Source organism: Campylobacter sp. 19-13652, from assembly GCF_019702925.1.
In the GTDB taxonomy this organism is placed as follows: Bacteria; Campylobacterota; Campylobacteria; order Campylobacterales; family Campylobacteraceae; genus Campylobacter_A.
In genome coordinates, this window is sequence record NZ_AP024713.1 from 1725139 (window position 1) to 1782809 (window position 57671).

The window sequence follows — 57671 nt, forward strand, 5'->3', positions numbered from 1 at the left end:
CTTAATCCAAACGCCCCAAAAGACCTACTAAGCTATCACGGCAATACAGGAGAGCAAAGCCCCTTTACTACTATTATCTACGGCGTTACGCTTGGCATAGTCTGGCTTATCACCGTCGCTGTTAGCCCCTGGCAGGCTGGGCGAAATTTAATAGCAAAAGATGAGCATACCATTTTTCGTTCTGGCATCATCTCAGCCATTCTTACTATCTATTTTTTGCTGTTTTTATACCTTATCGCCATTGCGATGATTGAGATTTATCCTAATATGCCACGCCCTGAAAACGTCATCATCTATGCCGCTTACGAACTAGCCCCAAAGGCTTTGGGGGCGTTTTTGCTCACTGGCATACTCTCAGCTGGACTTAGTTCAGCTACAACATTTTTATCCGTCGTTAGTTTTAGCATTGCAGATGATGTTTTGGGGATTAAGCTTGACTCTGAAGCCGCTCAACTTAAGCTTACTAGGCTAATTATCCTAGCCGTTAGTGTGGCGGTGCTTGTTATGGCGTATTTTGAGCTGGCTAGCATTAGGATTATAGCGTGGTTTGCTAGCACGATTATCGCGGCTTCGTGGGGGTATGTGGCGTTTGCTAGCGTGTGGAGTGGGCGATTGAATGAAAGGGCGGCGTTTTACTCGATGATAGGGGGCTTTGCGGGCTATTTGGGGGCTAAGGCCGCCACTGCTGCTGGGCTTTTTAGCCTGCCAGCGTGGCTTGATGCGTTTTTTGTGGGGCTAGCTATTAGCGTGGTGCTTGGCGTGGCTTTTTCTGGCAAGCAGAGCAAGAGTGAGAGAGCGTTTTTAAAAGCCTTGCACGAGCTGCCTAAAAGCGAGCAAAAGGGCAGCGAATACAGGCAGGACATCCGCTACGGCTACGCTTTTATTGCGGCTGGCGTAATGATAATGCTGTTTTTAATAATCCACTGGGCGATACCATATAATAAAACGCTAGGAAGGTTTTAAATAGGCTGGCTGGCAAGCCAAATGCCACGTATATGAGTGGCTTATCTATCGCTCGCATCACAGGGCGATACGCTCCGCTCACTCTCTTACGGCACGCAAGCCCAGCAGTGGGCTTGCTAGGACTACGTCCTGCCGCCGCTCCCCAGATTTTTACAGCAATACGAAGGAGCTGCTAAAAATCGTGCCGCCAATGCGTAGCAGTGGCGGTCATACCTTACGGTACTGGCACAGGAGTGTCGGCAAGTCCGCAGGACTTAGGACGACGACTGCTCGTCGTCCGTGCCATAAGCGAGTAGGCGAGTATATTGCAAGGCAATACGAGCCGCATAAAGTAGTGGCGTTGGGCTTGTATTATGGCTTAAAATTTGTAATTAAAAAATCATTTAAATTTAAAAGGGGCGGATATGCTGGATAAAAACAAAATAGACGTTTTAAGCGAGATTTCAGCACAGATGAAGCAGGCTTTAAGTCTAAGCAAAGAGCATTCGGTTAGCCTAGGCGCGGACGCTAGCTTAGAGCAGATGAGGGCGGCGTATGAGGCGGAGCGGAGATTTTGGAATGAGGGCGGCGCAGAGATGGCAAAAAGCCGTGAGGCGAGTTTTGAATTTGACGGCAAAAGGCTCGGACTAAGGCTACACTATCCTAGCGATACGCCTTGCGGGGCGATATTTTTCATTCACGGCGGCGGCTGGGTGCTAGGCAGCCTAGATACACACGACCGAATGGCAAGGACGCTAGCAAAGCACGCAAACGCCGTTACTATCGCCGTTGATTACTCCCTAGCCCCAGAGACAAAATACCCCACGCAGATAAACGAGTGCGTGGCGGCTGCAAGGCACGTCATCGCCCACGCCGATAGCTTTGACTTAAGCGATGATAAATTCGCGCTTTTTGGAGATAGTGCTGGGGCAAATTTATGCCTGGCTAGCCAGCTTATGCTAAGGCAAAACGAGCCAGAGCTTGCGGATAAATTTAAAGCTCTGCTGCTATTTTACGGCATTTATGGGCTTAAAGGCTCCGTCTCGCAAAGCCTGCTAGGCGGCGAGTGGGACGGGCTAAGCGCGGCTGATATAGAGTATTATTACGATATGTATTTAAGCTTTCCAAAAGAGCGTAGTGATAGCCTTGTAAATATCTTTAATGCCGATTTATCAGGGCTTCCTGCTAGCTTTATCGCCTCGTGCGAGTTTGACCCGCTCAAAGACGATAGTCGCTTGCTTTTTGAGATTTTAAAACGCAGGGGCAGGAGCGAGTATAGGGAATATAAGGGCGTCTTGCACGCATTTTTGCATTATACAAAGACACTTGACACGGCAAATGAAGCCTTAAAGGACGCTGGAGAGTTTGTAAGGGCTGCTTTTATATAAATTTAATCCCAGTAATACTTTGAGAAAAAAATTAAGTAAAATATATAAAATTATATTAAGTTTTTAAGCATTAAATAATACAAAAGCCATTAAAATTTGAGTGTTTTTGGCATTTGCAAGTATGATTTATTGCTACATTTGCAAAGCTATGGATTAAATTTAATAAAGGATAAAAATGAAAAAGGCTATGCTGATTTTTAGTGCTTGTGCCTGCCTTGCTTTTGGGCAGAGTGGCTTTTTAAAAGAGCATATTAAGGTATCGCAAGATGGCAAATTTATAGGCTTTGCCACAGTGCTTACGCCAGTTGAGATACTCTCGCAAAATGCCAAAAATGCAAAAGTAAAGGTATCTGGATTTGTCAATGAAAATTATCAAGAAAAGCTAGTCAAAGACCCGCAAAAATATGAAGAGTATCTCATCTTTGCAGACGAAAACGACAATGCTAGCTTTAAAGGAGAAAGTAATCCATTTATTAAAGTTTTAAAAAAGGCTGAGGATGAATACGGCGAGATTTGGCTTGAGTCTGAGCTAAGCTTTGATCTGCCTAGTAGTGCTATCGTCGCTAGTCCAGACGAGCTATACGCAAAGGCAAAGAGCGAGTACGAGCAGGTCTGCTCGGCGTGTCATCACCTGCACGCTCCTAGTGAGTTTAGCGTGAGTCAATGGCCGTTTGCGATTGAGAGTATGGAAAGTGGCGGCTTTGTCGTGCTAGAACCAGCCCAAAAAGATCTGATCATAAAATACCTGCAACACAACGCAAAAGACGCAAAATAAATTTAAAGGAGATAGTTATGAAAAGGCGTGATTTTATCAAATTTTCAGCCATAGCGGCGGCTTCGGCTCAGGCAAACCGCATTGACGGAGCGCTTGAGACTATTTTTGATAGCAAAAAGACTCTAACGGCAAACCGTTTTGGGGCATTTTGGGCAAACACAAACAGCGCTCAAATCGTAAGCGTAGAGCCGTTTAATGGGGATAAATTCCCAAGCACGATGAATAACTCCCTGCCAGATCGCATACAAAACGAAAGCCGAGTGCTCTACCCCTATGTACGCAAAAGCTACCTAGCCAAAAATGCCCCAAACAAGCCAGAGCTTCGTGGCAAGGAGGAGTTTGTGCGGGTTAGCTGGGACACGGCGCTTGATCTAGCAGCAAAGGCACTAAAGGAAAACTTCGATAAATACGGAGCTGAGGCGGTATATGGAGAGTGCTACTGGTGGGGCGGCGGTGGCAAGGTCAGCTGGGGACGCACCGTGGCTCACAGGATGCTAAAAATACTAGGCGGCTATGTGGAGGAGACTGATGATTACTCCACTGGGGCTGGCATTGCCATTATGCCCTACGTCTTTGGTAGTACGACCGTGTATGACGCACCCACACGCTGGGAGGCGATTATTAGGGATTGTAAAAACATAGTCTTTTGGGGGACAGATCCAGTAGTAACAAACCAGATCGCCACAGGCGTACCAACGCACGATAATTATGAGTATTTTACCCGCATAAAAGAGCTAAAAGAGGCTGGTAAAATCAGCATAACAAGCATAGACACCTACCGCAACAACACCGCTCGCTACGTAGATAGTGAGTATATCCCAGTCCGCCCAAACACCGACACTGCTATGATGATAGGAATGTGCCACTACCTATATGAAAGCGGGCTATATGATAAGGAATTTATCAAAAAATACACCGTCGGCTTTAATAAATTTAAAGACTACCTGCTCGGCAAAGATGACGGCGTGGTGAAAGATTTGGCCTGGGCTAGTGCGATATGCAATGTAAGCCAAAGCGAGCTAAAAGCCCTGTGCGAACGCCTAGCAAAGGATAACTCAATCATCATCGCAGGACGCGCCTTGCAGCGACAAGACCACGGCGAGCAGGCGTTTTGGATGATAGCTACGCTTAGTGCCATGCTAGGACATATCGGCAAAAGCGGAGGGGGATTTGAGTTTAGCCTAGGTTACAATGGCGGCAGCGCAAAGACTATGATAGCCCCTAGCCTAAAGGGCATCTCAGCCGTGCCAAGCGAGAGCTACACTACGCCAGAAAGCCCATGGGTAAAGGGTCAAAACTACACTATCCCAACCAGCCGCTTTATCGAAGCCCTCGAAAATCCAGGCAAGGAGATAGACTTTAAGGGGCGCAAAATCCGCCTGCCGCGCATCAGAGTGGCGTATAACGCAAGTGGGTCAATTTTTACTCGTCATCAAGACGTCAATCGTGCCGTAAAAGCGTGGCAAAAACTTGACACCGTAATCACCGCTGAGCCGTTTTGGACTAGCACGGCTAAGCTTAGCGACATAGTCCTGCCAGTGGCGATTGAGGGCGAACGCACCGACATAGCCGCTAGCAACGCCACAAATGAGTATATCTTTGCCATTAAGCCTGTCATCTCACCTATGGGCGAGAGTAGGAGCGATTTTGAAATTTGTCGAGGTATCTGCGAACGCTGGGGCATGGGCGAAGTGTTTAGCGAGGGCAAAAGCGAGCTAGAGTGGGTTAGGGAAATCTACGCAGACGCTACGTCTCAGGCAAAGGCTCTAGGCTATGCTAATGTGCCTAGCTTTGATGAGTTTTGGCAGGCTGGATACGCTAGGTTTGATCGTGAAGATGAGAGCAAAAGATACTACACGCGCCTTGCTGCTTACAGGCAAAATCCGCACAAAAACCGCCTAGGCACACCATCTGGTAAGATAGAAATCTACTCTCCAGCCATCGCCAAAATGGGCTATGCTGACTGCCTAGGACACCCTGCGTGGTTTGAGCCATTTGAGTGGCTGGGCGATAAAAATTTAATAAAAAAATACCCATTAGCCGTATCAAGCCCACACTCAAGATTTCGCCTTCATAGCCAGCTAAATAACTCGCTTATTAGGGGATATGCTGAGATTGGTGGACGTGAGCCAGTCATCATAAGCCCAAAAGCGGCAAGCGAGCGCGGCATAAAAACGGGCGATGTGGTGCGAGTTTTTAATGACCGCGGAGAGATACTTTGCGGTGCACTTGTGAGCGAAGTGGCTCAAGATGACGTGATAATCATCTGCGAAGGGGCGTGGTATGACCCTGATGAGTGGGGCAAAAAGAGCCTTTGCCAGCACGGCAATGTCAATGTCCTAACTCGTGATAAAGGTAGCTCCAGCCTAGGGCAGAGCAACTGCGCTCACACCCTGCTTGTTCAAGTGGAGAAATTTAAAGGCGTGCTAAGAGAGATTAGGGCGTTTAGTAAACCAAAAATAGTAGGCGGATAGGATGATTTGTTAAATTTACTTGGCTTTGGGGCGTCCAAACTCGCCCCTGTATAGTCAGCTGTCAAACGACTTTTGCTGGGGACGGATAAGATTTTAGGCGGATTTGGGCTAGCTTTGCGTGGTCTAAAAAAAAGGGGGGGGGGCAAAACTAGCTTGTTTTAAATTTAAAAAAGCTAGTCAAACACGCTCAAAAAAGGAGACTGGATTAAATTCATAACCCCTAAAGAAGTAGCGTGACTTTTTAAATGCAAATTTTAAGCCACAAAGCAAGCCAAGTGCTACTAATTTGTGCGATTGGCTTGCAGTATTGCAAGCGTTGCAAAGCAGTATCGGTGCGATTTTGGAATTTAGCAAAGCTTAGTGTAAAAATCTGGATAGCTTCGCTGAGCATGAGCCTAGCGTGCCTACTATCTTATGAACCCTGTGTTTTGATGCTTGCCACTGCTTTTTTATCGCTTGCATACGCTTTAGTGTCGCAAGCAAAACGTGGCTTCTTTAAACAATCGTAGCCGATGTTTTTTGCAAAGATAAGCAAAACCAAGTTTATTTTAAAACAGAGCGTAGCCATAGTTTTTAAACGAGCTTTGCTTTTTGCGCCACTTCAGTTTATGTCCGCCCAGTCTAGGCGTAGCGAAGCAAAGCCAGACTCTAGTGAGTATATCGCCCTGCATCGCAAACAATGGCTAAGCCACCCATACGCAACACAGGGCTTGCTTTTTAAAAATTTATAAAGCAATATTTTATTTAAAGAGACAATTTGATATAGCCTAAAAGCTTACTCCAAGCACCTTTTTTTAACTTCACACTGGCTTAGCTCTGATGGGCTTAGCGGGCGTTTGTTACCATACCCACTACCGCTGCCACTAGCAGAGCAGTTTTGCGGAGAGAGCGTTACACTTAGGGGCGATACAGTCGCCGCTGAAACGCGGTAAAACTGCAATAACTCAAGCCTCCTAGCTCCTCCCAGCGTAAAAGCCCTAATCATATCATCACTGCTATCAACAGCTTGGAGATTTTCTCTAAAGCTATCTAAGTCCATTTGCGTATTTGTAGGAATTATAACTACCCCATCATGAGTACGCAAGATAGGCTGCACGTGCCCCACCGTACCAGTGCCGTCAGGCCTGCTACGATACATCACGGTCAGCCACAGACTGCCGTCTGGGGAGTTTAGTACGCTTTGTGATAACTGATAAATCTCATCGCTTCTTACCATTCTAGTTGGTCTTAGTGAGATATTTGGCATAGCGATTTGAGAGACGGCTAAAACTATCTGCTCAGCCCTAGTCATAAACCTATCAGTAGTCTCAAAACGAGTAAAACCAGCACTCATCGCCCTAGTTGCCATCAGCCGCTCATTCAGTGATGGAAAACGAGTAGCAAGAGATGCGAATGGATTTTCGCCAAAGCCCGTATCAAACAAAAGTCCGCCTCTACTAAGCGGACTTTCATCGTGCGAGCTCATAAGCTCTAGTATCATCTCAAAGCTATGAAGCATGCACGTGCCACACACGCCAGATCTAGGGCTTGGGCGTATGTTTGGATTTACAGTAGTCGCTATATCATGAAGCCTCCTAATCCACGCATCATCAAGAGTAAAATTTGACGGCAGATCGCGCTTGCTTATCTTGTGCTCAAACCGCCCATTCGCCTCGCAACTAGGCAGACTTAGGGAGAGATTTGCATTTTCAAATTTAACAAAATCCTCCACATCTCTAGAAAAAATAAACCTAGACGTAGGAGAGTGAGCGATGTCTGCGTCGATTTGCTGTGGACTAATGACATATGGTACGCCCCAGTGGGTGCCATATCTATCAAGTCGTAGCAGATTGCCATTATAATCCCTTAACTCCGCTTCGTTTTCTATCATCTCGCCTAGCTGCCATGAGTTGTGTTTATCAGAGCTTCTTGTTACACTATCAGTACAAACACTCCACTTAGCCCAGTCCCATGGCTCGGCATTTTCCAGCCCTGTGGAGCTCAGGCAGCTTAGCGTGCCATCGCTTGGCTCGTACTGAGCAATATGTCCGTTACTTGGATTATAATAAAGCCACTTTAGCTCGGCATTTGTTGAGGCATTATTATAAAGCGAGTAAAAACTAAAGCCTTCAAAAGGCTCGCTTATCCAGCCTAGCGTAGTTTTTATACTGAGAGTAGATGGTGTAGCAGCGGTGTATATCCAGCTATGCATAACGTCTTGTAGCTCGATTTTATCACCATTATCACCAACCGCTCCCACATAGCCATAATAACCGTAGGATTTTAGCTCCAAATTTCCCTTATAAGTGTAGATATGCCCATCTTTGATACGCCATTTTTGATTGTCGTCGTTTATTACGCAAGGTCTTAGTCTAACATAGTCCCACTCAGACTGATGTATGCTATTAGCGTCGGTTACGTTTGCTGGGGCTTGCATGCAGAGATTTGTGCCATTTACATTAAAGCTTATCCTGCCAAAAAGGTCGTATCTAGCCTTTTTTACGTCTTTGCTGCCACAATAATTTGCGTAGATATAGCCGTCGCCACCTTTAAATTTAGGTGTCAGGCAAAGATTTTGAGAGCCTGCTTTTTCGATGAGCGTTACTGCTAGAGTTCTATCTTTTGGTTGTTCTGCTGGGCTTGCAGAATATAAGGCTAAAGGCAGAAGTGCCAAAACTTTGAATAAATTTGCTTTCATATTAGCTCCTTTGCTCCCATTTTGGGTTTTTAAGAGTGCCGCAAAATATATGCAAAGCTTTTTTCGCTTTTGCTGCGATTTGGTTTTGGGACATCTTGCCTTGGCATTGGATATATTTGACTTTTCCAAAAATGCCACTTAGCACCATTTATTGAGCTTATTTGCTTTTGCATTTTTGAGCAAATTTACCATACTTGTACAAGTACTGTATAGCTTATTTACTTTAAGGCTCGCATTGATACTTGGCTTTTTGAGTGCCTTTAATCCACCACCACTTAGACATTGGTCCTTTTATTTTCATTGCTCTGCATATTTTTTATCAAAGCAATGAAAATTTATATCATAGAACTTAATTATTTATTAATATAAAATTATTTTATTATAAATTTAAAACTCATCGTACGCCTTTGCCAAAAATAAACCTAAAAATCCTAACAAAAGTAGATAAAATTTTTGAGATTATTCCGCTTTTTGCGGATTGAGATTTTAGATATTTGGCAACTTCACCCCTACCAAACATCACAGCAAAGCTAAGCGGCGTCGCACCCATGCCATTATTTGCATTCACATCCGCCCCAGCTTCTACCAAAGCCTTAACCACCGCCAAATGCCCCTTAAAAGCAGCCCCAGCAAGCGGCGTCTGCCCCCTGTCGTTTCGCTCATCGACCGTAGCACCACGAGCGAGCAAAAGACGTACCACAGACAGGCTATCGTTATAGCTAGCTAGCATTAAAAGCGTGTCGCCCTTGTGCGATTTTAAATTTACACTAAGCCCAGCGTCTAGCATCTTTGCTAGCTCATCCACCCTATCTTGCCTAGCAAAATCAAGCGCCATCAAACAAAGCTCATCATAGCGCGCAAGCTCGGCGTCTTTGGATTTTTTGGCTGCTGATTTGTATTCGTCATAAGTCATTTTCTTTCCTTAAATTTTAAACCCAAAGGGCTTTGGTTTGTTTGGGTTTAAATTTATTTTTGCGTCAAAGGCTAAGTTTATTTAACGTTATAGCTTTTATTTTTTACGCTAGGGGGAAAGGGGTTTGAATTACGAAGTCGCCCCCTTTCTTAACAATCTATCCCCCACACGTGCAATGGGTCGCTGATATTTAAAAATTTGCCTGCGTCAAATTTTTAAATCGCGACGGCTGGCGACTACTCCGCATTGACTGGCTATATGCGAAGTATCGCAAAGCTAGGCAAGGCGGATTTTAAATTCACGATAGGAGCATACATAAAGTATGTGACTGAGTGAATTTAAAATTCAACGACGCATAGCGAAGCGAGACAAGCTGACTTTTGCTAAGAAATTAGCGTCCCAAAGCCGCTCTTACTCCAGCCGCATACTCTGGACTAATTTTCTCAAAATGCCCCAACGCTCGCTCGATAATAAACTCACTCACGCCCGCCATACTCTGGGCGATATTGCTAAAAAGCTGCTGCTTTTGGGCTTCATTCATAATGCCAAACAAAGCGCGTGGCTGGCTGTAGTAATCATCGTCTAGCTCTCGGTGATTGTAGCGCTTCATCTCGCCGCTTAGCTCCAGGGCTGGCTCGCTAAACTCAGGAGCCTCCTTCGCTCCGCCAAAGCTGTTTGGCTCATAGTACGCCTGTGCGCTCACATCGTAGCTGCCGTCATTCATCGCTCCGCCCAAAGTGTAGGTGCCAACTTCGCTTATCGGGCGATTGACGCTTAGCTGTGCGTAGTGCGTGCCTATGCGGTAGCGCTGTGCGTCTGGGTAGCTAAAAATTCGAGCCTGCAGCATTCTATCAGGGCTAAAGCCTATGCCTGGGACGATGTTTGACGGGCTAAAGGCGGCTTGTTCGACTTCGTTAAAGTAATTTTTTGGGTTTTCATTTAGCGTCAGCACGCCCACGTCGATGAGCGGGAAGTCTGCGTGGCTCCAGACTTTAGTCAGGTCAAACGGACTATAAGGCAGCTTTTTGGCTTGCTCATCGGTCATTATTTGGATTTTCATATCCCAGCTTGGGAAGTTGCCAGCCTCGATATTTTCGTATAAATCACGCTGGTGGCTCTCCCTATCAGCGGCGATTATGGTGGCTGCCTCGTCGTTTGTTAGGGTTTTGATACCTTGGCGAGTTTTAAAGTGAAACTTCACCCAAAATCGCTCCCCAGCCTCGTTTATCAGGCTATAAGTGTGGCTGCCATAGCCGTTCATCTGCCTATAGCTCGCTGGTATGCCGCGGTCACTCATTAGGATTGTTACTTGGTGAAGTGTCTCTGGGCTTAGGCTCCAAAAATCCCAGGCGGCTTCGTTTGAGCGTAGGTGGGAGCGTGGATTTCGCTTTTGCGTGTGGATAAAGTCTGGGAATTTATAAGGGTCTTTTAAGAAAAATACTGGCGTGTTGTTGCCGACTAAGTCCCAGTTGCCCTCGCGAGTGTAAAATTTGATCGCAAAGCCCCTGACATCGCGCTCTGCATCAGCCGCACCTGCCTCGCCAGCGACGGTGCTAAAGCGTAAAATCAGCCTTGTTTTCTCGCCTTTTTGCAGGACTTTTGCCTTTGTGTAACGGCTAATATCATGTGTGATTTCTAGCACGCCATAAGCTGCGCTACCCTTTGCATGCACCGTTCGTTCTGGGATCCGCTCTCTGTTTTGGTGGGCTAGCTTTTCGATTAGCTGATAATCTTGTAGCATCACGCCGCCACGCTCACCTGCTGTTAGGGCGTTTTGGTTATCGGCGATTGGGTTGCCTGAAGTGGTTGTAAGTTTCATATAATCTCCTTAAAAGAATAAATTTTAAATAATAAAAATTATTGTTTATGAATTATAGTGCCATTTGTTAAACATTCTGTAAATTTAGCTTAGCTTTAACTATATCAAATGCAAAACTAATAGCAAAAGCCACTTTTAAACTACACTATGCAAAAATGTTTGGCTCTTTTAATCAATGCTACTGCTTTAAAAATTTAAAAGACAAGTCCTAGCCACACATATTAGCAGCTTATTAATCTCTCATATCACAGGTCATATCCTCGCTTAGAGTGCGCAAGCTAAGCAGAAGGCTTGCTAAGACTGAACCATAAGTACGCTTCCACAAATTTTATATTTTGCAAAATGGCTTAAATTTGTAATTAAAAGCAATAACTTTTAAACGATTAAATTTTTAACCTTCCGCAAGCCTTAAGGCACGAGCAAGCCCCAAAATAGGACTTGCCAGCCAATCCCCAAAAACCAAAATAGACAAAAAGTGTTAGAATTTATTCTTGCTCGCCTCTTTTACTATCTGCGCCGCCATCGCTTCGACTTCGGAGGTAACGGTATTTGTATCATTTGCGATTTGCAGATTTTGCTTTGTGATATTGTCGATATTTACGATAGACTCATTTACCTGCGATATGCCGCCAGTTTGCTCTTGTATACTAGAGCTCATCTCGTTTATGGACTGGGTTAGGATATTTGCGTTTGCCTCTATTTCGCTCAAGCTTTTTTGGGTGCGCTCTGCTAGCTTTCTGACTTCATCAGCCACTACAGCAAACCCCCTGCCATGCTCGCCTGCTCTAGCGGCTTCTATGGCTGCATTTAGAGCAAGTAAATTTGTCTGGTCTGCTATGTCTCTAATAATCGTAATGACGTTTTTTATATCATCGCTTTGGCGTATGACTTCATCGGCTTTTACAGATATGCTATGCATAGCGCCGTTCATCTGCTCTATTGCAGTTGCGCTTTCATTAAGAGCCGCGGCTTGGTCGCTGGCGCTTTTATTAAGAGTACCAACTGCTTCTTTTAAGATTATGGATTTTTTGTTAAGCAGGTTTGCTTGGTTTAAATTTTCTTTTAAAATGGAAGCTATCTGCTCGCCCAGCAAATTTACTCCACTTGCGATTTTGCCGCTATCTGAGAGACTTTTGGTAAAATCTCTAGCCTTAAAATCATCAAGCAAGGATAGAATTTCATTTGAGCTTTTGCCTATATTTTCTTGAAGTGATGCAGAAAGGCGCGTAAGGGTGTCTTTTAGGCTATTTAAAGCTGGGTTTTTGCTACTGGCGTCTATACTAGCGTCAAATTCGCCATCTTTTATTCTATTAGCAAAGATTTCGGCGCTTTTAATAAACGCCGCCTCGTCTTTTAAATTTTGCTCTATGTTTTGTATGTTTTCATTTATCATCTGTCCTATTTCGCCAAATTCGTCCCTTGTGGATATGTTACTTATGGTCGCGCTTTGGCTTTGGTAGTTTAAAAAGCTGAAAAAATCGGAAATCTGAGCCTTTATCGCATCAAGAGGGCGCAACTGCCATTTAATAGCTCCCACCAAAATAGCTATCATAATAATAACAAATATAATAGAGTAGATTATCTGATTTTTAGAGATACTATCTATCTTTTTGCTAAAGCTCTCAAGCCCGCCCGCATAGCACACCAGCCAGCCCTGCTCTATCCTATCACAAAGGGCGATATTTTGGTGCTTGCTCAAACCATAATAATATGGCTTGTTACTATTTTGCTCGTAAAATTTAAGCAAATTGCCCACAACCTCTTTTACAGCAGGCTTGTCAATCATTACCATATTTGGATCTGTGTGCATTATTAAATTCGCTTTTGGCGTGATGATAAATAGCCTGCTTTCGCCATTTTTCTGATCGTAAAGCGCGGACATATCACTGCGCAAAGTATCCAAAAATATATTCGCCCCTACAACAAATTTAAGCTCGTCTCCCTCATAAATAGGCGCATAAAGCCCCACGGTAAATTTGTGGGTAGTGTGATCCTCGTATGGCTCAGCGACGCCTGGGGTCTTTAAACTGCTAGCGGCGATATACCACGGTCGAATCCTAGCGTCATAGTCGTTTTTAATTTTATTAAGATAAAAGATCTCATCATTACCCTTATCCAACCCTATAAGCCTGCCGTCTTTGGCGTATCCCACATAGATGGAGTCAAACCACGTGGTCTTAAAAATCTTAGCGAGCAGTGGTCCTACCTCAGTATCTGGCATGTCGCCTAGGGATTTTACCACTTCGCCTATACTCTTAAGGGTGCTTAGTGAGTCATTTATGTAATTATCCACTGCTTTTGTGGCAGTACTGGTCTCTCGCTCTTTGGAGCCAATGACTATATCAAAGACACTTTCATGGATATTTGTGTAGTTTTTATAAGCAAAAATGCCAAAGCCAAGCACGAGCGCACACACAACTAAAAGTGAAATTTTAGTCACTAAATTTAGCTTTCTCATAGTAGCTCCATTGTAATTAAGATAAAATTGCTAATAAAAATTTAATCCAATTATACTTATACAAAGCTTATTTTAAGGCTTAAATAATAATTTTTTTGATTTAATATTTTTACCCTTTAATAGTCTTTATTTGTCATATTCCAGTCATTCTACTTCATACCGATAATCTTTTAGCCTTTGGCCTACGATTTAGTAAATTTGCTCTCTTTTTTAAATTTAAAAGCAAATCTAGCTTATCCCGCTAAGCCTCTTATCCTCACTATCCCCACAAACCACTCTACTAAGCTCCGTGCAGCTTAGTATCTTGCCATTTTTAACAATATCTACTAGGCTTATATTTTTAGGCATTTAGCTTATGTACCCTTACTGTATGATGAGTAAAGACCACGTCGCCATCACAAGCCATAGCCTCTATATTGACCTCAAGCTTTGTGGTGATATTTTTAAGCACCAAAAGATGCTTGGCAAACTCCTCATAACAAAGGCGCTTATCATCACTTTTTTGAGTGTAATCTTTACTAAAGCTTTTAAGCATACGTTCTACCACACCACTATCTTGCAAGCTGTTTAAATTTAAAAGAGTATCTTTAATTAGTGCCTTATTCCCTTTTACCTCCATACTCCCCTCCTTTTATAAATATTAGATTAATTATAACCTAAAAATCAATGATTAAGCCTACACCATATAATATCCCCCCCCCATAAAACACCATTAGCTCCACTCTTTTACTCTTCTTTACTTTTATCGCCCTATAATTTAATTTATAATACAGGCTCTTTAAAAACATATTATTGTTTTTAAATTACAAATTTAATCCCCCTCCTCATTTTACAAACCAAACATTATTAATTCATACTGGTAGCATAAAGCATTACTAACGCTATAAAAGCAATAATGTCAGTACTATTTTAGCTCTTAGCAAAGCTTGGTATAAAATCTGGAGAGCATGGATAAGAGTGAGTATGTAAAGTAAAATACTTTTATATGTCTTACATCATAAGCAATAATACTCCCCTATATCAAGTTTGTTGTATTTGGGTGTGCTATAAATTGATGCGGGAAGCAAAGTTCTTTAAAGCTGTGCATATGCCGACCACATACGCAGCTTTAAAGAAACTGCGGCTTTGCCTTGTTTTGATAGAAACTGCGGCTTTGCCTTGTTTTAAATAAGCTTTGCTTTACTAGATAAGCTTAACACACGCACAGTAAGCAGTTGCTCTGCTAAGCCACTATGTGGCCTACCATGTTCTTGTACTTTAGCCAGTATATTATTTTGCGATATAATAGCTATTAATAAACAATCCATATACGTTGTATAAAGATTGTCTTTTAAATTTATAAAGCAGTAATATTTGCTTAGAAGGCCTATAACTAAACAACTAGCTTTTTAATAAGCTTTCTATGCTTTTAAAAGATGCGTGAAGTACCAAACAGTAGTTTAATTTATAAGATACTTAAATAAATGGGCTTTAGTTTTTAAATTTATATATTTTTAGTTATTGCTGATTTTTATCAAAGCTATACACATGTAGTAGCATTATGGTATAGATTATGGGTAGATATTTACACTCTGTTTTTGTTTTACAATAAGTAAAGGCTAGATAAAAAGGTGATTAATGAATTAGCAGAGCAATATATAACTTAATCATAATATTATACTTATAACCAATATTTTATAAGATTTAAATTCTAAACATATTTTTACACCGACTCTTTTTATTTAGTTATATATTTTTGTATGTTATGACTAGATAACTTTTATAATCAATAGATTATATTACTTATTTAATCAATGTATCAATGTATCAATTCTTTAATGAATGTTAAGTTATAAGTTTTATTAAGACTATAAACACATAGGAATAACCTGCTACTAAATAAAGAATATTAACACTAATAGCAATTAATAGGCAATAACTAATCCATTACATTTAATCTATTAAACATAAATTAATTTTATAAGTAGATTTTAGAAAGTAGATAGTGAATAATTAACGAGTCCGCAGCGACTTACTTTCCCGACATCCCAGTAAGGGAGAGTATCATCAGCCATGACTGGCTTAGCTTCTTGGTTCGAGATGGTACAAGGCGTTTCCCAGTCTGTATAGCCACGGACAGCGTTAAGCAATATATCTTTTAAAGATACACTGATTAACGCTATTTGTGTTAAATGTTAAGAGACAAGTTTAAAAGCTTTGTTTTAAAGAAGCTTCGCTTTAATAAAAAGTTTTATTTTACTTTTCTTGTTTTAGGATCTGTTTTTACGTAGCTTTTTTTCGTTAGGCTAGGCGGACAAATGAGAAACAAGGGAGTTACCAAATAGGTAATGACCGAAGTTTCGAATGCAGTCCAACGACGCATAACGGAAAAAGAGCAAGTAAAAATTACCCTTAACAAGGAAGTGATGCTTATTTAAGATAAGCAAACGAGCTATTAGTACTGGTCAGCTAAATGACTTTCATCACTTACACACCCAGCCTATCAAACAGATAGTCTTTCTGAGCTCTTAAAAGAAGATTCATCTTGGAGTTGGCTTCGAGCTTAGATGCTTTCAGCTCTTATCACATCCGAACTTAGCTACGCTGCGGTGCTCTTGGCAGAACAACAGCTACACCAGTGGTTCGTTCAACCCGGTCCTCTCGTACTAGGGTCAAATCTCCTCAATCTTCTTACGCCCACGGCAGATAGGGACCGAACTGTCTCACGACGTTCTGAACCCAGCTCGCGTACCGCTTTAAATGGCGAACAGCCATACCCTTGGGACCTGCTCCAGCCCCAGGATGCGATGAGCCGACATCGAGGTGCCAAACCTCCCCGTCGATGTGAGCTCTTGGGGGAGATCAGCCTGTTATCCCCGGGGTACCTTTTATCCTTTGAGCGATGGCCCTTCCACACAGAACCACCGGATCACTAAGACCGACTTTCGTCCCTGCTCGACCTGTATGTCTCGCAGTTAAGCTGGCTTTTGCCTTTATACTCTGCTGTCGATTTCCAACCGACATGAGCCAACCTTTGTAAGCCTCCGTTACATTTTGGGAGGCGACCGCCCCAGTCAAACTACCCACCAGACATTGTCCTACCTGAGGATAACTCAGGCTAGTTAGCTATCAGAATAAAAAAGAGTGGTATCTCAACAACGGCTCATATACAACTGGCGTCATATACTCAAAGCCTCCCACCTATCCTGCACATCTTTATCCCAATAGCAGTATCAAGCTGTAGTAAAGGTCCACGGGGTCTTTCCGTCTTGCCGCGGGTAGGAGGAATTTTCACCTCCACTACAATTTCACTGGATCCCTCTTTGAGACAGCTCCCATCTCGTTACGCCATTCATGCAGGTCGGTATTTAACCGACAAGGAATTTCGCTACCTTAGGACCGTTATAGTTACGGCCGCCGTTTACTCGGGCTTCGATCAAGAGCTTCGCTTACGCTAACCCCATCAATTAACCTTCGAGCACCGGGCAGGCGTCACACCCTATACATCCTCTTACGAGTTAGCAGAGTGCTGTGTTTTTGGTAAACAGTCGGGAGGGACTCTTTGTTGTAACCTTCCTGGCTTTTGGAGTAAATCCATACACCTGGTTAGGCACACCTTATACCGAAGATACGGTGCTATTTTGCAGAGTTCCTTAAAGAGAGTTCTTCCACGCGCCTTAGAATACTCATCCCACCCACCTGTGTCGGTTTACGGTACGGGCAACACTATCTAAACTTAGAAACTTTTCTTGGCTCGACGGCATCAGAGATTCTCACGCTACTCCGAAGAGTTTTGTGAGCCTTTCAGATCTCGGATAAAGAATTACGGATTTGCCTATAATTCAACCTACATCCTTAGACTAGCACTTCCATCAGCTAGCTCTCTTAGCCCTAAGCGTCCTTCCATCGCACAATAGTGTTGGTATTGGAATATTAACCAATTTGCCATCGCATACCCCTTTCGGACTTTGCTTAGGACCCGACTAACCCTACGATGACGAGCATCGCGTAGGAAACCTTGGGTTTACGGCGTTGGGGATTCTCACCCCAATTATCGCTACTCATGCCTGCATGCTCACTCCTATCCGCTCCAGCGCTCCTTACCGGTACACCTTCAACGCTGAATAGGACGCTCTCCTACCACTTGTCTATGACTATTAAGACTTTTTATACTCATATTTTATTTTATCTTTAAATTTAATCTTACCATTTAAAAACTCTACTATCTTTTAACAAAGAAAGCGAAGTATTTTAAAATGGATTTAAATGTTGCAATGGAATTTTACGAAGTAGCATACATAAAGTATGTAACTGAGTAAAATTTCAAGCTCATTTAAAGACACTTAAAAGACGAGCTAGTCTGAATAGTCATAGACAAGTCTAAAGCTTCGGTACTCATTTTAGCCCCGTTATATTTTCCGCGCAAAATCACTAGACCAGTGAGCTATTACGCTTTCTTTAAAGGATGGCTGCTTCTAAGCCAACCTCCTGGTTGTTTCAGTAACTTCACATCGTTTTCCACTTAAATGAGATTTAGGGACCTTAGCTGTTAGTCTGGGTTGTTCCCCTCTCGACGACGGATTTTATCACTCGCCGCCTGACTGCTGTGATTACATATAAGGTATTCGGAGTTTGATAGGGTTTGGTACATTGGTGTATGCCCTAGCCCATTCAGTGCTCTACCCCCTTATATTACGACACAACGCTATACCTAAATATATTTCGGAGAGAACCAGCTATCACGAAGTTTGATTGGCCTTTCACCCCTATCCACAAGTCATCCCATAGCTTTTCAACGCTAGCGGGTTCGGTCCTCCACTGGTTCTTACACCAGCTTCAACCTGCTCATGGATAGATCACTTCGTTTCGGGTCTGCAGCATCTGACTAATCGCCCTATTAAGACTCGCTTTCGCTACGGCTCCGGGTTTCCTTAACCTCGCCAGACACCACAACTCGCAGGCTCATTATGCAAAAGGCAGTCCATCACCCTGATAAATCATAGGGCTCTGAATGATTGTAAGTAAATGGTTTCAGGTTCTATTTCACTCTGATCACCTCAGTTCTTTTCACCTTTCCCTCACGGTACTTGTTCGCTATCGGTCTAGTAGTAGTATTTAGGGTTGGAAAGTGGTCTTCCCAGCTTCAGACAAGATTTCACGTGTCTCGCCCTACTCAGGATACTGCTAAGTAAAAATCAGATTTCGCATACGGGACTATCACCCTTTATAGTTAATCTTTCCAGATTATTCTGCTATCATCATTTAGTCTATATTGCAGTCCTACAACCCCTAGTGCAAGCACTAGGTTTGCCCTCTTACGCTTTCGCTCGCCGCTACTGACGTAATCTCTATTGATTTCTCTTCCTTTGGGTACTAAGATGTTTCAATTCCCCAAGTTCGCCCCGCATTGCGGTAGTATATATCTCTATATACTGGGTTGCCCCATTCGGAAATCTACGGATCAAAGCTTCTTGACAGCTCCCCGTAGCTTATCGCAGTCTAGTACGTCCTTCATCGCCTCTACTAGCCAAGGCATCCACCATTCACTCTTAGTAGCTTACCTTTTTTATACCTAATAATTATGTTAAAGTAATTAATAGGCAGAATATTAATATTCTAATTCGCATCACTTCCTTGCTAAAGGTAATTTCAATTTAATGCTTGATTAAATTTAATCTTACGATACTTAATCTTTTATCTTTCAAGACGGAAAGCATTAACACTAAATTAGATAAGTTTTAAATCCTAATTTAGTTGTGATGTTAAACTTCTACTTTAAATACTAAACTTTATTAGTATATAAAGTGAAAAAAGATAAAATCTTAAGTCTTTAACAAGTCCTGTAAAATTGTTTTTTATTAAAACTTGCTTGTGACTCTTAACATTAATAAATTAAAGAACAACGATTTACAACATAAATAACTACATCGCTTCTAAAGACAAAAACAAGTTTGTTTTAGAAAGGATAATAATATAATGTAAAAGAAAAGCTTTATTAACTGTTAGAAAGTTAAAGGTGGTTTCTCAAATCGTGAGCTGGAATTATATAAGAGAGTTGCTTAAGAAAAGCTTAGAAAGTTGGGGGAATGGGGGGGGGGTTAGAAAGAAATTGTACTTGTCATATCCCAAACAGGCATCAAAACCCCCAAAGCAAGGACAAGAACCATGCCACCAACGCACAATAAAAGGAATGGTTCGATATACATTTGAATATTTTCGCTGGTATTATTAAATCTATCAAAATAATATTTATGCACATTTAAGAGGGCTTTGGCAAATTTCCCCGTCTGAACGGAGGTCGAGATAAGCCATATCGAAGTCTTGTCAAATATTTCAGCCCTTTCAAACGAGCTTTTTAAGTCAACTCCACTACAAATCATAAAGCCAATATCATCTAGCTTCTGCTTTAAATATTCATTTTTTACACTATTTGCCGCTTGCTTAATAGCGTCGATTAAGGGCATGCCAGAGTCAATAAGCTCGCTTAAGATAAAGCAAAATAGCGACAAGGATGAATATTTTATAATTTTATTTATTAGAAAAATTTTTAGCATAAATTTATCAAACGATAGCCTAAAATTACTGTTTGAGCTATAAAATCTAAGCATGACGAACATTAAAGCAAACACCAAAAGAAACACGAATAAGCCGTATGTACTAACAAAATCGTAAATAGCCAACAAAACTCTTGTAATCAGTGGTAAATTTGCGCCCATGTCAGAAAAAATTTGCGCAAATTGCGGGACAATAAATCCGCAAAGGATAAAAAACGCCACAATAATACCGATAAAAACTATGGCTGGATAGGTGCTGGCCTTGCGAAGCTTAGTGCGTGAAATTTGCTGATTTTTCAGAACTTCGGATAGACTTTTTAGGCTACTAGCAAGCTTTCCGCTACTTTCGCCCATGGCAATAAACGCAAGCGAGACAGTGCCTATTTTGGATTTAAATTTTTCAAAACTTTTTGTTAAAGAAAGTCCTAAAAGTACGTCATTGTGAACTTTTGTGAATATCTTTTTGATATTTTGATTATTGCTTGAGTTGGCTACATCATCAAGAGCCACGCTTATATTTACGCCAGCCTCTAAGAGCAAAGAAAGCTGCAAAAATGCGACGGATAAAGAGCCAATATCGACAAATTCGAAGCTAAATCTAGGAAAAGCAAATGCCTTACTAATCCTGACAACCACTCCAAGGTCGTCTGTCTTTAGCTCATCTAGGCTTTTAGCTTCGCGTAAAATTTCAAATTTCTTGCCGTCTTTGATGTAACAAATTCGAAATTTCATCTATTAAGAGCACTCTTTTTAAGATACACCAAAAATCTCTTTGAGCCATTATCTAGCATTATGCTGCTTTTATTTATTGAGATAAATTTAGAGCCAAGCACGTTATCGCCGACGCAGTACCACTGCTCATTAACCAAAGCGCAATCACCAAATAGTGCCGTTAAGATAAATTCATCATCGTCAAAAAACACATCATCAAAGCCAAGCAGCCCTCGACCAAAAGATGTAAGGCAGGCGCTAGCCAAAAGTAAAATTTTATATTTTCTTGACATACTCTAACGTATTGCGCGCGTCATTTTCGACATCTTTTACCATCTGATTAAATATTAATTTTTTATCGCAAAAGATTAAATTTTGTCTAAAATAAAACTTAAATCCAGAATTTGTAACAAATGCAGCCGCGCCAAATTCTCGCTCTAGCAAAAAATCCTCGTCGCTTATAAATTCCACCGCGCTCTCACCCACGCTAGCCGCAAACGCTTCTTGCTTTTTTAGCTCAATAGTACCCACGGCATACACCTTAAAGCCTAGCTTTAAAAACTCATCGATAAGCTTTTTGTACCCAGATAGTTGAGCCGAGCAACCAGTCATAGCACACTCTTTATCAAGCTCACCAGGTACGCTAGCACCGTGCATACCTAGCTTTGGATAAACGATAAAAATACAGTTATCTTTTAAAATTTCATAAAGTAAGCTTTTGTTTAAAATTTTCATTTAACGCACTTTATAATATAGGTAAAAGTTGGACCACTCTGCTCTATACTTAGCACTTCATGCCCTCGTTTTTTCGCGTCCTCTGGGACGGAGTTTATAGACTGTGGGCAGTCGCTAAGTATCTGTACCACTTGGCCATTTTTCATGCTCTCATACGCCTCAATAGCCGCCATAGCAGGGAACGGACAAGGCTCGCCTTTTAGATCAAGAATATAATCAATTTTCATTTTTTATCCTTTTAAAATAGACCTTTTCGTACCATAGTATAAAGCCGAGCATCGCTGCAAGTCCGATATATGTGGCAATCAGCCCAGAATATTTATGCTCGCTGATTAAATTTATCTTAGGATAGTCTGTGGCTAAAAAGCCGATTTTATCCCACACAAGTACGAGCAAAATAGTCCCTATGACATTTCCGATGCCGACAAACCAATAATGCGTCTGTCCCTCAACAGCACGGTACATCCAGCCAGTCTCGCAGCCCCCTGCTATGACTATGCCTATGCCAAATATAAATCCGCCTATACTCGCATTTAGCCCAGCCCAGTGGATTTTAGGGCTCACTCCAGCCTCTATAAAGGCATACGTCCCGATAGCACCTATCATCATCGCAACGACGATAGCTACAGCCATAGAGCTTCTGCCAGCTAGCCACAAATCACGAAATGCCGAAGTAAAGCACACTTGCCCTTTTTCCAGCAAAAAGCCAAACATCAAGCCAAAAACAAGCACAAGCGCGAATATCTCTTTTTTAGCCGTAACGTCATACATGATAAGGGCGGTTATTACGATAGTTATGATAAGGAGGATTTTATTCTTGCTGCTTTTTTCATGCTTTTGTGGGGTATACTCACATGTGCATTTAGCTAATTTTGCTTTTGATGCAAAGAATTTATTTTTTATTATCTTTGCTCCAACCCAAGTACCAACAATGGTCGCCACGGTAAAATACCAAGCATGCAGGCTAAATTGCGGAATGCCGGTGAAAAATGCTGCCAGATTGCACCCCATGGCAAGCCTCGCACCAAAGCCAGCCAAAATACCACCCACTAAAGCCTGAGTAACTCGTAGAGCAGAGGTTGGAAGTCTTAGCTTTACGTTATTTGATAAAAGTGCAGCAACAAATGCACCTAGAAACATACCGACTATCATTATACCGCTGCCCCTATCCAAAACGCCGCCTTTAAAACCGATTATATTAAGATATGTGTAACCTTTGGGGTCAAAGCCAAAAAAAGCTAGTATATGCCCACCCCAGCGTGTAAACTCACCAGTAACAGCAAAGAGTGCACCAGTAAGCCCGAAATAATACGCACTCAAAACGCCAATTAGTGGAACAACGATAAGAGGCGAATAGTGTTTTGATAAGAAATTTTGCATTGTAAAACCTAAAATTTATTATTGTCTAGCCTAGACACTAAATTTAAAAGTGTTATTTTATAATTTTTAAATTTAAATAACGCTTATCTCACCCCCCCCCATTTTTTTCAACAAATCCACCCTTTAGTAAAATATTTCCTTTATTAAAGAAGTTTTCCTTTAGTAAAACCTAGTAAAGAGCTGTAAAAACTGTAAAGAGTTGCAAAAAGCTTCACTTTAGTAAAATCTAGCAAAAAACTATAAAGAGTTATAAAAAGCTTTGCTTTACTAAAGAAGCTTTGCTTTGACTTATAATATATAGACCACTTAATAATTTAACAGGATGACTATTTATTGTATACACATTAAATAAGTAGACAAAGCAAAGCTTCTAAATACAACAAAATTAAACTATAATCAACAGGCATCTTGCACAATACAATAAAAACTGTATAAAAGTAGCTATCATACTAAACTTAGTCTAAGAGTGTTTTTAGGTTTTTACACCAAGCTTTATAAAATTAAAAATCATGATGACATTGCTTTGTAATATTAGTCAATGCTAATATGCTAAAAGCTATTTATACAAATAGTGGAGTATGGTGAAGTTGGGCTTGTGCAGTTAATTAGAATTTGTAATTAAAAAATAACGCTATCTTTTAAAAAAGCCAAAGGTAAATGATATATACCTAAGATAATCTAGATAACCTAAAATACTATAATATCTTATAATACAGCTTTATAAGACATACTTACACAAAAACACTAATGTAGATAATTTTAATTTATATAAAATCATTAAATTTAAATAATTCATATAAATACTATATTAAGTAACCCTAAAAGCAAAGAAGCAACAAGGCAAAAAATCATAAGAGGAAATCATGGTGGGCCTAACAAGACTTGAACTTGTGACCTCACCCTTATCAGGGGTGCACTCTAACCAGCTGAGCTATAGGCCCTTATGAAGCTTAGCTAAGCCTTTGGCTTATGGCTTAACTATAATATAAATATTGTGCAGTTTGTAAGCATCTTTAAAAGGCTTTTTTGCTTTAAAGATGATGGCTTTTAAATTTGATGGTGGAGAATAGCGGGATCGAACCGCTGACCTCCTGCGTGCAAAGCAGGCGCTCTCCCAGCTGAGCTAATTCCCCAAACAAAAAAACAACAGACAATTAGCTAAGCCTTTATGCACGCAGTGTCTGTATCGGTTCGCTTACGCTCACAACGATACATACAAAAAAGCAAAGCAGTTTGCTTTTTTATGTGCAAAGCTCACACTCTCCCAGCTGAGCTAATTCCCCCAAACAAAAAAACAACAGACAATTAGCTAAGCCTTTATGCACGCAGTGTCTATATCGGTTCGCTTACGCTCACAACGATATATCCAAAAAAGCAAAGCAGTTTGCTTTTTTATGTGCAAAGCTCACACTCTACTAGCTGAGCTAATTCCCCATTAAACAGTAATAACTAAAAATAACTATAATAGCAATATAGCTAAATTTAACACATATTGCCACAATAAATAGCTAAGACAGTAAAAACATAAATATAAAAAGCTACTTGCTATTATATTTACATTATACTAGAAACTAAAAATATAACTTAGCTAGGACAATGCCTTTATCTATGTATAGTATATCACCCATACTAGATTAATGATATATTGTAAAATAGGTGTAATAAGTTATTTTATTTATCCTACCTATTTTTACTTTTACATTCACAAAGCTCACACTCTACTAGCTTAGCTTTATACTTTAGATTATTTAAGTATTAATACTAATAAATTTAATATTTCAATATAGCAATAGCTATTAAAGATTTAATTACTCTTAACAATGGTATGTAACAGGGATATAGGCTAAAAGCCTTAGCCTCTGCTTTTGCCTTTGTAAGTGAGTAATGTTAGTCTAATGTCAATCTTTCAAATCTAAACAAGGATGATTGAGATATTTTCCTTTGATAGATATCTTGTGAGAGAATATCTATTGTACTCTAGAAAGGAGGTGATCCAACCGCAGGTTCTCCTACGGTTACCTTGTTACGACTTCACCCCAGTCGCTGATTCCACTGTGGACCATAACCAGTTTGGTATTTGGGCTTCGAGTGAAATCAACTCCCATGGTGTGACGGGCGGTGAGTACAAGACCCGGGAACGTATTCACCGTAGCATGGCTGATCTACGATTACTAGCGATTCCGGCTTCATGCTCTCGAGTTGCAGAGAACAATCCGAACTGGGACATATTTTATAGATTTGCTCCACCTCGCGGTATTGCGTCTCATTGTATATGCCATTGTAGCACGTGTGTCGCCCTAGGCATAAGGGCCATGATGACTTGACGTCGTCCACACCTTCCTCCTCCTTGCGAAGGCAGTCTCATTAGAGTGCTCAGCCTAACTGTTAGCAACTAATGACGTGGGTTGCGCTCGTTGCGGGACTTAACCCAACATCTCACGACACGAGCTGACGACAGCCGTGCAGCACCTGTCTCAAGATTCTAGCAAGCTAGCACTCCCGTATCTCTACAGGATTTCTTGGATATCAAGCCTAGGTAAGGTTCTTCGCGTATCTTCGAATTAAACCACATGCTCCACCGCTTGTGCGGGTCCCCGTCTATTCCTTTGAGTTTTAATCTTGCGACCGTACTCCCCAGGCGGTATACTTAATCCGTTAGGTGCATTACTGCCTTGACTAGCAAAGCAACAACTAGTATACATCGTTTAGGGCGTGGACTACCAGGGTATCTAATCCTGTTTGCTCCCCACGCTTTCACGCCTTAGCGTCAGTTGAGTTCTAGCAGATCGCCTTCGCAATGGGTGTTCTTCTTGATCTCTACGGATTTTACCCCTACACCAAGAATTCCATCTGCCTCTCCCTCACTCTAGATTATCAGTTTCCCAAGCAGTTCTATGGTTAAGCCATAGGATTTCACAAGAGACTTGATAATCCGCCTACGCGTCCTTTACGCCCAGTGATTCCGAGTAACGCTTGCACCCTCCGTATTACCGCGGCTGCTGGCACGGAGTTAGCCGGTGCTTATTCGTTGGGTACCGTCATTGTTCTTCCCCAACAAAAGGAGTTTACGCTCCGAAAAGTGTCATCCTCCACGCGGCGTTGCTGCTTCAGGGTTTCCCCCATTGAGCAATATTCCCTACTGCTGCCTCCCGTAGGAGTCTGGACCGTGTCTCAGTTCCAGTGTGACTGATCATCCTCTCAGACCAGTTACGCGTCATAGCCTTGGTGAGCCATTACCTCACCAACTAGCTGATACGATATAGCCTCATCCTACACCGAAAAACTTTCCCAACACAACTTGAGTTGTGGTGGAGTATGGGGTATTAGCAGTCGTTTCCAACTGTTGTCCCCCAGTGTAGGGCAGATTAGCTATACATTACTCACCCGTGCGCCACTAACGCATACTAGCAAGCTAGTACTTGTCCGTTCGACTTGCATGTATTAGGCACGCCGCCAGCGTTCACTCTGAGCCAGGATCAAACTCTCCATATAAAATATATGAAGTTTTTAATCTAAAAACTTTTTAAATTTAATTTATTTAAAAAATAAATTGTTTCATTGTTTTAGACTTATTATCATAAATAATAAATAAGTCTGGCTCAATCGATCACTTGTTTAGATTTCAAAGATTGACTATTGAAATATTTAAATACTAACACTATTAAATTATAGAACAACGATTTATTATTAAAGCCTGTAATCATAAAAGCTTATGAAAGAGCTTTTAATGAGTAAAGGGTAAAGTAAAGAAAAGCTTTATTAACTGTTAGAAAGTTAAAGGTGGTTTCTCAAATCGTGAGCTGGAATTATATAAGAGAGTTGCTTAAGGGGGGCTTAAAATTTTATGAGGATACACAAATTTCAAATAAAAAATAAAAAATAAATTTTTGGTATAATTTCAAATAGCAAAGTTTTTGAGGATACAAAATGAAAAAAATCAAGATAATTTCCACAATTTGTCTTACATTATTTATTATATACGTGATATTTGGATTTTGGGGAGTGCCGTATATCGTAAAAAACATACTCCCAGACAAGCTAAAAGAAAATGGTATAAATTTTAAAATAAACGAGATAAAGCTAAATCCACTAAGCCTAGAATTAAACGCAGACGGAGTGGAGTTTGGCACGAATGAGCCTATATTTGTGGCGGATAAAATTTATCTAAATATAGCATTTTTGCCTATTTTACAAAAAACGATAGACATAACATCACTAGATATTCAAAAACCACAAATAAATGTGAAACTAGGAAAAGGCTCAAACATTGCACAGCTAGCGAGCGATAAAAGCAAAAGCGATGAAAAAAGCGAGCCAAGTAGTGTCAAAATCAGGCTAAATGGACTAAACATAAAAGACGCAAGCGTAGAATACAATGATGATAAAAATAGCATTAAATTAGACAATATAAACTACGAAAATAACGCATCCACACAGGAGTTAATATTTTCTAGCAAGGGTGCACAGGTAAATTTAAAATCTATAAATTTAGGTAAAAGCACGGTTGATAGTGATGGGGTAAAAATAGGCTTTAGTGGCTTTGAGATAGGCGAGGAGCTAGAGCTAAAAAGTGACGATAATAAAATCAGTCTAAATATCGGCAAAATGGCTATTTTGGGACTCAGCCTAAAACAAAATGATACTAACGCAAAAACAGACATCATGGCAAAAGTCATAAGCTACGAGCTAGACATGAAAAATAGCCAAAGCTTGCTAACCATAAATGAGCTAGCGCTATCTGAACTGGATGCGCAAAGTGGGGTATTTAGCACTAACGTGAAACAGATAAGCTTAAGCCAAATAGCAGCTAATATAAAAGATAGCTTAAGCGCAAGTGTGGGCAAGCTAGAGCTTAGCGCAGTAGCTGCCACTGCAAATAAATCAAGCCTAGCAGACATTAGCAAAATAGCGATAAATTCGATAAATTTAAACCAAAATACACTAAATGCTCAAAGTATAAACGTGGGTAAAACTGAGCTTTTTGGCTCTGGTAAAAATGGCTTTGATGTGCTAAACATAAGCCAAATCGTAGCCAATCCAAACACCATGCAAATAGGCGATGTGGCGCTTGATAAGATGCGCTTTCAAAGTGATCTTACAGATAGCGGACTAAGCGTGCTAGAGCCGATATTTGAGGCTTTAAGCAATAACAAAGCCAGCAAAAATCCACAAAGCCCTAGTGATAAAGCACCGATAAATTTAAAAATAGAAAACATTGCATTAAATGAAGCTTCAATAAATTTAGCGCATAAATTTAAAGGCGAAAGTATTACATTAAAAAACGACAGGATAAATTTAAAAATAAAAAACTTTAGCTTAAATGATAGATTTAATCTAAGCTTAAGCGCAAAAGATGCTCTCACAGACCTAAATGTCTCTGGTACGGCTCAAATAAGCCCACTAAAAGCGCAGCTAAAGCTTGATGCGCCAAGTATCATAATAAGCCCGTATTATGCATACGCAAGGCCATTTTTAAATGCGCAACTAGGCGGAAAAGGAAGGCTAAAACTAACCTCAAACATCACGCTAAATGGCGAAAAATACAGCCTGCACTCAAAAGCCAACCTAAATGACATAAGTCTCACCGAAAACTCAAACAAAAGCCTGCAAGTCGATGAAATCGCACTACAAAGCCTAGTACTAACACAAAATAGCCTAAGTCTAGACGGGCTTAAAATCTCATCTGTAAAAGCAGACATCATAAGACAAAAAGACGGCAAACTAAACCTAGCCGCACTCATAAAAGAGCAAAAAAACGAAAAAACTCCAGCCAAAAGCAAGCCAGAAACTAAGGACGAGGAACTAAAGCTCGAGCTAAAAAATATAAGTTTAAATGACGCAAAAGTCTCATTTTCTGACGAAACAGTGGGCTTTAAAACCCAGATAAATAGGCTAGACGCCTCAGCCACAGCACTCACTAAAGTAGCACCCATAAGCCTAAGCGCAAACGCAAATGATGCGTATTTAAGCATAAATGGCAAGGCGCTTTTAACAGACATAGAAGAAGATACTGAGCTTAAGATAAACTTAAAAAATTTAAACCTCCAGCGCCTAAGCCCATATAGCGCGAAATTTCTAGGCAGAGATATAGACACAGGGCTTGCGACGCTGTTTACTCAAGTAAAAATAAATAAAGGCGCACTAAACGTCTCAAACGACCTAAATCTGGATAATCTAGTCCTAGGCAAAAGCGTGCCAAGTCCTGACGCTGTGAGCCTGCCGCTTGATATGGCGCTGGCAATACTACGAGATTTTAAAAACCAAATCGACATAAGTCTGCCTATTAGCGCGAGTGTAAATGACCCTAGCTTTCACTTTGCTGGCGTCGTGGTGCAAGCAATCACTCAAATGCTAACTGATGTGGTGTTTTCACCGTTTAAATTCATCGGAAAAGCCCTAGGAATGGACGCTAGCAAGCTCTCATCGATAGATTTTGCCGCTGGAAGTGCACAAATGCTTCAAAGCGAGAGCGAAAAGGCTGCTGAATTTAAAAAAATAGCCGAGGAAAAGGGCTTTAAAATCACAATAACACCAGAATTTAATCCAAATGCAGACGCAAAGGCTATGGTGCTAAGCGAATTAGGCGAAAAAGCGAGTAAAGAGGAGATAGAAAACGAGATTAAAAAAATAGACCTAAAAGAGTTGCAAAATCTAGCTTTAGAGCGCGCAAACGCCGTAAAATCAATGCTCCTAGAAGCTGGCATAAGCCAAGACAACATAAAAATCGAAAGCAAAATCGATACAAACGCACCAGTAAAGCAGGATAAATTTATCCCTATAAAAATGGGTATAAGCAAGTAAGGAACACACATGAAAATAATCGGACTAATCGGTGGCATGAGCTATCAAAGCACCATCACCTACTATCAAGCGATAAACGAGGGCGTGGCGGCACGGCTTGGCGGGCTAAGCTCGGCTAAGTGCGTGATATATAGCGTGGATTTTGCATCCATTGAGAGCTTTCAACGTGCTGGCAAATGGGACGAAGCGGGGGCGGTGCTACTAGATGCGGCTAGGCAAGTAACGGCGGCTGGGGCTGATTTTGTGCTACTTTGCACTAACACTATGCACAAAATTGCCTCCATCCTAAGCGCTAACGGTATAAATCTCCTGCACATCGCCACAGCTACCGCCGAGCGGATAAAACGAGACGGCGTGCGCCGTGTGGGGCTGCTTGGCACGAAATACACGATGACGCAGGATTTTTACAAGGGCGAGCTAGAAAGGGCAGGGCTAGACGTGATCGTGCCAGAGGGTGCGGATGTGGATTTGATAAATGATATCATATTTAACGAGCTTTGTAAGGGCGAGATAAAGGAAAGCTCAAGGCGTGAGTTTGTCCGCATTATTGGGCAGCTTGACGTGGCTGGAGCAGATGGCGTGATACTGGGATGTACGGAGATTGGACTGCTTGTAAGTGCGCCTGATACACCGCTAAGGCTATATGACACGACGCTAATCCACGCCGAAGCAGCTGTAAGGCTGGCACTGGGGTAAGTTTAGCTAACCCAAAGCCAGTCAAAAAGAAATTTAATATTGATTAGCCTATAGTGCCGAAATATCCAATGCTAAAAAATTTTATTATTTTGGCAAATAAATCGGCAAGCCTGCATTTAGTCTATCAAAAACAGAGTGGGTATTTTCTTTTATTTCACTATCTCCGTTTTTAGAAGCCAATTTAAGCATTCTAGCACCTTCTTTTTTGTTATTAAGCTCTTCTGTTACATAAAATAGCCCACCAAGAAAGCAAGCACTATATTTTGGGATAGACTTATCATCGCAAGCTTTTTTATAATATTTAGCAGATTTTTTAAAATCTTTCAAATTTAAAGCACCATTGCCAGCAAAAAGGCAAGCAGAAGCTCTGATTTCGCGAAAAGCACCTGGAATTTCATTTATTTTTGTATCACATATTTTTGCACCATATTTTAAAATTCCAACACTATCGTTACTCCTTTGGGTCAAATTTAAAGCTAATTAGTTTGTAATTATTCTACCCCTCCCCTTTTTTTAGAATTTGCTTAATAAATGGTAAATGTGGGGGGCTATTTTGGGACTTTGTGGAGAGCTTTGGAATTTAAACCCAACTAGTGGTGGCAAGTCATTAGCAAACCACACAAAAGCAAGTGGCATAGGGCTTAAATTTAAAGCCACAAAGCCAAAGCGGCGTGATAAGATACGAGCTAGCCACGTCGATTTAGACGCAAAAATGTAGGAGTTTTATCAAAATGAGCCAAATTTAAGCGTCCCCCATAGGCGTAGCGCCAAACATTTTAGCATACTCCCTGCTAAAGTGCGACGGGCTATTATACCCCACCATAAACGCCACGTCGCTTGCCCTTAGGCGTTGCGATTTTAGCAGCTCTTTGGCGTTTAAAAGCCTGGTGCGTTTTAAAAACTCAGCAGGCGTAAGCGTGGTGATACGCTTAAAGTGTGAGTTAAAGCTTGACTGGCTCATATCAAGCTCCCTTGAAAGCCTAGCTAGGTCGATTTTGTTGGCGTACTCGCTGCTTATTATCTTGCTAGCCCTTGCGATTTTTGCCTCCACGCCGCCCATTGCAAAAACGCTCTTTAAAAGCGAGCTAGCCTGGCTATTTAGCAGGATAAAAATAATCTCATCAAGCACAAGCTGAGCTAGAAAATCCCTAGCCGCGGCGTCCTTTTTAAGCGAGCCAACAAGCCTAGATACCGCGCTAATAAGCTCGTCTGTAAGCTCGGTTTTAACGACGGCATTTTGGCTTTGGCTAGCTGGCAAGTCTAGCTTTACCCTAGTTAGCACGCTGGCTATGGCTTGGGGGCTGGGGGTGATTTTTAGCGCTAGATATGGGGCGTTTATGCGCACGAGCGAGGGCAGGTGCGTAGCGACAAAAAGCACATCGCCGCAAGCGTAGCTAACCGCCTGCGAAGCACCCATCTGCACGGACTTGCTCCCACTTAGTATCACACAAAGCGACGGCTCATACACTCCGCTAAAAGCGGTGTCGGCGTCAAATTTATACACGCTAAGCCACTTTATTGGCGTTTGTATTAGCCCATTGCCACTAAAAGCGGCTTCAAGCTGGCTTTTAGCGCTGCGTAAAATCTCACTCATTAAGCCCACTTACCGCCATCGCCGCGCGAAACTCCCTGACTTCATACTCAGCTAGCTCTGGATAATAAACATCACCTGCGATAATCTCATCAAGTGCTGCCCTGCTTGGGGCTTTGGCGATTATCACGCCTGCGTTTTGCTCGTCTAGGTAAGGCCCTAAAAGCAGAAAATCCCCAGCCTGAAAATGGCTAGTAAACCACTGCCTATGAGCCGCCAAAAGCTCCGCCGCCCTTTGTTCGTCTAAAAGCTCAGCTTTGATTTTAATGCTAATGATATACACGCCTAGCCCCTTAAGCTTTCAATGAGCGCTATAAGCTCGGCAGCGTAGGCTTTGGCCATTTGGGCTTGCGATTTTGCCGCTGCTTCGTCCCTGCCGACGTAGCTTACGCCGTTTAGGATTTTAATAAAGCGTAAATTTAAATTACAAAGTTTTGCCGTGCTTTCAAACTGCACCAAATATTCATTCATATCGTGCCCTAAAAAGCCATCTTTTTTATACACCGCCTCAGGCGCGCCTGTGCTAAATGAGACGACTAGCTCCTTGCCGCCAAGGCGTGCCGCCGAGCCGTGTGCAAAGCCGTGAGTGAAAACTTCATCGAGCCATTTTTTCATAATTGCAGGCAGGCTATACCAGTAAAATGGAAACTGCCAGACGATAATATCCGCCCAAAGCAGGGCTTCTTGCTCGGCTGGCACATCGATTTTATAGTCCTTATAAAGCTCGCCTAGATTTCGGATTTGCACGCCACTAAGCTTAGCTAGCTCGGCTAAAATCGCCGCATTTGCGACTGATTTGCTCAAATCTGGGTGTCCCGAGATGATTAAAACATTTTTCATTTTTGTCCTTTTTCAAATTTAAACTCGCCCCTATTTTGTAGCAAAAATGGGCTGATTTTGATAATCTTCTTACTCGCTACCATATCCTTGCTTTGGCTTATGTAAAGCTTAAAATGCTCCGTCTGCCTGTGGCTTTCATACGCTTGCTCGCTCGCATAAATTTCAAAAAAATACCAGCGCTTTGGCTCGCTCTCATCGCTTGCCGCCCACATCGCCAGCACGCCGCTTTCAAGGCTAAAAGCCTGCTTCATTTCAGGCACTACCACGCTTTTAAAAGCATGCTCGTAGCCATCTTTTAGCTCGATGATGGCTAGATTTACTATCGTGCTAGCCTCCTGCGCAAAGGGCTTTTGCAGCACGATTTGTGGCACAAGATTAAATTTAGTCTTTTCGCCTTTTAAAATCACTGGCGCAGCCTTTAAAAACTCCTGATACTGGGGCGAGCGAAGGTGATTTTCATACTCTGCTTTGCCAGCATAAAGCTCGGCTATGTAAGCACTCTTGCCGCTATTTTCAAAGCCTAGATACATCGCTTCTGCGTCATTTTTGCTTGCAATTGAAGTCGTGATATTGTGCCTTGCCACGCTTTTAAACTCGTGCGCGTCACCCACACCAAGCTTGAATAAATTTAAAACAGGCACTTCATCGCCAAAAGCCAAAGTAAAACAAGCCAAAAACGCCAAAACAAACCGCCACATAATCGCTACCATGACTGATTTACTGGCGTGACAGCCATATCGCACACGCTCGTATCATCTGGCAGGCTTAGGGCATACGCCACCACGCTAGCCACCCTATCGGCTGGGATTTGGTGGGCTTTATAAAGTGCGGCGTAGCCATCTTTGGTCGCTTCATCTGTGATGTGGCTTATTAGCTCTGAATGCACGGCGGCTGGGTAGATGGTGGTCGTTTTTATGTTCGCCCCGCTTGCAGCGCTCTCCATTCGTAGGCTATCCATTAGCGCTTTTACCGCCCATTTGCTAGCGCAATACACCCCCGCCCCTGGGTAGGTCTTTAGCCCTGCTACTGATGAGTTGGCTATGAAGTGTCCGCTCTTTTGCTGCGTAAAAATCGGCAAAAACGCCGCTATGCCGTAAAGCACGCCCTTAATGTTAATATCGACTATCAAATCCCAGTTCTTCACTTCAAGCGCAGCTAGGGGCGAGTTTGGCATTACGCCTGCGTTTAAAAACACCGCATCAACGCGCCCATACTGGCTTAGTGCAAAGCTGGCTAGGGCTTTATTTGCTTGCTCATTTGCTACGTCTGTGGCTAGGTAGCAGGCCTCGCCGCCATTTGCTTTTATGGCGCTAGCTATCTCTTTTAGCCGCTCATCTCTGCGTGCGGCTAGGACTAGCTTTGCGCCCTGGCTGGCTAGTGCATGCGCGGTGGCTTCGCCTATGCCTGAGCTAGCCCCAGTTATCACTACGACTTTATCTTTTAGTTTTTGCATTTTTGCTCCTTTGATTTTGGTTACAAAATTATAGTCAATTTCTTGCAAACAGACGTAGAATAAATTTGCAAATTCCTTGCACTTTTTGACAAATTTTGCCCCCACCTAGCCAAAGCAAGCAAAACAAACGCAGGCCACTAGCTTTAAATTCCACCAAAAATCTGCTATAATAGCCACCAAATTTATCACACAAAGGATACACACTTGCACCCCAGTAGCGACAATTCGCTTTTTATGATAGCCCTAGCTGTCTTTTTTATCTTTCTAAACGCCTTTTTCGTCCTTTCAGAGTTTTGCCTTGTCAAAGTCCGTCGCAGTCGCCTTGAAGAGCTTATCAAAGAGCGAGTAGCAAACGCTCAGCTAGCCCTAAATATGACCTCCCGCCTAGACACCTATCTCTCCGCCACCCAGCTTGGCATCACGCTTAGCTCGCTTGCGCTTGGCTGGATAGGCGAGCCAGCCATCGCAAGGGTGCTTGACGAGGCACTCGCGCCGCTTTTTAACGGCAACGACCTAGCCCTGCACTCCGTTAGCTTTGCGATCGCATTTACTCTTATAACGCTGCTTCACGTCGTCCTTGGCGAGCTAGTGCCAAAGAGCATAGCCATAGCCAAAGCCGAGTCTAGCGTGCTTAAAATCGCACGCCCACTGCACCTTTTTTGGCTCGTTTTTTCTCCTGTGATTAAGACCTTTGACCTGCTTGCTGCGGCTGGGCTAAAGCTGCTGGGGATTAAGCCAGCTAAGGAGAGCGAGATAGCCCACTCTGAAGAGGAGATAAAAATCATAGTCGGCGAGAGCCTAAAAGGCGGCGTGCTCGATAGCTTTGAAACCGAGATAATCAAAAATGCCGTCGATTTTAGCGACACGGTGGCAAAGGAGATAATGACGCCACGCAAGGATATGGTCTGTTTAAACAAGCAGCGTAGCTTTGATGAGAATTTAAAGCTCGTTTATGAGAGCAAATATACACGCTACCCCTACATCGACGGCAGCAAGGATAACATCATCGGAATGGTGCATATTAGGGATATTTTGAGCCTGCATTTTGATGAGAAAAAGAGCAAAACTCTTGATGATATCGTGCGTAAATTTGTCATCGTCCCTGAAAATCTCTCAATCTCAAAGGTGCTGCTAACGATGAATAAGCAGCAAATCTCAGCAGCGCTTGTGATGGATGAATATGGTGGGACGGCGGGGCTACTTACGATGGAGGATATTATCGAAGAGATACTGGGAGATCTAAACGACGAGCACGATGAAGCCGAGAGCGGCTACCGCAAGATAAGCGATGATATTTATGAGTTTAGTGGACGCTACGAGCTTGAAGAGGCGGCTGAAATCCTAGGCGTGGGCTTTGATAATGAAGCCGAGCAGGTAACCATCGGCGGCTATGTGTTTAATCTCATCGGCCGCCTGCCTGTGGCGGGAGATAGGGTTGAGGATGAAAACTGCTATTATGAAGTACGCAAAATGGAAGGCACTGCGATAAAGACGCTAAAAGTCAGGCTAAAAAGAGCGGAGACCGAAAATGTGGAATAAGAATGTGAAAAACCCATTGATAACAATATTGATTAAATTTTAAACAACATAGGGCAAAAAATGAAAAATTTAAACCTACGCAAAATGCGTAAAATAGGCACAGGGGGGGGGTAGAACAGCTCTTTCAAGACTAGCCAACGGTAAAATCCTATACCTAAGCGACTTTAAAACTCTTATTAAAAAAGTTGGGATAAAATCTGGCGATACGGTATTAATACACTCTGAAATATTTCATCTAGGAAGTCCGTTACTGCCTGCTAAAGAGTACCTAAAAACTCTAGCAAATGAAATCATTAATGCCATAGGCAAAACTGGCACACTTGTGGCACCAACATACACTTATAGTTTTTGCGAAAATAAAATCTATAATCCAACTATGAGCTACTCAAAAATGGGTGCTTTGAATGAATTTATTCGCAAAAATTACGCCACACATCGTACATTTGATGCAAACTTCTCCCATGCTCTACTAGGCAAAAATTCAGAACGGCTAATGCGCGCAAACAGCCATGATACATTTGGCAAGGATGGGTTTTTTGCCGCCTTTAAAGCCCTAAACGGCAAGGTCTTGTTGTTAGGAGATGATAAAATAGGTGGCACACTATTTCACCATGTCGAAAAAATGGCAGGGGTAAGCTACAGATTTGACAAGAAATTTAAAGGTATTTTGCAGATTAATGATGAAAAAACACCACATCTAAACATCTTTTTCGCACGTAAACTCGACACACCAAGCATCGCAAGACCACAAAACTACATAAAACGCAGCCTAAAAAGCTATAAAATCGCCAAAATAAAAAATGTAGTCGTCGCTAGCTATGGTGCAAAAGAGCATTTCAAAAAAACTATAAAAAAGCTTAAAAAAGATGAAAAATGCTTTTTGTAATTTTAAAATTTAAAGGAGAAATCTATGAAAAAAGATGAATTTTTAGTCGCATTTTGCGAGCTTTTACAACGCGATGAGAGTGTGAGTGAGAGCACAAGGCTTTTTGATTTAGAAGAGTGGGACTCGCTTGCATATTTAAATTTAATGAGCTTTTTTGCCGAGCATTTTGGAATTAGAATAGAACCAAATACTCTCAAAGAGTGTCAAAATGTAGCTGATATAATAAATCTAGCAAATGGCAAAATCAACGCTTAGCGGACTATATCTAGTAACTGGCGCAAGTAGTGGCATAGGACTTGAATGCGCTCGCTCTATTATAAAATCAGGTGCTAGTGTCATAGCGGTACATCGTAGCGAAAGTGGCTTGAATAAACTAAAATCTAGCCTAAATGATAGCGAAAAAACTAGACTAATCCATGAGCCAAAAGAGCTTTTAGAAAACGTCAATACCCAAAAGAAGTGGGTATTAGAACTTAGTAAAAAGTACGGCAGATTAGCTGGTGGAGTACTAAGCGCTGGCGTGATGGATGATGTGCCAGTTTCAGCGGGTGATTTTATAATAAAAACAAAACAGATATTTCAGATAAATTTATTCAGCACATTAGCACTTGCAAGTGGGCTGTGTGATAGAAGGGTGTTAGACGGAGATAATAAAAGCATAGTCGCCATATCAAGCCTAGCCGCATACCGTAGCATAATAGGCACAACAGCCTACACCGCAAGCAAAGCCGCGTTAAATGCAGCATTTAGAGTGATTGCAAAAGAAGTTGCTAGGCTAAATATAAGAGTAAACACAATCTCGCCTGGCTTTATAAAATCACCAAACAAAGCTGGAGAAATAACCGCTAGTGATGTAGCTAAGCTCTCAATATTTTTACTAAGTAAAGAAGCAATCCATATAAGCGGAGCTGATTTTATGTTAAGCTCAAAAGGTTGCCTAAAAGCAAAACAAAAGCACAATAAATTTATAATTTAAAAGACACTTTAAAGCCATGCTCTACAAAGGCGTGCAACAAAAATGTCAAAGCACAAAGTCATAGGAAAAATAAAAATGAGTAGCGTAAAATTTACAAAAGCAAAAATAAGCGCGGTCGCCACCTGCGTGCCCGAGTTTAGCGTGCATTTGCGCGATGAGTGCGATAAAATTTATGGTGGAAATAGGCAGAAGCTAGAAAAAATCATAAAAACCATAAAGCTAGACAAGCGCCACATAGTCCGAGGATACACCACCGCAAGCGATTTAAGTCATGCAGCTGCTACCGAGCTTTTTAATGGCGGCATAGAAAAAGATAACATAGACGCACTCATTTGCGTTACGCAGACGCCTGATTTTATGATGCCATCAAACGCAGCCTATCTACACGGCAAGCTGGGATTAAGCGAAGAATGTAGCTTTTTTGACGTAAATCAAGGTTGCGCTGGCTATGTGTATGGGCTGTGGCTTGCATTTAGCCTCATCGAAAGTGGTGCAGCAAGCAAGGTACTGCTATTAGTAGGCGATACGATAAGTCGGACCATAAGCCAAAGCGACACCAATCTAGCCCCGCTAATAGGCGACGGTGCAAGCGCTACTGTGATAGAAAAAAGCCAGAGCGAAAGCTACTTTGAGATACTCTCAAATGGGGAGAAATTTGAGACCATTATCCGCCCAAATAGCGGCTTTCGCAACGCTAGTAGCAGCTTTTTTAAAGACAAGCGCATACTAGAAGCAAGCAATCTAAGAAGCATGAACGACATGTATATGGACGGAGCTGGGGTATTTGATTTTGTGCTTCACTGTGTGCCGCCGCTACTTAGCCGCACTCTTAAAAGTGCTGGCAAAAGCGCAGATGAGATCGATTTTTTATTGCTTCATCAGGCGAATGAATTTATGCTAAACAAAGTCGCAAAGAGCGCTGGCTTTAGCGAGGAGCAAATCCCACAAGGGCTAACCGCCCAGTACGGCAACCTAGGCAGTGCTAGCATACCAGCTATCATCACGCACTCCATAGGAGAGGGGTTACAACAGGATAAACGCCTAAGCGTAGCTATGGCTGGATTTGGTGTGGGTCTTAGCTGGGCTGGGGCCGTACTAGAGCTTGACGGTATTTACACGCCACCTATGGTGTTTTTAAAAGAATAATGACACAACCAATAAAGACTTTAGCGAGGCTTTAAATTTATTAGGATTTTTGCGCCTGCGACTAGTCTAATCTGGCAGCCTTTAGCTGGGCTTGCAAGATGACAAAGAAAAGCAAGAAATTTGATTAAAGATAGCCTAAATTGCAATATATCGGTGCGAGAATTTAATATTAGGTTAAATTTTAGCCTAGCTGATTTAGATGGCTTGAGATTAAATTTATACTTAATTTTTAGCCAGCCACAGGGTGTTTATGGCAACGGCGGATAGAATGATTGCTCCACCGATAAAGATAGCAAATGTCGGCACCTCACCCAAAATTGCCCAGCCAAAAAGCGGAGCAAAAACGCTCTCAAGGATCAGCAAAAGCCCCACAAATGCAGGTGCTAGCCCAGAAGCTCCACGTCTAAGCAAAAGTCTAGAAATCGGCGTAAGCACTAGCCCCATAAAAATAATAAGCCCCAGTCCACTAATTCCAAAAGCATGTTGCGTCTTTGTGATATTTTTAAGCCCATCTAGCCACAAATACCATTCCTTACTATCTTTATCACTTGCATGCTCTAACACACTAAAACTAGGGCTAATAACCACACTATTAAGCCTAGCCAGTGGCAAATTAGCCTGCGCTACCAACCCACAGAGATTAGCCAAATCAAAGCTGTGCCATGGCTTTAAGTAGCCAAAGGTAATAAAATCGCTTTTTATACCCATTTTACATTTATTAAGCTTATCCAAGCGCGAATGCTCGCCTGTGTTATCGCTACTAGCACTGCTAAGAACATACACGCTTAAATTATCAGGCATTTGCGCAAAAAGCGCCTCCACGCCTTTGCTAGCTATAAAATATCCGCCTACACTAAGCCCATCTAGCGGAAAAACCCAGCCATTTTTGCTAAATTTTTCGCCCATCTCGCCTAGGCTAGCTCTACCAGCTATGACTTTAAGACCCAAATCCTCACTCTCATACCATAGCCCAATTGTACCCAAAACCACAAGCACGCCACTGCCAATAACTGCCGTCGTTGCCGAACTCACACGCTCAAAGCTCGCCCACACCACAAAAAGCAGCGAGTAGAACAAAAGGCAAGCAAGGCTAGCCACCAGCCCCATCACGCCCACTTCGCCAAGCCCTCCACCTACTATGACAGCCAGCCCAACCGCTACAAAAAACGCTGCTACAAATACGCTTAGGCTCGTCTTTTTACCCAGCCACAGCCAGCTAATCACCGCACAGCTAACAGGAGTAGCGGCAAGCACGAGCGTAGGTAGGGCTATGCCAGAGAGCTTAACTGCGGTAAAAAAGCTTAAATTTGATAATCCCATAGCCAGCCCAGCGAGCCAGCCAGCCATGCCAGATAAGCCAAAGCTACGCCTAATCCCAGCCCTACTAACGGCTAAAATCGCAAGATTTGCCAGCCCAAAAGCCAGCCCAAAAACCACCGCAAAACCAAAGCTATCCCCACCGCTAAGCCTGATAATAACCCCCTCAAAGCTCATCAGCACCACCCCAGCAAGCACCAAAGCCACTTGGTTTTTAAACTTATCCGCCATTTAACGCCCTGTTTTGTCAAATTCTAGGAGCATTATAGCCTTATTTTGCTAAAAAGGGCTAGGCAAAATCGCACAATTTTGGGGGCTTTGGATAAATTTAGTTTGCAAAAAGTAGGGAGGGGGGGGGTGAATTTAAATTTGGCTAGTTTTTAAAATTTGCTAGCACAAAACGCCAAAACGATAGGTAAACCAAAAGAGCAGAATCACAAAAGCAAAGCCACGCAGGATAAAATTCACTAACAAATTTAAAATTTAAACCATAACACACACCGCTAATTCGCACCAGTATCCGTAACACTTCACGGCGTCGAAGCGAGTTAAAAGCGTGGCAAGGCTTTGGTGTAAAATCCAAAAACACTCGCTACTTTTATACGAGCGACAAGCCCCACTTAACGCATGGTACAAGGCTTATTTTTAAATTTTTAAAGCGTTAGTATTGTTTAAAAAGTCAAATCCGCTCACGCATTAGGTGGCACGTTTAGGCAAGCCAGCGCTAAAACGCAAAACCAGCCTAAAATCTATAAGCCAGCTCCACTCTAGCGCCATTTTCGCCCTTTAAATCGCTAATCGCACGCACGCTAGCCGCGACACTGCCCCACGATTTAGAATATCCCAGCCACAGCTGTTGGCCTAGATTGCTCTTTGGTGTGGTTTTAAGCGTAGCAGCGACTTCGTTAACCCCATCGCTTAGCCTGCCCTTTAGCTCGCTAGGACTATCGCCAAAGTGCCTATACACCGCATATCCAGCCTCAAGCCCTCCAAGTCCCACGCTCACACCCACACCAAGCTCACGCCTGTGCTTTTTCTGAGCTAGGGTATCAAGCCACACGCCATTACTTACGCTTTGGCTCCGGTTTGACCGCACCCTATCAAGCCCAAACCCAACGCTAGCAAAAGGCGTAACGCTCGCTCCAAAAGCCTCAAAGCTCGCTCCACCCACCGCACGCAGGCTAAAACTATGAGTGTGCATTCCTAGCGTCTTGTCAAAATAGTCCGTATAATCGCCCAAAACAGCCGCCCTAAAAGTCTGTCCAAAGCCCACGCCAAGCCCCAGCCCACGCACTCTAGCCTCATCTATCTTGCCCTCTCGCACGCTCGCTCTTAGCCCCACATTTTCACTAGCTAGGCTAGCTTGCAGGCTGCGGACGCTACCGCTGCTTAGCCACTGCGTGCTGGCTTTTAGCTCGCTTAAAAATGGCTTAATCGCACTAGCGTCATCGAGTGCGCCAAAATACGCCCTAGCCCTGCTGGCTCGCTGATAGGACTTCGCTTGTCTCTCTCCGCCTAGGCTAAGAAGCAAGTCTCTAAGCTCGCTATCGCTCATTAAGGGCAAAGCACTAGCCAGCAAGCCAAAGCCGCTACTAGCTGGGGTTAACGTAGCAGAAGCTGTGCTTGGCAAAGCGGTGGTGCTAGGGCTTGACGCGCTAGATAGAACCACAGAGCCAGCACTAGCAGGCGTAGCCGTATCATTAGCCGCAACTCTAGCTAAGCCGCTGCTAGCTGGGGTTAAATTTAAACCATCCCCATTTTCATCGCTAGCCACAGAGCGTATTGCACGCCGTAGCGTCGTAGCCCCCGCACTAGCGGCTGCGTCGTGTGCCAGCCCTAGATTAGATAGCATAGCCTTATCACCTGCGTAGTCCATACTTACCTTTATGGCGTCGTAGTTTTGTCCGCTCACGCTAAAGCTAATTTTCTCGCTTTTTAAATTTGAAAACGCCGCATTCATACTCTGCGTCGTGGCACTAAAGCCGCCTGTAATGCCGCCCTTTGCGATTAGGGCGTTTTCGGCTAGACTAAAGCCGCTGCCATTTTTAAGGGCATAAGCGTGCTTTATACCTGCGATATTTAGCGTGCCTGCTAGGCTAGCACTGCCTGCTACGGCTAGGGGCTCGCCCAGCAGGACGTTTAGCTTTGCGTTAGCTTCTTGCGTAAAGTTGCCCGCAATTAGCATAGAGCGGTTATTTCGCTCTTCGTTTAAATTTGCATTTGGATTAAATTTAGCGCTTGAAAAAATCGAGTAGGCATTTAGCACGCCCTTGTTATAGACATCCTTTAGCACGCCAGAGCCGTAAAGTGTGCCGTCATTTGCAATGATGGTATCTGAGCTAGTCTGGATGCCGTCTATATTTAGCACGCCGCCTTGCCCCACACGAGTGCTGCCCTTATAGGTGTTTAGCCCTGAAAGGGAGAGGGCATTATTCTCGCCGCTGCCGACGACTATTAGCCCATAATTGCCGCTAATGTCATTAGCAAATTTAAATATCTCGCCAGCCCTGCCAGCTCTTTTATCTAGGTTATGATCTAAATCCGCCACAAAATCCTCACCCCAAAACTGAGCCGGCCCGTATATAGCAAGGTGAGGCTGGATAAGTCCCCAGCCGTAGGTATATTTATCGCCCAGATCCTTTGCCGTCGTTAGCAGGGCTTGCTGCACTCCGTGAGCGTCAAGAAAGGGCAGCACGCTACGCACCAGTGCTGCAGCACCAGCCACGTATGGCGCTGCCATAGATGTGCCTTGTTCGACGTGATAGGCATTCTCTACCTTATCGTGATAATACGTATCCCCATAAGCCACCAAGCAAAAATCTTTAAATTCTCCGCATTTAAAGGAGTATCTAGCAATGCTTGCATTTGCCTCTACTGCACCTACGGCAATTAGCTGGCGATTTAGCTCTGGATATTTATCTTGTTCATAATGGGCAATTAATGGCACTTGATTTCTTTTGCCTTGATTAAAATCATAAGTGCCATTTCCCAAGGATATAGCTACAAAAAGATCATTTTCTCTTAAATATTTAGCCAAAGCTTTTGCGTTTGAGTCGCTTCTATATCCCTTTCTAAGCTCATCTATAGTCATATAGTATCCATAAGAAAAGCTTAAAACGCCTATTTTATTATTATTTACTATGTTATAAAATAGTTCTGAGCGTATAAAATCATCATCTATACGCCTATTATCATATGTTCCGTGCATTCCTAAAAACGCCACCCAGCCATTATCTCTCATAAAATCAAGCTTTAAATCGTATTGCGAATATTCTTTTGGTAAATTTGTCCCAATATCGCCGATGATAACATTTGAAACTATATCGCCGTGAGTCGGAGCGTCAAATTTTGCAACGCCAAGGTCGTTGTAGTAATAATTTACCCCTCCCTTAAACGCACCATAATAAAGCCCAAGCCTATTTGTAATAGCAGTATCAGCTATTAAAACTCGCCCGCTAATCGCATCATAAAGCGGAGCGTAAGCGTTTAGGCTGTAGGCTATGCCAGCTGGGTTTAGCCATACATTGGCGTCTAGGTCGGTTCGCTTGTCTCTTTGTAGCCGAGAGAGGACATTGAATTCAAAAAGCTCGTGTATCCTTGAAGCACCATATCTAAGCTTACTATCTAGCGTTGCATAGTCATCTACTTGCACTATCGCAGCTTCTTGGCTAAGGGCATTTGTGCTAGCTAGGATTTTTATGCCGTCATAATCAGAAAGGATTGAGTTTTTATACACCGGTATCCTAGCTCCAGCAGAAATGTAGCTTTCCGCGGTCGAGCGTCTGTTTCTAGACGCCATATCGTCTCTTGCCACGCTGCTAAGTAGAGAGTCGGCTCTTTTGCTTAGGTCAGTCTGCGAACTTGGCACTGGGCTAGTCAAACTAGCCGTGCTAGACCATAGCGGAGTGGAGGGTTTTACTGGGTTTAAGGCTGCGTCATTACTTTTAAAAAGTGTCCTGCTAAATGGTATATAGCTATTCAAATTTGACGAAGAGCTTGGTGCTGGATTTACAAGCCCGGGCTGATTTATCGGAGTTGGCGATATGATAGGCTGAGTGATGGGTGCGCTGGGCTTAGGCGAAACTGGCGGTGCTATGGGCTGCGTGATGGGTGCGCTAGGATTTGGCGAAACTATGGGCCTGCTTGAGCCTTGGCTTGGAGCTGGAGCTGGAGCTGGACTTGGGGTTTGACTACCTTGGTTTGGGCTTGGTACTTGCTTGTTCTGTTTTGGACTTGGACTTGGTGCTTGGCTGCCTTGATAGCTTGGGGCTGGTGAGCTCCCGCCTCCACCACCCCCACCACCACAGCCAGCTAAACAGATGGCAAGTATTAGTGATAAGTTTAAATTTTTCATAAATAAATTATATCTTTAGTAAACTTAAAGGAAAAAATAAAGCCCAAAAGTCTTAAATTTAAACTAAATTTAATTATTATACTAGGTTAGCAGTCAAGCCGTACTTCAAAAGAAAAACTCGCAAAACTAGGCCAAAAAACTGCAAAACATATCCAAATGTCAATCAAAAATACAATAAAGTGCCATTTTAACATAGAAGGCACGGAATAAATTTAAAATTACAAATCAAAACAATCTCACATTAAAATTAGACCAAACTAAAAATTTAAGTGGTTTAGAATACGCAAGCAATAAATTTAAAAAGTCAAAATCTTAAGCCCAAACTTGATAAAATACTGACAAAAAAGGAAGTAAATGTCAAGACAAAAAGCCCTGCCAGCACCTATTTTTAGCCGAGTTAAGGCATTTATCATAGATATGTTTATAATCCTTATGCCGATTTTATACATCACCACGTACGTTATTTTAGGCGGCAAAAGCGAGTTTTTAAACAGTCAGATCGCCATTTTTATATGCCAGGCTCTTTTTGGTGTGATTGCTAGCGCATTTTACTCCATAAGCGCACAAACCCCAGGCTACAAAGCCCAGCAAATGTATCTAATCGACATAAAATCTGGCAAAAAAGTGAGCTTTTTCCGTGCATTTTTGAGATTTGTCTGCTTTGCACTAGCAGGTGCTAGCGTGGTTGGGCTAATGCTAGCGTTTTTTAGACGAGATAAGATGAACCTACACGACATTCTCACGCAGACTTTGCCTGTTTGTAAAAAGAACTAAACTTGTCTGTTTAAGTAAAAATGTGCTAGTATAATCAAACTTTTACTAAAAGGAGAAAAAATGGCAACATTTCAAGGAACGCCTGTAAAAATAGAAGGCACTAGCGTCGAAGTCGGACAAGTCGCACCAAAAGTCGAAGTAGTCGGCAAAGACCTAAACGTGGTAACAATCGGCGGTAGCGACAAAACTCAAGTCGTAGTCGTAGTGCCATCGCTTGACACTGGCGTATGTGCAGCTGAGGCACGCAAATTTAACGAAAAAGCAGCCTCAAAGCCTGGCGTTGAAGTTGTGGTGGTGAGTATGGATTTGCCTTTTGCGATGGGACGATTTTGCACGACTGAAGGCATAGAAAACCTGGTTGTAGCGAGCGATTTTAGGGGTGCGAAGTTTGGCAAGGCTTACGGCGTACTTATCGGTGATAGCGTGCTTGAGGGCTTGCTGGCTAGGGCGATTTTTGTCATTAAAGACGGCGTGGTAATCCATAAACAAATCGTACCTGAAATCACAGAAGAGCCAAACTACGATGCGGTGTTTGAAGCGCTAAAATCAAGTGGCGGCTGCGGCTGCGGAAGCTGCCATTAATGGCTTGCTAGCCCCTATTTTTGGGGCTAGGATTTAATATTTACCTTTTTCTAACTTTTTGGCTAAGCTAGCACTTCTAAGCTAAAGCAGAGATAAATTTAATCATTTCTAGCAAAACCTAGTAGTAGCAAAATACGATAAAAAGGTTATTTTGACCTTGTTTTAAATTTCTATGTGCTTAATTTTAACCGCTTTGTAAAGTCGTCTGCGAAATTTACCGCCCAGCCAAAGCTTCTGCAAAACTTAAAAATAGCCAAAATTCCACCCTATTTTTAAATATTAGCCCTATTTAAAAAAGTATTGCTTTTTAGTGGCACTAAAGCAAGTGCAGCGCCCCTGATTCGTGCCAGTAGTATAAGGCATTACCACCATTGCAAAGCAATGTTGGCACGATTTTTAGCACTGCGAAGTGGCTTAGCGCAAAAATCGGCACTAAGACCGCTCATATACGTGATACTGGCTTGCCAAAACCAAATTAAAATTTTAAGAAAGCAATGCTTTTTTAAAACAGAGCCTAAATATCTTTAACCACGCCTTCAAACCACGGCACATTTTCATCTAGGATTTTTTCTATTTTGCCATTTTTCTTAACGGCAACCAGCTTTAAATTTGACAGCTGCTGGTCTTGCTCGTTTGCTATATGAGCGCAATTATCATAAAAGAATATCTCATCGCACAGGGGCAGAGCGATGGCTAGGTTCTTAAAGCTCTGCGAGTATCTGCGCTCCAGCACAGCTTCATCGATGCTGTGTCCGTTTTTGGCTACCCTTATAGCCACCCTTTGTTTTGAAAGCGCCACGCTATCAAGCCCCACGTAAAAAAGCGTGATGTGATAGCCTTTTTCTTTGGCAAGCTTAATAAATTTAATTATCCCGTGTCCGCTTAAAGTCGTTTCTATATTAAAATCTATACCACGACTTAGATACGATTTTCTTAGGGATAGTGCGATTTTGGCGGCTCTATTTTGGTCTTTTTGGCTCTTCCAGTTGCCAAATTCTTTGACTATTTCGCCCGGGTTTATCCTAGCTCCAAAAAAGCCATCTTTATAAAGCTGATTTACATAAAAAGTCGATTTTCCAGCTCCATCTACACCAGCAAAAATGTAAAGTTGTTTCGCCATATAGGCTTCCTGCACAAGCTTAAATTTAAAAACCAAAGCCCCCTTGATTAAAAAAAAAGGGGGGGCAAAGCGCTACTTTAGCCTTGCTATCATCTCGATTTCGACTTTTACGCCCTTTGGTAAGTCCCTAACGGCAAAGGCTGAACGCGCTGGAAAATCGGTGCTAAAATAGCTCGCATAGACCTCATTCATACCAGCAAAATCATCAATGCTAGCAAGCAAAACCGTGCTTTTTACCACATCATCAAAACCCAGTCCAGCCGCAGCTAGCACCGCTTTTAGATTATTCATCACCTGCGTGGTTTGTGCCTTTATATCCCCGCCCACTAGCTCACCAGCTGGAGTAAGCGGAATCTGCCCTGAAGTAAAAAGCAGCCCACCAGCCGCCACCGCCTGAGAATACGCTCCCACCGCTGCAGGGGCGTCTTTTGTGCTTATGATTTGTTTCATTTTCTCTCCTTTAAAATTAAAATGATAGCCAAAAGTGCTTTAAGCTTAAATTTACTAATCAAATTTGTCTAAAAATTTGATAAAATAGAGCCTTTTAAAGGAGAAAATTTGATACCCGCTAAATATTTTCGCTTCGTTTTTGGCTTCATTATGGCAGGGATTATGAGCTTTATCATCTCTGGCGTGATGCTTTACATAGCCGTGGGGCTAGTAAGCGGCTTTGGTTGGCTGTGGCTAGTGGGCTGGGGCAAGGCCTTTGTCGTGGCTTATCCTTGCGTCCTAGTCGTCGCACCACTGGCTTCAAAGCTAGCAAGCAAGCTAGTAAGCCAGCCAAAATGACACGCACGAGCCTTGGGGCGAATGAATTTCTAGACGCTTACGTGCTAAATGCTGAGCTAGCAAAGCTGGCTAACGTGAGCGTAAATGCCTACACTTTCTGGGCGTCTGCGGTGGCGGCGAAGTATCCGCATTCACGTGTCGTTTTTTTGCGGCGTGATAGCGTGGCACCTAAGTTTCGGCCGCTTCTAGCGCGCTGCACTAGGCTTGATGGGCTGGTGCTGGCTTCGGCGTTTTGCGCTTTTAGTGGGCTTGCTAGCTCGCATTTGGTGCGATCAAATGGCTCAAGCATTTACTCGCTCATACGCCAAATTAGCGTTTGCGGGGTGAAATTTGTCGATTTGCGGCAGTTTTATGATGATTTGGGGCTTAGCTACGATAAGCAAATTTATATAGAAAAGAGCAAGTTTTTCTCGCCAAGCCCCCTTGAGCGACAGATCCGCCTGACGCCCACACTTTCGCTGGGGTATTATTAAATACTACTTAGATATTAAAATTAAAAATTTATTTACATTTCTGATTTAAAATTTGAAAAATTTATTTAAGGAGTATTGTATGTATTTTACAAATCCTAGCAGCAGACGCTACGGTTTGGCCTTTTTAATAGGCATTTTAGCAGGTGTTTTTGGTGCTATTGTCAAATGGGGCTGGGAGGTGCCTTTCCCACCACGAGATCCAAATGTTTTTTTCCCGCTAGGCGCACTTGAGCGCGTAACTCCGCCAAAGATTTTCCTAGAGCAAATAGGTGCCGCCACGGACTGGGTTTACGTGTTTTCTGGAGTGAGTCAGCCGCTTTCTATTTTTATCGTGCATGTGCTATTTTCGGTCGTTTTTGGAGTGGCGTATTGTATGATTGCGGAGGCGTGGCCGCGCATTAAGATGTGGCAGGGTGCGGTTTTTGGCTTTTTTATCTATCTTTTTGCACACGTCATCGTCATGCCTCTTATTGGCGAAGTACCGCCGCTATCTGAAATGCCGTTAGATGAGCATTTAAGCGAGATTTTTGGGCATATTGTTTGGCTTTGGGGAATGGAGATAGTAAGGCGAGATATAAGAAACAGAATCACAGGTCTACCTGATCCGTCTTAGGCTGGTTTAATAGTATTCGCCCTAGATGCAATTTAGTGAGGAAATTATTTTTCCCGTGGATTATTTTATAGCTAGGGTGGCTTGTCTTACCTTTATTGCTAATGCCCAAACCGCGAAATTTTAATTTTGCTGTGTCTTGGTTTGGGCTTAAATTTATTTAGCTTGGCTTGCTCCGTGGTACGGCTTTTTGCGTCAAACGGCAAACATAAGCGCGTTTATCTCTTAATAAATTTGCTTGCCTATTAGCGTATTTTAGGCTTCTTTGGCAAAACGATATATTATTTAAATAAAAGCAACCTAGGTTTGCTCGCCGACGCTCTAGAAGTTAGCGATGTCGTTAGTGCTACGATAAATTTAAATCCTTAAATTTTAATTATGTTTTGCTGGGAGAGGGTGCATTTAAATTTATTTTACATCAAGGGTTGAGTTTGCTTTGCATTATAACCTTTTTACACTAAAAAAGTGTCTTTAATTACCAGAATACGCTTCGTTTGCAACGACAAAGCTAGAAGTGCGCTATTTTTAAATTTACAATGGGAAATACACACAATATTTTAGAGCAAATTTAAAAAACCAGCACCGCATAAAGCAAAAAGACGGACTGGTTTTTAAATAAATCAAGCAAAAAATTAATTTCCCCTGCTTCCTGGCTTTATCGCTTCACTACCATTAGCACAAAGAGGACAATCATCTGGCTCGTAAATCTCAAACTCAAAGTTTCCAAGGGCAAAAACGGGCTTATTTGCAGGGATTTTACACTCACTTTTTAGCTCGCCATCTATGTTTGCAAGCTTGCAAAAGCTGCGATTTGCCAAAGCGGCAAAGCCTACGACCACGCCACCCATACTCTCTATAACACTTGCGCATTCTAAAGCTGATTTACCTGTGGTGATAATGTCTTCACAGACGATAAAACGCTCGCCATTTTTTACATCAAAGCCACGCCTTAGACTCATCACACCACCCACTCGCTCGGTGAAAATAAAGCGCTTCTCACCAGCGCGTGCTAGCTCATAGCCGGCCAAAATCCCACCAAGAGCTGGCGAGCAAACGCTATCATAATTCACACCAAACTCCGCTATAACAGCACTTAGCTCATCGGCTAGCTTTGCGGCAAGTGTAGGGTTTTCAAGCACCTTTGCACTTTGGAGATAAAACTGGGAATGCTTGCCAGAGCTAAGTAGAAAATGCCCCTGCAAATATGCACCAGCCTCGCGATAAATTTGCTCGATATTCACGCTCACACCTTTAAAAGCTCAGCTTCTTTTTCTTTTACCAAAGTATCGACCTTGGAATTGTAGCTATCGGTGATTTTTTGCACTTCATCTTGAGCTTTTTTGCTCTCATCCTCGGTAATGGCTTTATCTTTTTCTAGTTTTTTTACCTCATCATTTGCATCTTTTCTGATATTTCTGACGCTGATTTTTGCCTTTTCACCCATTGCTTTGGCTTGCTTTGCATTTTCCTGACGCTGCTCTACCGTCATCGGAGGGAAAAATAGCTTAACAGCTTCGCCGTCGCTATTTGGGGTTACGCCTATGTTAGCGGCTTGAATAGCCGTACTAATTGCTTTTATCATACTTTTTTCCCATGGTGTTATAGTGATGGTGCTAGCATCGCTGGCTAGGACTGTGGCGACTTGATTTAGCGGAGTAGGCGAGCCGTAATAATCCACGCTTACATTATCTAAAATACTTATATTAACGCGCCCTGTACGCAACGTACCAAAATCACGACGTAAATGTTCTAGTGCCTTATCGCATGCCTGCTTTTGGTTGTTAAAAACTTCATTTAGCATAGTTATCCTTTGTTAAAATTTTACTTGTTGATTTGTGTCCTACTTTTAAAATTATTCTAGTGGCATACCTAGATATTGGCTTTTTAAATTTATACTCAAGTACGCCATTTTCGAGCTTTACAGGCTTAAAGCCACCCTGCCCACTTACAAAAAGCTTGCCCTCTTTAGCCTCGCTTTTAGTCTTTATCCGCACACCATTTATATAAGAAATCCTAGGAAAATCAGGCAAAACTTCCCACTGTGCATTTAAAAAATCACCAGAAAGAGCAAACGGCAGTGGCGTAAGCTCTGAAACTGGCGTACGGTCTAAATCATCAAGTGGGCTATCATTTGCCACTGCGCCTGTATTTTGGTTAAAAATTGCTTCAAATTTAAACTCTCTTGCGATATTTAGTATACGCTCATCATACTCGCCGTAGGGATAGGCATAGTATTTTGGAGCATATCCCAAGTAGCTTTTAAAAATCTCATAACCCTTGGCAAAATCCTCTCTTACAGCCTTGTCATTTAGCCTTAAAAGATGAGGGTGAGCGTAGGCGTGAAGTCCTATCTCGCCGTATTTTGATGCCTCTTTAATCTGATTAAAACTCATATAATCGCCATACTCCTCTGCACTTGCTTGCACATAGACAAAAAGCACAAAAGGATACCCATACTCACGAAATATAGGAAGCGCCTTTTCATAAAAGCTACGGTAACCGTCATCTATGGCCAAAACCACCCAGCGCTCACCAACTGGCTCTGCGCCATTAATAGCAGCTACTAACCTGCTAGCTGGGACGACTTCGTAGCCATTTTTTTTAAAATACTCAAAATGCTCTCTAAGCCTTTGCGTGCTTATATAAGTGCTTTGGTGTTTTGGCTCCTCAAAGCGATGATAGACCAAAACATGCGCGTCGGCTATGGCAGCTGGCGCAGCTATGACGAGCAATAAAAACGCGACTACCTTTTTCATTTTGGTTTAGTTAGCTGGCGCAGGGGCTTTAGTCTCGTCCTTACTAGCTGGTACTAAAGGAGCCATTGGAACATTAGGTGCAGCAGGGGCATCTGTAGCGGAGGCACTTTGTGCTGCTGGAGGTATTACAGATGGCAGGGTGTCGACTATAGATTTACTTGTCTCTTTGTTGTAAAAATAGCCTAAAGCCAGAGTATTTAGCACAAAAACCACACCGATTACAAACGTAAATTTAGCCAAAAATCCAGCTGGCCCCTTTGCCCCAAACAGACTCTCATTGCTGCCGCTATATGCGCCGAGTCCGATAGATGAGCTTTTTTGCAACAAAACCGCAATGGTAATGATAACAGCTAGGACAAACTGCGAAATCAGAAAAAGAGTTGTCAATTTTTATCCTTAATTTAAAAATATTTTAACTCGAGATTATACTAAAAAAGATTTAAATTTATTGTTAAAGAAGTTTTTCTATATCATAAAGCTCGTATCGAATATGTTTAAAGGTCTCGCTTAAGCTTATGTCAAAGAGTTTAAAGCACTCCTCAAGCACCCTGGCACTCTCTTGTGCGCGCTTTAAATTTGCAGTACTTATATCATCTAAATTAGTCCGATTTAGCTCGCTATCCACACTTTTTTTAAGTACGTCACTTATACTATCACGATACTCCAAAAGCTCGCCTACTTCGAGCTTTGCAAGGTGCCTTAGCCCCTTTATACGACGGCTTAGAGCACTATCATCATAGCCATATCTACGTATATCTTCAACTACTCGGAGTCCCTCTTTTAGGCGGTTTAAATTTGCATCGATTATGCGAGCAAGTTTAGCGCGCAAGCTCTCATCAAGCGCGCTAAAGGCTCTTTTAGTCTCTACTTCCACTAAATGCTCTTAGAATTTGAAGCAGCGAAACAAAAAGGTTTACAAAATCAAGATAAAGCGCAACAGCACCCTCAATAGGCGTCTCATACGCACCTTTTATGATATTTTGCGTATCATAAAGGATAAAAGCACTAAAAACAAAAGCACCAATGCTAGAAATAACAAGAGACGCAGTGCTACTTTGGAAAAATAAATTTATAAGGCTAGCCACTACAAGTATGATAACTGCGATAAATAGCATTTTTCCCATAGCTGAAAAATCACGCTTTGTATTCATAGCAAAAAAACTAAGTCCACCAAATGCTACAGTCGTAAGCGTGAAAGCCTGAGCTACGATTATGCCGCCTTGAGCACTTGCCATCGTAATAGCTATAATAGGAGCTAACGTAAGCCCACTTACAAATGTAAAGGCAAAAAGCAAGATCAAATTCAAAGGTGATTTGCGCTTAGCCGCCTGCAAGCCAAAAAGCAAAGCAAGCTCAGCTATAACAAGCACCCAGTACCCTCCACCTACAAGCGCCCCAGCAAAACCAGTGCCTATATAAGCACCAGCGCTAGCAGCTAGCAAAGAGGCAGCAAAAAGCTGATAAGTCTGCTTGATAAAAGCACTTCTGGAACTCTCAGCATAGCGCTCATTTTCATAAGAGCTAGCGATATTTCTGTCATATAAACTCATATTTACTCCTTAAATTTTTAAGACCATATATTAGCAGAAATCGCACTTTAAGTCAATTTAACACATTTTTGCTATAATAGCAGACATTTTATACACTAACGGAGAGAGAATGGAGTCGCTACTTAAGGGCGCTGTTAAATTTATGGAGGAGGGATTTTTAGAGCATGCAGAGCTTTTTGCAAGCTTAAAGCATGCCCAAGACCCTCACACGCTTTTTATCTCATGTGTAGATAGTCGAGTGGTACCAAATTTAATCACAAACTGCCTACCTGGGGAGCTTTTCATGGTGCGAAACGTGGCAAATATCGTCCCACCATACAGAATAAGCGAGGAGTACTTATCTACCACATCGGCCATAGAGTACGCCCTATACGCGCTAAATATCAAAACAATAATAGTCTGCGGACACTCTGACTGCGGTGGATGTGCAGCGCTTTATAAGCCAGAGAGTGAGTTTAGCAAAATGCCAAATGTAAGACACTGGATAAAGCTAATCGAGCCTATAAAATCAGAGGTGCTTAAATTTAGCGGGGATGATAAGGCAAAAATAGCTTGGCTAACTGAACGCCTAAATGTAATAAACTCAATAGAAAACATCCTCACCTATCCAGGTGTCGAGGAGGCCTGCGAAAATGGCGAGCTAAACATTTACGGCTGGCACTACATCATAGAAACAGGCGAGATTTTCAGCTACGATTTAAAAGAAAGAAGCTTTAAACTGCTTGCAATAAGAAAGGACGAGCATTGAAAGCGGCTATTAAATTTACACTTTTACTTGCGATTTTTTATCTGCCATTAAGTGCGGATAAGAGTGCAAAAGCAGAAATTTCAAAGCTAGAGCAGACGGTACTACAAATCAAGCAATTAAGTGATCAAATAAGCATCATAAAAGCCCAAAATGACAAAAACTCAAACCAAAGCGGTCTAGTAAACACAAAGCCACTTGAGGCAAACCGCCAAAAACTACTCACACAAATTCCCGTACTAATAATGCAAAATGCAGCAAGTGACGAGCTTATAAAGGGGCTAAATGTCGATCTAGCAAAGGCGCAAAATGCGACAAATTCTAATAAGAGCGTATCGGCAAATATCCAGCTTGCTAATGCAGAATTTAGACTAAATTTTTACGAGGCTTTAAATAAGCTTGGGAAAGAATTTGATAAAAACTCCAAAACCGCCGAGATAAAAAGCTACATCGAAGGCGTAATACTAAAAATGCAAACAAGCCAGTACAGGCAGCTTGAGGAGCTAAAAGAGAGCATTGCCGCAGAGAGCAAAAACGAGCAAGACTTTAATTCAATGATGGCAAATAAGCAAAACTACGAGGAGATCTTAGGCTATTTGCGAGATAATGCAGATCTGCTTGGGTCTAGCTTTTTTCTATCAAATTTAAACCTAAAAATGGCTATTGATTATATAAATGAAAAAATTCCGCTCTCAGAGTACATAAACTACGGAAAAATTCTCATCATCATTGTGATTTTTGCCTTTTTTATCTCGCTGACTAAACTCTTAGCAAAGCTTACATATCACATTTTTATTGCGATTTTTGCCAAAAGCATGCACGCAGAAGCCCTAAAAGATCAAGTCCTAGAGATAATTAAAAACCCTATCTCAGCACTACTTATTGCCTATGCTGTTGGAATTTGCTTAAACGTAGCTTACTACCCACAGCTCATACCTAGCCCCCTAGCTAGCGCACTTGGCGTAGCCTATATTGCCTGCTTTTGCTGGCTAGCGCTCATGCTATTAAATGGCTACGGGATGGTGCTTCTTAGTGCACTAGTACAAAAAAGCGGACGCAAGGAAGTGATAAATTTAATCCTAAAAATAGTCTATTTTATAGTCGTAGTTATAGCTATTCTTATGATACTAAGCCGACTTGGATTTGACATCTCTGCACTAATAGCAAGCCTCGGTATTGGCGGACTTGCCGTAGCATTTGCGGCAAAAGACATAATAGCAAATTTCTTTGCCTCTGTTATGCTCTTATTTGATAATAGCTTCTCTCAAGGCGACTGGATAGTCTGTGGTGATATAGAGGGAGCAGTAGTAGAGATAGGGCTTAGAAAAACCACACTACGCACATTTGACAATGCCCTAGTTTTCGTGCCAAACTCAGTCCTAACGAGCAACTCCATACGTAACTGGACAAGGCGAAAAGTTGGGCGGCTTATAAATTTCACCGTGGGCGTTACATACGACTCTACTCCAGAGGCTCTGCGTAAGTGCATAAACGACATAAAAGCGATGCTAGAGGCTCATGAGATGATTTCAAAAGAGGATAATGGTGGCAAATTTGAAGCTAGTAGCCTAAGACAACGATACAAGCAAAACATAGTCAGCATAAACGACTTAGCAGGGTATAAAAGCGAGCTTTACGTCTGCTTAAGCGACTTTGGCGATAGCTCGATAGATATAATGGTCTATTGCTTTGCAAAGCCTATACATAGGCACGAATATCTGCCTATAAAACAAGATGTCTTATTTAAGGTGATGGATATAGTCACCAAAAATGGACTTAGTTTTGCCTTTCCTAGCCAGAGCCTTTATTTTGCAAATGCGCTTGAAGTACAAAACCAAACACAGTTAAAAACAATCCAAAGTGATAAAGGAGAAAACAATGCTTAAACTAAACGAAGAGTTTGAATACGACGATTATGAAAGCGACGAATTTGAGCAAGATGAGCGTAGCTACTCATACGATGAGGATGACTATGAGTATATAGACGAGGATGAAGAAGATAGCTATGAGTACTAAAGGTAGCACGTGCTAGAAAGATTTTTAAATGATAAATTTGAACACAGGGATCAAAGCAAATACAAATCCACAAATCAAATTTATCGTTTTATCCTGCTTACCTTGATATTTGGTCATATAGGAAATATCATAATCGGACTTTTAATGATAGATAACAACACGGATAAATTTGTCATACCTGTTGTTATTTTTAGCGTGATTATGGCGATTATTAGCATTATTTTATGGAATAAATTTACTAGCTCTTATAAAAGCATGAGTAAAAATGCCATAACTATATGGGCATATATCGACTTTACCGCCATTTCAATAATTAGCACAGTAAATTTTGGTTGGGATTTTGGCTTTTGGTTTATTATTTTGGGGCTTATATTTTTGGGATACTTTCTCACTTTTAATAGCAAAATAATAACCTACGGAGCAACGATAATTGAGGCTTTTATCTTGTTTGTGCTATTTTTCCTATACCGAAGCACCGCGGACGGCGAGACAATAGCAAGCCTGCTAAATATAGGTATAACGCAGGTTGGAATATTTAATATAAGCTTAAACTTATTTATAAAACTAAGCTATATCTTTATATTTAGTGCAAATTTTCTTGTGATTTTACGACTTTCAAGCTTTGCAAATATAGTAACAGCCGCAAGCTATCAAGAAATCGCCAAAGAAAAGCAAAATTTAGAAGAGACAAGCCAGCATGACCATCTGACTGGATTACTAAATAGGCGAGCTATGAAAAAGCTACTAAACTATGAGCTAAATATGCTGAGAAATAATAAGATAAATGGTAGTTTGGTGCTGATTTTAGGCGATATTGATAATTTTAAAAAGATAAATGATACCTTCGGACATAACGTGGGCGATATAGTGTTAAAAGAGCTAGCTGGTGTGCTTAAGAGAGTGTTTAGAAAAAACGACTTACTATGTCGCTGGGGTGGAGAGGAGTTTGTTATAGTGTTACCTAGCACAAAAGCTGAGTTTATCCACATCATAAAAGACCGAATTTTATCCAATGTAAGTTCAATCAAGCTACCAAATAAAAACCCAGTTACAGCGACATTTGGCATGATAATATGCCCAAACGGCACAAAAACAACAATAGAGGAGCTAGTAGAACGCGCCGATGAGCTACTATACCTAGGCAAGAAAAACGGCAAAGATAGAATAGAAATGGAGATACTAAGATGATGAGCTCACAAGACGAGCGCACGCTTAAAACTTCTCGCATAATCATAATCCTAGCAGGTTTTACACATGTATTTTACCTACTTTATTTTCTATTTGTAGATGGCGCTCCTGAAGGAATTTATCGCCTTGTAGTAGTAAATATCTTTTCTGTTGCTTGCTATTTTTTCATAATAAAATTAGTAAATGACAACCCAAGCAGCTTTAAAGTCGCCATACTCATACTCCAAGCCGAGGTCATCATTTACGCTAGCGTCTGCGTGTTTACGCTAGGCTGGGGGTATGGCTTTGAGCTACTATTTTTTGCACTACTTTTGACTATATTTTTCGCACCTCATGTGTATAAAACACTAAGCCACGGTGTCGTCATACTCTCTGGAGCAATGTTTGTATTTTGGTATTTTATACTCATAGATGCACCCGTAAATACAGACTACAGCGACCAAAAAGAGATGCTTTTTATGATAAACATCATGATTGTTACTACTTTTTCTATCGTGCTTGCGTATTTGCTTGAAATTTCAAACAATCTCTTTTACAACAACATGTACGAGGAAAAAGAAAATATGCGAACAGTGGCAAATTACGACCCACTCACAAAGCTTCTTAATCGAAACTCCATGGAGAGCTTTTTTAAAAACGAAGTCTTTGGCAAAAATCAAAAATT

Annotated in this window: 50 protein-coding genes, 2 tRNA genes and 3 rRNA genes (2 of these 55 only partly in view); 24 read left to right on the top strand and 31 right to left on the bottom strand. The window is 42.0% G+C overall.

Going from position 1 to position 57671, the window contains the following annotated elements; translation table 11 throughout:
- From LBC_RS08350 to LBC_RS08375, 6 genes are all read left to right on the top strand, one after another.
- Positions 1-963: the 3' portion of a sodium:solute symporter gene (locus tag LBC_RS08350; protein WP_221253978.1), read on the top strand. The gene continues 633 nt to the left of window position 1, outside the view; the window shows 963 of its 1596 coding nt (coding positions 634-1596); its start codon lies off the left edge, out of view; it ends in the stop codon at positions 961-963.
- A gap of 181 nt (positions 964-1144) precedes the next feature.
- Complete coding sequence (locus tag LBC_RS08355) at positions 1145-1378, top strand: hypothetical protein (RefSeq protein ID WP_221253979.1); 234 nt, start codon at positions 1145-1147, stop codon at positions 1376-1378.
- Complete coding sequence (locus tag LBC_RS08360) at positions 1368-2330, top strand: alpha/beta hydrolase fold domain-containing protein (RefSeq protein WP_221253980.1); 963 nt, start codon at positions 1368-1370, stop codon at positions 2328-2330. Before LBC_RS08355 ends, LBC_RS08360 begins: the two co-directional genes overlap by 11 nt.
- A gap of 175 nt (positions 2331-2505) precedes the next feature.
- Complete coding sequence (locus LBC_RS08365; RefSeq protein WP_221253981.1) at positions 2506-3105, top strand: hypothetical protein; 600 nt, start codon at positions 2506-2508, stop codon at positions 3103-3105.
- 17 nt (positions 3106-3122) lie between these two features.
- The gene (locus LBC_RS08370; protein WP_221253982.1) at positions 3123-5579 is read left to right on the top strand and encodes a molybdopterin-dependent oxidoreductase; all 2457 of its coding nucleotides are present in this window, start codon (positions 3123-3125) and stop codon (positions 5577-5579) included.
- 512 nt (positions 5580-6091) lie between these two features.
- Positions 6092-6310: a hypothetical protein gene (locus LBC_RS08375; RefSeq protein WP_221253983.1), complete on the top strand. Its 219-nt coding sequence runs from the start codon at positions 6092-6094 to the stop codon at positions 6308-6310.
- Positions 6311-6354: 44 nt separating this feature from the next.
- Here LBC_RS08375 and LBC_RS08380 read toward each other — a convergent pair whose 3' ends face one another.
- The 15 genes from LBC_RS08380 to LBC_RS08450 all read right to left on the bottom strand — a co-directional run bounded on the left by LBC_RS08380 (position 6355) and on the right by LBC_RS08450 (position 26297).
- Positions 6355-8256: a DUF1561 family protein gene (locus tag LBC_RS08380; protein ID WP_221253984.1), complete on the bottom strand. Its 1902-nt coding sequence runs from the start codon at positions 8254-8256 to the stop codon at positions 6355-6357.
- 394 nt (positions 8257-8650) lie between these two features.
- Complete coding sequence (locus tag LBC_RS08385; protein ID WP_221253985.1) at positions 8651-9169, bottom strand: ankyrin repeat domain-containing protein; 519 nt, start codon at positions 9167-9169, stop codon at positions 8651-8653.
- Positions 9170-9560: 391 nt separating this feature from the next.
- Positions 9561-10988: a catalase gene (locus LBC_RS08390; protein ID WP_221253986.1), complete on the bottom strand. Its 1428-nt coding sequence runs from the start codon at positions 10986-10988 to the stop codon at positions 9561-9563.
- Between the two features lie 478 nt (positions 10989-11466).
- Entirely contained in the window at positions 11467-13446 is a 1980-nt protein-coding gene (locus tag LBC_RS08395) for a methyl-accepting chemotaxis protein (protein WP_221253987.1), read from the bottom strand.
- Positions 13447-13786: 340 nt separating this feature from the next.
- The gene (locus LBC_RS08400; RefSeq protein WP_221253988.1) at positions 13787-14065 is read right to left on the bottom strand and encodes a hypothetical protein; all 279 of its coding nucleotides are present in this window, start codon (positions 14063-14065) and stop codon (positions 13787-13789) included.
- 1379 nt (positions 14066-15444) lie between these two features.
- Positions 15445-15563: ribosomal RNA gene (rrf, locus tag LBC_RS08405) — 5S ribosomal RNA — on the bottom strand.
- 297 nt (positions 15564-15860) lie between these two features.
- Positions 15861-18988 (bottom strand): 23S ribosomal RNA (locus tag LBC_RS08410).
- A 535-nt stretch (positions 18989-19523) separates the two neighbouring features.
- A complete protein-coding gene (locus LBC_RS08415; protein ID WP_221253989.1) occupies positions 19524-20711 on the bottom strand; it encodes a type II secretion system F family protein in 1188 nt (395 codons plus the stop codon).
- Positions 20708-20983 (bottom strand): hypothetical protein, encoded by a 276-nt coding sequence (locus LBC_RS08420; protein WP_221253990.1) that lies wholly within the window; start codon positions 20981-20983, stop codon positions 20708-20710. The genes LBC_RS08415 and LBC_RS08420 overlap by 4 nt, the downstream gene beginning before the upstream one ends.
- Entirely contained in the window at positions 20967-21425 is a 459-nt protein-coding gene (locus LBC_RS08425; RefSeq protein ID WP_221253991.1) for a hypothetical protein, read from the bottom strand. Before LBC_RS08425 ends, LBC_RS08420 begins: the two co-directional genes overlap by 17 nt.
- On the bottom strand, positions 21422-21652 hold the full coding sequence (gene yedF / locus LBC_RS08430; RefSeq protein ID WP_221253992.1) for a sulfurtransferase-like selenium metabolism protein YedF: 231 nt from the start codon (positions 21650-21652) through the stop codon (positions 21422-21424). The genes LBC_RS08425 and yedF overlap by 4 nt, the downstream gene beginning before the upstream one ends.
- The gene (gene yedE, locus LBC_RS08435) at positions 21642-22805 is read right to left on the bottom strand and encodes a selenium metabolism membrane protein YedE/FdhT (RefSeq protein WP_221253993.1); all 1164 of its coding nucleotides are present in this window, start codon (positions 22803-22805) and stop codon (positions 21642-21644) included. The genes yedF and yedE overlap by 11 nt, the downstream gene beginning before the upstream one ends.
- A gap of 864 nt (positions 22806-23669) precedes the next feature.
- A tRNA-Ile gene (locus LBC_RS08440) sits at positions 23670-23746 on the bottom strand.
- Between the two features lie 116 nt (positions 23747-23862).
- Positions 23863-23938 (bottom strand) — tRNA-Ala (locus tag LBC_RS08445).
- Between the two features lie 848 nt (positions 23939-24786).
- A 16S ribosomal RNA gene (locus LBC_RS08450) occupies positions 24787-26297 on the bottom strand.
- 435 nt (positions 26298-26732) lie between these two features.
- On the opposite strand from LBC_RS08450, the gene LBC_RS08455 reads away from it, so the two are divergent.
- On the top strand, positions 26733-29606 hold the full coding sequence (locus tag LBC_RS08455; protein ID WP_221253994.1) for a DUF748 domain-containing protein: 2874 nt from the start codon (positions 26733-26735) through the stop codon (positions 29604-29606).
- Between the two features lie 9 nt (positions 29607-29615).
- A complete protein-coding gene (locus tag LBC_RS08460; RefSeq protein WP_221253995.1) occupies positions 29616-30302 on the top strand; it encodes an aspartate/glutamate racemase family protein in 687 nt (228 codons plus the stop codon).
- A gap of 84 nt (positions 30303-30386) precedes the next feature.
- Here LBC_RS08460 and LBC_RS08465 read toward each other — a convergent pair whose 3' ends face one another.
- A complete protein-coding gene (locus LBC_RS08465) occupies positions 30387-30770 on the bottom strand; it encodes a hypothetical protein (RefSeq protein ID WP_221253996.1) in 384 nt (127 codons plus the stop codon).
- Between the two features lie 70 nt (positions 30771-30840).
- Here LBC_RS08465 and LBC_RS08470 point away from each other — a divergent pair, with 70 nt between their 5' ends.
- Positions 30841-31020 (top strand): hypothetical protein, encoded by a 180-nt coding sequence (locus LBC_RS08470; protein ID WP_221253997.1) that lies wholly within the window; start codon positions 30841-30843, stop codon positions 31018-31020.
- 24 nt (positions 31021-31044) lie between these two features.
- Here LBC_RS08470 and LBC_RS08475 read toward each other — a convergent pair whose 3' ends face one another.
- The 5 genes from LBC_RS08475 to LBC_RS08495 are packed head-to-tail and all read right to left on the bottom strand — an operon-like array spanning position 31045 to position 34186.
- On the bottom strand, positions 31045-31896 hold the full coding sequence (locus LBC_RS08475) for an AraC family transcriptional regulator (RefSeq protein WP_221253998.1): 852 nt from the start codon (positions 31894-31896) through the stop codon (positions 31045-31047).
- Positions 31889-32176, bottom strand: coding sequence for a YciI family protein (locus LBC_RS08480; RefSeq protein ID WP_221253999.1), 288 nt, complete (start codon positions 32174-32176; stop codon positions 31889-31891). The genes LBC_RS08475 and LBC_RS08480 overlap by 8 nt, the downstream gene beginning before the upstream one ends.
- Before the next feature lie 2 nt (positions 32177-32178).
- A complete protein-coding gene (locus tag LBC_RS08485) occupies positions 32179-32733 on the bottom strand; it encodes an NAD(P)H-dependent oxidoreductase (RefSeq protein WP_221254000.1) in 555 nt (184 codons plus the stop codon).
- The gene (locus tag LBC_RS08490; protein ID WP_221254001.1) at positions 32730-33431 is read right to left on the bottom strand and encodes a putative quinol monooxygenase; all 702 of its coding nucleotides are present in this window, start codon (positions 33429-33431) and stop codon (positions 32730-32732) included. The genes LBC_RS08485 and LBC_RS08490 overlap by 4 nt, the downstream gene beginning before the upstream one ends.
- Positions 33432-33436: 5 nt before the next feature.
- Entirely contained in the window at positions 33437-34186 is a 750-nt protein-coding gene (locus tag LBC_RS08495) for an SDR family oxidoreductase (RefSeq protein WP_221254002.1), read from the bottom strand.
- Between the two features lie 204 nt (positions 34187-34390).
- On the opposite strand from LBC_RS08495, the gene LBC_RS08500 reads away from it, so the two are divergent.
- The 5 genes from LBC_RS08500 (at position 34391) to LBC_RS08520 (ending at position 38733) form a co-directional block, all read left to right on the top strand.
- Positions 34391-35725, top strand: a complete 1335-nt coding sequence (locus LBC_RS08500) for a hemolysin family protein (protein ID WP_221254003.1) — start codon at positions 34391-34393, stop codon at positions 35723-35725.
- A 214-nt stretch (positions 35726-35939) separates the two neighbouring features.
- A complete protein-coding gene (locus LBC_RS08505) occupies positions 35940-36611 on the top strand; it encodes an AAC(3) family N-acetyltransferase (RefSeq protein ID WP_260173477.1) in 672 nt (223 codons plus the stop codon).
- A 24-nt stretch (positions 36612-36635) separates the two neighbouring features.
- Positions 36636-36866, top strand: coding sequence for an acyl carrier protein (locus LBC_RS08510; RefSeq protein WP_221254004.1), 231 nt, complete (start codon positions 36636-36638; stop codon positions 36864-36866).
- Positions 36847-37587, top strand: a complete 741-nt coding sequence (locus LBC_RS08515) for an SDR family NAD(P)-dependent oxidoreductase (protein WP_221254005.1) — start codon at positions 36847-36849, stop codon at positions 37585-37587. Before LBC_RS08510 ends, LBC_RS08515 begins: the two co-directional genes overlap by 20 nt.
- Before the next feature lie 42 nt (positions 37588-37629).
- On the top strand, positions 37630-38733 hold the full coding sequence (locus LBC_RS08520; RefSeq protein ID WP_221254006.1) for a 3-oxoacyl-[acyl-carrier-protein] synthase III C-terminal domain-containing protein: 1104 nt from the start codon (positions 37630-37632) through the stop codon (positions 38731-38733).
- A 222-nt stretch (positions 38734-38955) separates the two neighbouring features.
- On the opposite strand, the gene LBC_RS08525 is transcribed toward LBC_RS08520, so the two are convergent.
- On the bottom strand, positions 38956-40281 hold the full coding sequence (locus LBC_RS08525) for a hypothetical protein (protein WP_221254007.1): 1326 nt from the start codon (positions 40279-40281) through the stop codon (positions 38956-38958).
- A gap of 511 nt (positions 40282-40792) precedes the next feature.
- Entirely contained in the window at positions 40793-44404 is a 3612-nt protein-coding gene (locus LBC_RS08530; protein WP_221254008.1) for a S8 family serine peptidase, read from the bottom strand.
- Positions 44405-44758: 354 nt separating this feature from the next.
- Between LBC_RS08530 and LBC_RS08535 the strand changes: the two genes are divergently transcribed.
- Both LBC_RS08535 and tpx read left to right on the top strand, forming a co-directional pair.
- A complete protein-coding gene (locus tag LBC_RS08535; protein ID WP_221254009.1) occupies positions 44759-45178 on the top strand; it encodes an RDD family protein in 420 nt (139 codons plus the stop codon).
- Between the two features lie 60 nt (positions 45179-45238).
- Positions 45239-45760, top strand: a complete 522-nt coding sequence (tpx, locus tag LBC_RS08540) for a thiol peroxidase (RefSeq protein ID WP_221254010.1) — start codon at positions 45239-45241, stop codon at positions 45758-45760.
- Between the two features lie 514 nt (positions 45761-46274).
- On the opposite strand, the gene LBC_RS08545 is transcribed toward tpx, so the two are convergent.
- Positions 46275-46880, bottom strand: a complete 606-nt coding sequence (locus LBC_RS08545; RefSeq protein WP_221254011.1) for a zeta toxin family protein — start codon at positions 46878-46880, stop codon at positions 46275-46277.
- A gap of 72 nt (positions 46881-46952) precedes the next feature.
- Positions 46953-47330 (bottom strand): RidA family protein, encoded by a 378-nt coding sequence (locus tag LBC_RS08550; RefSeq protein ID WP_221254012.1) that lies wholly within the window; start codon positions 47328-47330, stop codon positions 46953-46955.
- 108 nt (positions 47331-47438) lie between these two features.
- On the opposite strand from LBC_RS08550, the gene LBC_RS08555 reads away from it, so the two are divergent.
- From LBC_RS08555 to LBC_RS08565, 3 genes are all read left to right on the top strand, one after another.
- Positions 47439-47669 (top strand): DUF2798 domain-containing protein, encoded by a 231-nt coding sequence (locus LBC_RS08555; RefSeq protein WP_221254013.1) that lies wholly within the window; start codon positions 47439-47441, stop codon positions 47667-47669.
- Positions 47666-48142: a cysteine permease gene (locus tag LBC_RS08560; RefSeq protein ID WP_221254014.1), complete on the top strand. Its 477-nt coding sequence runs from the start codon at positions 47666-47668 to the stop codon at positions 48140-48142. Before LBC_RS08555 ends, LBC_RS08560 begins: the two co-directional genes overlap by 4 nt.
- Positions 48143-48221: 79 nt before the next feature.
- The gene (locus tag LBC_RS08565; protein WP_221254015.1) at positions 48222-48755 is read left to right on the top strand and encodes a DUF1440 domain-containing protein; all 534 of its coding nucleotides are present in this window, start codon (positions 48222-48224) and stop codon (positions 48753-48755) included.
- Between the two features lie 629 nt (positions 48756-49384).
- On the opposite strand, the gene pyrE is transcribed toward LBC_RS08565, so the two are convergent.
- The 6 genes from pyrE to LBC_RS08595 all read right to left on the bottom strand — a co-directional run bounded on the left by pyrE (position 49385) and on the right by LBC_RS08595 (position 53058).
- Positions 49385-49993 carry an orotate phosphoribosyltransferase gene (gene pyrE / locus LBC_RS08570; RefSeq protein ID WP_221254016.1) on the bottom strand — a complete coding sequence of 203 codons (609 nt, stop codon included), beginning with the start codon at positions 49991-49993 and terminating at the stop codon, positions 49385-49387.
- Positions 49994-49995: 2 nt separating this feature from the next.
- Positions 49996-50553, bottom strand: coding sequence for a ribosome recycling factor (frr, locus tag LBC_RS08575; protein ID WP_221254017.1), 558 nt, complete (start codon positions 50551-50553; stop codon positions 49996-49998).
- Entirely contained in the window at positions 50543-51508 is a 966-nt protein-coding gene (locus LBC_RS08580; protein ID WP_221254018.1) for a polysaccharide deacetylase family protein, read from the bottom strand. Before LBC_RS08580 ends, frr begins: the two co-directional genes overlap by 11 nt.
- 6 nt (positions 51509-51514) lie before the next feature.
- Positions 51515-51895 carry a preprotein translocase subunit SecG gene (gene secG / locus LBC_RS08585; RefSeq protein WP_221254019.1) on the bottom strand — a complete coding sequence of 127 codons (381 nt, stop codon included), beginning with the start codon at positions 51893-51895 and terminating at the stop codon, positions 51515-51517.
- A 64-nt stretch (positions 51896-51959) separates the two neighbouring features.
- Positions 51960-52382: a thiamine-phosphate pyrophosphorylase gene (locus LBC_RS08590; protein ID WP_260173407.1), complete on the bottom strand. Its 423-nt coding sequence runs from the start codon at positions 52380-52382 to the stop codon at positions 51960-51962.
- Positions 52366-53058 (bottom strand): Bax inhibitor-1/YccA family protein, encoded by a 693-nt coding sequence (locus LBC_RS08595; RefSeq protein ID WP_221254020.1) that lies wholly within the window; start codon positions 53056-53058, stop codon positions 52366-52368. Before LBC_RS08595 ends, LBC_RS08590 begins: the two co-directional genes overlap by 17 nt.
- A 109-nt stretch (positions 53059-53167) precedes the next feature.
- Here LBC_RS08595 and LBC_RS08600 point away from each other — a divergent pair, with 109 nt between their 5' ends.
- The 5 genes in view from LBC_RS08600 to LBC_RS08620 are tightly spaced (at most 9 nt apart) and all read left to right on the top strand, a layout consistent with a single transcriptional unit that may run on beyond the window.
- Positions 53168-53806, top strand: a complete 639-nt coding sequence (locus LBC_RS08600; RefSeq protein WP_221254021.1) for a carbonic anhydrase — start codon at positions 53168-53170, stop codon at positions 53804-53806.
- On the top strand, positions 53803-55689 hold the full coding sequence (locus tag LBC_RS08605) for a mechanosensitive ion channel family protein (RefSeq protein WP_221254022.1): 1887 nt from the start codon (positions 53803-53805) through the stop codon (positions 55687-55689). The genes LBC_RS08600 and LBC_RS08605 overlap by 4 nt, the downstream gene beginning before the upstream one ends.
- Positions 55682-55819, top strand: a complete 138-nt coding sequence (locus LBC_RS08610; RefSeq protein WP_221254023.1) for a hypothetical protein — start codon at positions 55682-55684, stop codon at positions 55817-55819. The genes LBC_RS08605 and LBC_RS08610 overlap by 8 nt, the downstream gene beginning before the upstream one ends.
- 9 nt (positions 55820-55828) lie before the next feature.
- Positions 55829-57007, top strand: a complete 1179-nt coding sequence (locus LBC_RS08615) for a GGDEF domain-containing protein (protein WP_221254024.1) — start codon at positions 55829-55831, stop codon at positions 57005-57007.
- Positions 57004-57671, top strand: the 5' portion of a protein-coding gene (locus tag LBC_RS08620) for a GGDEF domain-containing protein (RefSeq protein ID WP_221254025.1). 475 nt of this gene lie beyond the right edge of the window; the window shows 668 of its 1143 coding nt (coding positions 1-668); its start codon is at positions 57004-57006; its stop codon lies off the right edge, out of view. The genes LBC_RS08615 and LBC_RS08620 overlap by 4 nt, the downstream gene beginning before the upstream one ends.

Bases quoted from the DNA above. Each gene is read 5' to 3' on its own strand.
- LBC_RS08415 (WP_221253989.1), bottom strand. From the start codon at position 20,711: ATGAAATTTCGAATTTGTTACATCAAAGACGGCAAGAAATTTGAAATT.
- frr (WP_221254017.1), bottom strand. From the start codon at position 50,553: ATGCTAAATGAAGTTTTTAACAACCAAAAGCAGGCATGCGATAAGGCA.
- yedE (WP_221253993.1), bottom strand. From the start codon at position 22,805: ATGCAAAATTTCTTATCAAAACACTATTCGCCTCTTATCGTTGTTCCA.
- yedF (WP_221253992.1), bottom strand. From the start codon at position 21,652: ATGAAAATTGATTATATTCTTGATCTAAAAGGCGAGCCTTGTCCGTTC.
- LBC_RS08510 (WP_221254004.1), top strand. From the start codon at position 36,636: ATGAAAAAAGATGAATTTTTAGTCGCATTTTGCGAGCTTTTACAACGC.
- LBC_RS08395 (WP_221253987.1), bottom strand. From the start codon at position 13,446: ATGAGAAAGCTAAATTTAGTGACTAAAATTTCACTTTTAGTTGTGTGT.
- LBC_RS08565 (WP_221254015.1), top strand. From the start codon at position 48,222: ATGTATTTTACAAATCCTAGCAGCAGACGCTACGGTTTGGCCTTTTTA.
- LBC_RS08475 (WP_221253998.1), bottom strand. From the start codon at position 31,896: ATGAGTGAGATTTTACGCAGCGCTAAAAGCCAGCTTGAAGCCGCTTTT.
- LBC_RS08520 (WP_221254006.1), top strand. From the start codon at position 37,630: ATGTCAAAGCACAAAGTCATAGGAAAAATAAAAATGAGTAGCGTAAAA.
- LBC_RS08385 (WP_221253985.1), bottom strand. From the start codon at position 9,169: ATGACTTATGACGAATACAAATCAGCAGCCAAAAAATCCAAAGACGCC.
- LBC_RS08420 (WP_221253990.1), bottom strand. From the start codon at position 20,983: ATGTCAAGAAAATATAAAATTTTACTTTTGGCTAGCGCCTGCCTTACA.
- LBC_RS08580 (WP_221254018.1), bottom strand. From the start codon at position 51,508: ATGAAAAAGGTAGTCGCGTTTTTATTGCTCGTCATAGCTGCGCCAGCT.
- LBC_RS08460 (WP_221253995.1), top strand. From the start codon at position 29,616: ATGAAAATAATCGGACTAATCGGTGGCATGAGCTATCAAAGCACCATC.
- LBC_RS08455 (WP_221253994.1), top strand. From the start codon at position 26,733: ATGAAAAAAATCAAGATAATTTCCACAATTTGTCTTACATTATTTATT.
- LBC_RS08400 (WP_221253988.1), bottom strand. From the start codon at position 14,065: ATGGAGGTAAAAGGGAATAAGGCACTAATTAAAGATACTCTTTTAAAT.
- LBC_RS08525 (WP_221254007.1), bottom strand. From the start codon at position 40,281: ATGGCGGATAAGTTTAAAAACCAAGTGGCTTTGGTGCTTGCTGGGGTG.
- LBC_RS08370 (WP_221253982.1), top strand. From the start codon at position 3,123: ATGAAAAGGCGTGATTTTATCAAATTTTCAGCCATAGCGGCGGCTTCG.
- LBC_RS08600 (WP_221254021.1), top strand. From the start codon at position 53,168: ATGGAGTCGCTACTTAAGGGCGCTGTTAAATTTATGGAGGAGGGATTT.
- LBC_RS08365 (WP_221253981.1), top strand. From the start codon at position 2,506: ATGAAAAAGGCTATGCTGATTTTTAGTGCTTGTGCCTGCCTTGCTTTT.
- LBC_RS08470 (WP_221253997.1), top strand. From the start codon at position 30,841: ATGTGGGGGGCTATTTTGGGACTTTGTGGAGAGCTTTGGAATTTAAAC.
- LBC_RS08390 (WP_221253986.1), bottom strand. From the start codon at position 10,988: ATGAAACTTACAACCACTTCAGGCAACCCAATCGCCGATAACCAAAAC.
- LBC_RS08610 (WP_221254023.1), top strand. From the start codon at position 55,682: ATGCTTAAACTAAACGAAGAGTTTGAATACGACGATTATGAAAGCGAC.
- LBC_RS08495 (WP_221254002.1), bottom strand. From the start codon at position 34,186: ATGCAAAAACTAAAAGATAAAGTCGTAGTGATAACTGGGGCTAGCTCA.
- LBC_RS08560 (WP_221254014.1), top strand. From the start codon at position 47,666: ATGACACGCACGAGCCTTGGGGCGAATGAATTTCTAGACGCTTACGTG.
- LBC_RS08375 (WP_221253983.1), top strand. From the start codon at position 6,092: ATGTTTTTTGCAAAGATAAGCAAAACCAAGTTTATTTTAAAACAGAGC.
- LBC_RS08515 (WP_221254005.1), top strand. From the start codon at position 36,847: ATGGCAAAATCAACGCTTAGCGGACTATATCTAGTAACTGGCGCAAGT.
- LBC_RS08535 (WP_221254009.1), top strand. From the start codon at position 44,759: ATGTCAAGACAAAAAGCCCTGCCAGCACCTATTTTTAGCCGAGTTAAG.
- LBC_RS08595 (WP_221254020.1), bottom strand. From the start codon at position 53,058: ATGAGTTTATATGACAGAAATATCGCTAGCTCTTATGAAAATGAGCGC.
- LBC_RS08550 (WP_221254012.1), bottom strand. From the start codon at position 47,330: ATGAAACAAATCATAAGCACAAAAGACGCCCCTGCAGCGGTGGGAGCG.
- LBC_RS08530 (WP_221254008.1), bottom strand. From the start codon at position 44,404: ATGAAAAATTTAAACTTATCACTAATACTTGCCATCTGTTTAGCTGGC.
- LBC_RS08360 (WP_221253980.1), top strand. From the start codon at position 1,368: ATGCTGGATAAAAACAAAATAGACGTTTTAAGCGAGATTTCAGCACAG.
- LBC_RS08545 (WP_221254011.1), bottom strand. From the start codon at position 46,880: ATGGCGAAACAACTTTACATTTTTGCTGGTGTAGATGGAGCTGGAAAA.
- LBC_RS08485 (WP_221254000.1), bottom strand. From the start codon at position 32,733: ATGAAAAATGTTTTAATCATCTCGGGACACCCAGATTTGAGCAAATCA.
- LBC_RS08425 (WP_221253991.1), bottom strand. From the start codon at position 21,425: ATGAAAATTTTAAACAAAAGCTTACTTTATGAAATTTTAAAAGATAAC.
- tpx (WP_221254010.1), top strand. From the start codon at position 45,239: ATGGCAACATTTCAAGGAACGCCTGTAAAAATAGAAGGCACTAGCGTC.
- LBC_RS08490 (WP_221254001.1), bottom strand. From the start codon at position 33,431: ATGTGGCGGTTTGTTTTGGCGTTTTTGGCTTGTTTTACTTTGGCTTTT.
- LBC_RS08380 (WP_221253984.1), bottom strand. From the start codon at position 8,256: ATGAAAGCAAATTTATTCAAAGTTTTGGCACTTCTGCCTTTAGCCTTA.